Consider the following 42,977-nt stretch of genomic DNA (forward strand, 5'->3'; position numbering starts at 1 on the left):
CCTTCACCGACCAGGCCCGTTTCGACTGGGAGGAATACAAGGAAGTCGTGCGCGTGTTCACCCGCATGCTGGACAACGTGGTGGAAGTGAACGGCCTGCCGCTGCCGCAGCAGCAGGCGGAGATCCTGCGCAAGCGCCGCCACGGCATGGGCTTCCTGGGCCTGGGCAGCACCCTGACCATGCTCAAGCACAAGTACGGCAGCGCCGAGTCCTGCGAGTTCACCGAAGCCATCGCCCGCGAGATGGCCGTGGCCGGCTGGGAAATGGGCCTGGCCCTGGCGAAGGAGAAGGGTCCGGCGCCGATCATGGACGAGCTGTTCACCGTCACCGCCGCCATGCTGCGCCAGCGCCCGGAAATGGCGAAGGACGGCTACAAGATCGGCGACACCATCCGCGGCAGCGTGCTGCACGCCAAGTACAGCCGCTACATGCAGCGCATCGCCACCGTCGCGCCGAACCTGGTCGAGCAACTCGCCGAGACCGGCGCGCGCTTCACCCACCACAGCTCGATCGCGCCGACCGGCACGATCAGCCTGTCGCTCGCCAACAACGCGAGCAACGGCATCGAGCCCTCGTTCGCCCACCACTACAGCCGCAACGTGATCCGCGAAGGCAAGAAGTCCAAGGAAAAGGTCGACGTCTACTCCTACGAGCTGCTGGCCTACCGCGAACTGGTCAACCCCAAGGCCATGCCGTTCAGCGACGACGCCGACGCCAGGCTGCCGGAATACTTCATCGCCGCCGACGACATCTCGCCCAAGGAACACGTGGACGTGCAGGCCGCCGCGCAGAAGTGGGTCGACAGCTCCATCTCCAAGACCGCCAATGTTCCCACGGACTACCCGTACGAAGAGTTCAAGGACATCTACCGCTACGCCCACCAGCAGGGCCTGAAGGGGTGCACCACGTTCCGCTTCAACCCGGCCGCCTTCCAGGGCGTGCTGGTCAAGGAAGCGGACCTGGAAAACACCACCTACCGCTTCGAGCTGGACGACGGCAGCGTGGTCGAGGTCAAGGGCAACGAGCAGATCGAATACGACGGCGAGATGCACACCGCCGCCAACCTGTTCGACGCGCTCAAGGAAGGCTACTACGGCAAGTTCTGACGGCCGACGGCGTGCGCTGCCCCGCAGCCGTGCCGAGCCCGCAAGAAGAACTCCGACCAGATAAACCCAACTGAAAGTCTCCTCTCCCGCCCGCGGGAGAGGATGCCCGAAGGGCAGGTGAGGGGGGCGAGCGCAGCGAGCTGCTCCTGCTCCTGAACCACCCGCCCCGAAAGGCAAAAAACCATAACCCCCAGCCCCCGCTGCAAAACCGCGAAGCTGGGTATAGCATCGGCGACGTAATCCGACAGAACGCCCACAGGAGGGCACATGAGCAACGGTAATGGTGTCACGGCGACGCTTTCCGACGCCGCCGAGACTGTGAAGGAAAAGGCGATGGAATTCGGCGGCGCGGTCGCCTCTTCCGCCAGCGCCACCGTCGCCAAGGCGAAGAAGGCCGCCAAGAAGGCGGAAAAGACCGTCAAGGCCGATATCGCGAAAGCCAGGAAGGCCGTCGCCAAGCGCACCAGCAAGGCCAGCAAGGCGGTGAAGAAGACCGTCGCCAAGGCCAAGAAGAAACTGGCCGCCGCCAGCGCCAACGCCAAGAAGGAAGCCGCGGCGCTCAAGCGCAAGGCCACCGGCGCCGCGAAGAAGGCGACCAAGAAGACCCCCGCCCGCAAGGCGGCAAAGAAAGCCGTGAAGAAAACCACGGCCCGGAAGGCGGCGCCGAAGAAGGCCGCCGTCCGCAAGGCGGCACCGAAGAAAGCCGTAGCGAAGAAAGCAGTACCCAAGAAGGCGGCCAAGAAAGCCGTCCGCAAAGCAGCCCCGAGAAAGACCGTGAAGAAAGCCGCCAAAAAGGCGGCCAGGAAGTAACCCGCAGCACCGCCTTCCCCTCTCCCTTCAACGGGAGAGGGGACAGGCCTCAGGGCACCACCGCCCGGAAGGCGGTTCCCTCACCAACTAGCACAACGACACACAACAGGATTTCCCGCCATGGCCGTCAAGATCGACAAGAAAATCAAGGGTTACAGCGTCCTCACCCCGGAAGACAAGGCGCGCGAAGCGGCGCCCCCGGTGCAGGCCGAGTCGATCACCCGCGCCAAGGCCGAGGCCGAACTGCCCAAGGCCGACATCATCCACATGCACGAGCGCATCGAGCGCCCGGAAGTGCTGGTCGGCAGCACCTACAAGATCAAGTCGCCGCTGGTGGAACACGCCATGTACGTGACCATCAACGACATCGTGCTCAACGCCGGCACCGAGCACGAACTGCGCCGCCCCTTTGAGATCTTCATCAACAGCAAGTCGATGGAGCATTTCCAGTGGATCGTCGCGCTCACCCGCATCATGTCCGCCGTGTTCCGCAAGGGCGGCGACGTCACCTTCCTGGTCGATGAAATGAAGGCCGTGTTCGATCCGCGCGGCGGCTACTTCAAGGCCGGCGGCGTCTACATGCCGTCCCTGGTCGCCGAACTGGGCGCCATCGTCGAAGAGCACATGAAGTCGATCGGCCTCATCCACGACCCGGAAATGAGCGACCACCAGCGCGCCATCCTGGCCGAAAAGCGCAAGCAGTACGAAGATCGCGCAAAAAAAAACTCTGAAGTAACCCCCCCGCCCATCCCTTCCCCCGCCGCAGCGGGGGAAGATGCCCGCAGGGCAGAAGGGGGCGCTCCCGGCACCGCCCCTTCCATCACCAACACCCCCGGCGCTTCCGAAGACATCGCCGTCACCGGCGACGGCGCCAGCTTCCCGCCCTCCGCCACCCTCTGCCACAAATGCAGCACCAAGGCGCTCGTCATCATGGACGGCTGCGCGACGTGCTTGAACTGTGGGTATTCGAAGTGCGGGTGATATTTAGCCGTACTTGACCGTAGTAAAGAAAAAGGGCCTGCGAGGCTCTTTTTCTTTTTTTATGACCATGTAGGCGAAACAGCGTCTCTGAGCCTGCAGTGAAATTGGCAGGAAGAGGGTTTAATTCAAGCGGAACGCAGATCGGCCGAGATGGGTCGAACCATTCCGAAGCCGAGCCTCAATCCACCTACTTCTCCAACCGCATCCTGAACTGAAAACACTCAATCCCGAACCCTTCGCGGAAATAGAAGCGATGGGCCTGTTCGCGGATGGTGCGGGAGATCAGTTGAATCTCCGAGCATTCCAGAGCTTCCGCCTCGGCGCGTAATCTGGCGATGAGCTGGGAACCATAGCCTTTGGAGCGGACGCGCTCGTCCGTCACCAGGTCGTCGACATAGAGCAGGCGACCGCAATAGATCATGTTCATGACGCGGTAACTGGCCACCGCCCGCACCACGTTGTCGTCGGTGAGCGCCAGCAGTTTGAGGTTGTCGCTGGCCATCAGGTCCCGGATGAGGGATACGTAGCTGGCTTTTTCGATGTTGGGGCGCAGTTGGCGCATGACGTCGAACGTCGCGGCGATCTGTTCGTCCGAAACGGCATGCTCGATAAGAATGGTCATCGACGGTCGCTTGCGGCAAGCGCATGGGTGGGGTGAGGCGATTCTGGGCAGGCCCCGGCCGCGCCGTCAATCAGGGGCGACGGTGATTCAGGGCGTTTCGGAGAGCAGCGGCTGGAGCGCGCCGCTGCGGTTCATCGCCATCATGTCGTCGAAACCGCCGATGGGCACGTCGTTGATCACGATCTGCGGCACGGAGGTGCGATGGGTGGCGGCGACCATCGCTTCGCGTGCCTGCGGATCGGTGTCCACCCGCAGCTCCCTCCACGAGAGGTTCCTGGCCTTGAGGAAGTTCTTGGTCGCCATGCAGAAGGCGCAGGTGGCGATGGTGTAGAGGACGATGCGCGGCATGATGTGGTGCTCCTCAGTAGGCGGGGGAAGGAAGGGGGAAGGGATGAACATCCGTGTCCTGCGCGGTGGATGCGGTCGTGACGTCGGGCGGGCCTTCGGTGACCACCAGCAGCACGATGCTTCCGGCGTCCAGGCCACAACGTTCCCGCTGCTCCGGTTGGCGGGACGCCGCCAGCAGTCCGGCCAGGCCCGCGGCGCCCGAGGGCGTTGATGCCGGGCCTCCGGCGGCCAGCAGCTGCGCCGGTCCGGCTTCCAGTTCGGATTCGCTCACTCCCATCGCGTGGGCGCGGTGACGCAGCAGAATTTCTAGCGCCGGCGCCGAGGCCAGGCCGCAGGAGAGCATTTCGGCCGCGGTCCGCAGTTGTCCTTCGATGCGAACGGGCCGTCCCTCGCGCAGGGCGCGGGCCACGCACGCCGCGCTGTGGGGTTCGACCACCACGATGCGGCCGGCGGCGTACATGTGGGCATGCAGACCCTCCGCGATGGCTGCCGCGAGCCCGCCCACGCCCGCCTGGATGAAGGCATGGGTCGGCTGGACGTTGCCGGCGGCGGCGAGCTGGCAGATGAGTTCATCCGTCAACACGCCATAACCGGCCATGACGTCCTTCACCACCGGGTGGTCGGCCTCGGGCGTGGTGTCCGGAACCAGCAGGCAGTCTTCCGCGAGTGCCGCCGCCTGCGCGCACTGCACGGCATCGTCGTAGGTGCCGTTCACGAGCACGATGTCCGCGCCCGTCGCCCTGATCCGATCGACCCGCACGGGACTCACGTCATGGGGCAGGTAAACGGTGGCGCGCACACCGGCGCGTTGGGCGGCGGAGGCCACCGCCAGGCCATGATTACCGTCGCTCGCGCAGACCAGGCGAAGGCGCCGATGGGCGGTGCCATCCGCGTTCGGCGAATTCATGGCGTGGCGCCTGATCGCGCGCAGTGCCGCGGCCATTCCGCCCAATACCTTGAAATTGCCCAGCGGACGCTCGGCCTCGTTCTTGACCAAGACCCGGGCGACCCCGGCGGCCCTGGCCAGTCCGGGCATCTCCAGGAGCGAGGTGGCCTGGTAGCCTTCCCATATGTCGCCGGGATTCCAGTCGCGCGAAAGGTTCGAAGAAGATTTCATGCCGGCAGTATGCGCAGGCCTGCGCGCCGTCTGGCCGCAAAACGGGCCGTTGCCGTGCGGATTATCCGCAATCGCGCAGGCGGAACCGCAAGAAAACAAGCACCGCGTTCCGCCGCTACACCGGCTTAAGCGTCGGCTTCCCCGGGAAAGGGAATGGTCAGGCCGCGCTTGACCACGCCCAGCGCGACGTTGGTGGTGAACCGCTTTACGTTCGCGTTCTCGCCGACCATGCGCGCCATCAGCGCGTCGTAGGTCTCGGTGTCCGGCGCGGTGATGACCAGGATGAAGTCGGCTTCCCCTGTCACATAGAACGCCTGCTGGATATGGATCTGGGAGGCCAGCCATTTCCGGAACTGCGCGAGCAGTTCGGGACGCTCCCGCTCCACCTGGACGGCGACGATGAAGAAGGTCGGCTTGCCCGCGTGCCGGGGATCCACGACGGAGATGTCGCGCAGGATCGCACCGGACTCGCGCAGGCGACGCACCCTGCGCTGGACGGCGGACGCGGACAGGGCCACCTGCTCGGCCAGGCGATCGGCGGTCTGGCCCGCATCCTCCTGCAGCAGATTGAGAAGCTGTCGGTCGAAGCGGTCGAGGTGCATGGCGTCATCCTAACCCCGCCCATGTGCAGAAAAAAGGCGCAAACCCCGCGTGAATCGCGGCGTACCCACCCGGACGCGCCCGTAGCATCTCACCTCCCATCTGGAGGTGTCATGGATTTTTCGCAGCTGCAGGATTTCATCGAAGAAGCCTGGTCGTCGGAGGTCATGCCGGCCCTGCTGGCCTACATGAGGATCCCGTGCGAGTCGCCCGCGTTCGATCCTCGGTGGCGGGACAACGGGCACATCGACCGGGCGGCCGAGCTCATGCAGGAGTGGTCGGCCAGGCAACTGGCGGGCGTGCCCGGCGCCTCGGTCGAGATGCTCAGGCTGGGGACGCGCACCCCGGTTCTTGTGGTCGACATACCCGGCGACGCGGGGACGCCTTGCCTGATCTACGGGCACCTGGACAAGCAGCCGCCCATGGACGGCTGGACGAACGGTCGCTCGGCCTGGACCCCTTCCCGGGAAGGCGACCGGTTGTACGGGCGCGGGAGCGCCGACGACGGATATGCGCTCTTCAGCGCCATCACGGCGATACGCGCGTTGCACGATCAGGGCGCATCGCTGCCACGTTGCCTGATCCTGATCGAGGCCTGCGAAGAATCCGGCAGCGGCGATCTGCCCGCCTACATCGATCATCTCGCGGATCGCATCGGGGTTCCGGCGGTCGTGTTCGCGCTCGACGCCGGCTGCGGAAATTACGATCAGCTGTGGTTGACGACATCCCTGCGGGGACAGGTGGCCGGCACCTTGACGGTGCGCGTGCTGGAGCAGGGCATCCATTCCGGCGATGGCTCCGGCGTGGTTCCGTCAAGCTACCGCATCGCTCGCCAGCTGTTGTCGCGTCTTGAGTCGGAAGACAGCGGCGAAGTGATGGAAGCCTTCCACGTCCCCATTCCCGACGCCAGCCGCGCGCAGGCGGATGTCGCCGCCGAAGCCCTGGGCGCCGACTTCCACGCGCAGTTGCCGCTGGCCAGCGGCGTCCGTCCCGTGGCCGACAAGGTCAGCGAGTTGATTCTCAACCGGACCTGGCGACCCCAGCTGGCCGTGCTCGGCATCGACGGGCTGCCCTCGGTCGCGAACGCCGCCGCCGTGACGCAGCCGAGCACGACGCTGAAGCTGGGCCTGCGGTTGCCGCCGACCCTGGATCCGGTGCGGTCGGCGGCCACGCTCAAGCGCCTGTTCGAGTCCGACCCGCCGTACGGCGCGCAGGTGGAGTTCACCCCCCAGCTGCAATCAGGCGGCTGGTTGGCGCCGAGCATGCCAGCCTGGCTGGAACACATCGTCGAAGAGGCGTCGATCGCCGCTTTCGGCGCACGCCCGGCATCGATCGGCGGCGGGGGCGGCATCCCGTTCCTGTCCATGCTCGGGGAGCGGTACCCGCGGGCGCAGTTCATCGTCACCGGCGTGCTCGGGCCGCAATCGAACGCCCATGGACCCGACGAGTTCCTGGATGTCCCTACCGCCATCCGCATCACCATCGCGCTGGCGCACATCCTGCGGGATGTCCAGTTGCAGGCAGGCTCCCACGACAGCCATGCCTTTGCTTCCACCGTGCCCGCGCAGGACACGACCCATGACGGAACGACCCCATGAAACTGCTCTATCAGACCCATTCGCCCTACGCCCGCAAGGCGCTCGTGTTTGCCCACGAGGTCGGCATCGCGCCGCGGCTTGAAGTCATCCATCAGGAAACCAGTCCCACCGCGAAGAACCCCGAGGTGTTCGCGCAGAATCCGCTGGGCAAGGTGCCGGTGCTGCTGCGCGAAGGGGCGAGCCCCCTCTTCGACTCGGACGTGATCTGCGCCTATTTCGATTCCCTGCACGATGGGCCGCGCCTGATTCCCGCGAGTGGCGAAGCACGCTGGAACGCGCTCCGCCTGCAGGCGGCCGCGCAGGGAATCGCCGACGCGGGCATCGCCTTGCGCTGGGAAACGGTGCGACGCCCGGTGGAACTGCGTTACGCGCCATTGAGGGATGGCTACATCGAAAAACTGCTGACGACCTACGACTGGCTCGAAAACGAAATCGCGCCGGACGAACCTCTGCATGTCGGCCATATCGCGATGGCCACTGCCCTGAGCTGGATCGCCTTCCGCGAATTGCCGGATTTCCGGACCGGGCATCCCCGCCTGACGGAGTGGTTCGACGCCTTCGAGCAGCGGGCGTCGATGCGGGCCACGCCGCTGCACGGGGAAACCCATGACTGAGCGGGGGAAGCGCCCGCCTGGGCCATTGACATGCAGGTAATCGCCTGCATAATGGGGCGCACTCAACCGATGCACCGGGATGGACGACGACAAGGTTTTCAAGGCGCTAGCCGACCCGACGCGAAGAAGGCTGCTCGACCTGTTGTGCGAGCGGAATGGACAGACCCTGGGCTCGCTCTGCGAGCAGATCGACATGGCGCGGCAATCGACGGCGCAGCACATCGGAATTCTGGAAGCCGCGCAGCTGGTCAGCACCGTCTGGCGTGGCCGCGAAAAGCTGCACTTCATCAATCCGGTCCCGCTGCATGAAGTCTACGAGCGCTGGGTGCGCAAGTTCGAACGTCAGCGACTCACCCTCCTGCACGACCTCAAGAACGAACTGGAAAAGGAATGATCATGGGCAACGACAAAATCGGCTTTGTGTATGTCACCTATATCCGTTCAACGCCGGAGAAAGTGTTCGAGGCCATCACCCGGCCGGAAGTGGCGCGACAGTATTGGGGGCACGAGAACGTTTCGGACTGGGCGCCGGGATCCGACTGGAAGCATGTGCGCGCCGATGACGGCCGAGCGGTGCGACTGGTGGGAAAGGTGGTTGCCATCGACCCGCCGACGCGCCTGGTCATCACCTGGGCGGATCCCTCGCAGGCCGGCAATCCCGATGCCCACAGCCGGGTGAGTTTCGATATCGCGCCCTATGAGGGCATGGTGCGGCTGACGGTGACCCACGAGGAACTCCAGGCCGACGGCGAGATGGCCCGCAACATCCAGCGGGGCTGGCCGATTGTCCTGTCCAGCCTGAAGTCGTTGCTGGAAACGGGGCAGGGCATGGATGTCTTCGCAAAACCGATCGCGTCCTGACGACCTGGAGTCACCGATGACCGAGCCATTCACCGGCGGCTGCGCATGCGGCGCCATCCGCTACTCGACTCCGCACGCGCCGATTTTCCAGAATCACTGCCAATGCCGCGATTGCCAGCGCCGAAGCGGCACCGGGCACGGATCCTGGCTGACCTTTCCCGCCCGAGCCGACATGACCCTGACCGGTCAGGCCACCGAATGGGAGGTCGCCAGCGACAGCGGCAACCGGAAGATCCACGCGTTCTGCCCGATCTGCGGCACGCCCACCCATCTGCGCTTTTCCGAATCGCCGGATCTGATTGCCGTCGCGGCGGCCAGCCTGGATGACCCCAGGCGCTTCACCCCCCAGGTGCTGACTTACCGCGTACGTGCCCTGGACTGGGACGACATGTCGCCCTCTTTGCCTGCCTTCCAGACGATGCCGCAGGCATGAAGACCCGGGGATCCCACGGAGCGGATCCCGCACGGCCAAGCTGATCGTCCGGAACCTCCCCCTCCCGGGCGGAACGGCACCCCAACGTCTGACCTATTCAGCCCCGCGACGCGCGGTAATACCATCGACCGACGAAATTTCTCCTCTGCCGGCTCGCCATATCAGCATCCGTCCCATCGTTTCTGGCCGGGTTGGTGGAGGATCTGATGGAGGAGGCGCGAACGCGCAGGCGAGCCGGGGATGGGTAGGTTTTCCCGGACATTCCCAGCGAAGCCGGGCTTGCGCGCCGGAAGCGTCCAGTGGGTGAAGGCGGACGCCACCGAGCCGATGCAACAACTTCCGATGCGAAGTCCCTTCCGGAGAAGCGCAATGAGGTCCCTCCACAATCGTCGTGCCGCTGCAACGTCCGTGGCCGGATGGCGACGCACCCTCACGGCGCTGGCGCTGGCCGTCATCGCACCGATCGCCGCGGCCCAATCCGCGCTGTTTGATTCCCACGTCCATCTGTGGGACGGCGAGAAGTCGCTTGCGGCGTATGAAGCGCAATTGAAGGAAAGCAAACTGGGACCGGCCCGATTCGCGGCGATGTGGTTCGGCGGTCCCAATCAGGCGCTGGCCGGGGACATGGCGAAAATCCGCGCCGGCAACGATGGCATTCTTGCCCTGGCGGCCCGCCATCCCCGGATGACGCCGGTGGTGACGGTCCATCCCTACGACGGAGAGGCGGCGCTGATGGAACTGGAGCGCGTCGCCAAACAGGGTGCCAAGGTCCTCAAAATCCACCCGCATACCCAGCAGTTCGAGGCCGATGACCCGCGCGTGCTGGCGCTCGTCACCCGTGCCGGCGAGCTGGGGGTGATCGTGCTGATCGACAACGCCAACATCCTGCCGGGCGACAGCGAGAAGATGTTCAATCTGGCGCTGCGCGCGCCGGGAACCAAGATCATCTTCGCGCACATGGGCGGGATGAACTTCCGCTTCTGGAACACGCTCAAGGCGGCGCGCACCGCCGAGGGCCTGCTGGGCGACAACATCTATTTCGACGTATCGGCCATCGTGGCGCTGGTGGCGGATTCGCCGGTGGAGCAGGAGTTCGTCTGGACCATGCGCAACGTCGGCATCGACCACATCCTGCTCGGTTCCGACTATCCGCAGTTCACGCTCACACAGAATGTCGACGCCTTGAACCGCCTCGGTCTGGACGAGAAGGAAGTGGCCAAGGTGCGCTACCGGAATGCGCACGTTCTGTTGAATCAGGGCGATTGAGCCGGATGCAGATGGAAGGCGTCGCTACCAGTGAAGGCGCTCCCACGGCAGCGGTCGCTGCTGGCTGACGAAGAGCGCGGGCATCGGGACCCGTTCACCCGTGCGGGAGCGGGCGCGAGGAGGTCATGCCGTCTCTCCATCGCGGGCAACGCCCGCCCGGAATTGAGCCCGGTGACCAGCTGGACTAGACACCCTGCCGGGCGGCGGCGTAGTGGCGCAGCCTGTCGGCGACGTCCCCGGCGTGCAGCTCGAACAGATGATTATCGAAGTCGTAGAAGTAGACGGATGCGCTCTCCGCGCCAATCCGGGGGCGTGACGGCACCACCTCCGCGCCTGCCTCGATCAGGCGGCGCGTGACCTCAGGAACAGCTTCCAGATCGATACTGAGGGCGATGTGATCGTAGGAGCGGGCGCGCTGGATATGCGCGTCTTCCATGACGACCAGCCACAGATCGCCGATCCTGAGAAATGTCTCCGGATACTTCGAGTACTCGCGTTCAGGGCTCCGGTATTCCTCACGGGCGCCCAGGGCCTGGACAAACAGTCGGACGGTCCGATCCATGTCGCGCACGATGATGGTCACGTGGTTGATAGCGTGGATGGGCATGGGCGCGGCTCCGGGTCCAGGCGAAAGCCGGACGTCCGACGGATGATAGATCGCCCGTCGGTACATGCGCTGGTTGATGTGTCTCTGTGGCGCGAGGGGCACCGGGAACGCGGGCGCTGGCTGCCCGTGTTCGCGCTGCGCATGGCTGGCGGCTTCCGCCGTTTCTTCCCCGGACTCACCGTCCTGGTAACGCAGTGCTTCCAGCGCGTCGCTGACGTCCTGGGCGAGGCAGGCGAAGCAATCGATCAGGGGCAGCAGGGGAATCGGCGCGCAGTGGTGACCGTCCTTGCGGAAGCGTAGGGCAGGCCAGTTGGGACAGCAGGTCGAGGTGACCACGCAACTGGATCATGCTAAGCCGCTCATTTCCTTCACCAGAAAGATCATGCGCGGTTGGCTCATGGGGTCTCGTTTCCTTGTCGGGAAACCGGGCATGAAGAATTGAGGCCGGCGGTGTTGACTAACTTTGAGCGTTCCATAGCCAAATCTCGCGTTGTCAATTCGTCGTCCGAATGTCCTCTATCCCGGGGCTTGCATACACCCCATCCTGCCTGCTGTCTGATTGATTCCTGAGTCCATCCTGGCACAGGGTTGCCGGGTTGGAACGAGCGAAGAGCCGTTCTCGCAGTTGAATTCTTCACTATTGGGAGAGCGGCAATGGCGGATTCCGGCAATGGCGGCGTGATGAGGAAAAGCATGGACAGGCTGTTCAACAACCTGCTATTCCGGGTGGATATGGCATTGTGCTGCTGGAATGGATGTACTCCACGCGAGCCGATAGGGTTCAAGGGTTTGTGGCTGGAGCGAGGAGCGCCAACGGATTGTGAGAATAATGACCTGCGATAATTTGAGCGCCGCCGGTCGTGGAGCGAGCAATGCGCATCTGGGAAATGCCGTGCAGCGCTCACCACCGAGGGGACGGATTGGCCGAAGAAAATGTCGCAGTCCGGGGAACGCAACTGAGGACGCGGCAGGATGACCACGCGATGACGACATGGTCTCAACGGACCGAATTCTGGGTGGTGGTGACCGTGGCTTTCGGCTACTTCATCGCCAGCGGGGTGTGGACGCTGATGGGCGCGCTGCCCACGGACAAGGTGGCCATCAACGATGCCGGCATGATCGGGCTGATTCTGATGGAGCTGGTCCTGTTCGCCCTGCTGGCGCCCCTGTTGTGGGCGCGTGGTTGGCGACCCGCGATGCTGGGCCTGGAGTTCAGCTGGCAGGATCTGCGCATGGGCTTCATGTTGTTCCAGCTCTGCTTCATTGGCTCGGCATTGCTGGTGTCCGGCGCGGCCTTGCTGGCCGAAGGCACGGGGCCATGGTGGGAAAGGATGGAAGGCGCGCAGCTGTCGGTGCTGGCGATCCTGGCGGTGTCCATCGTCAATCCGATCTTCGAGGAGGTCTTTGTCTGCGGCTACGTGATACGCGCGCTGGAACGCACCCGGGGTACCTCGTTCGCGGTGAACGCCAGCGTCGCGCTGCGCGCGTCCTACCACCTCTACCAGGGAGCGCTCGGCGTGCTGGGCATCATCGTGATCGGCTTGATCCTGGGTTGGTGGTTTGCCCGCAAGGGGCGGCTCTGGCCGGTCATCCTGGCGCACGGACTGCTGGATCTGGTGGCGCTGCTGGTCCTCGGGATGTCGTGATCGTCGCGTTGCTATAACGGCACCGCAAACCCTTTTTGATGGAACTCCATGAAACACTTCTGCATCGCTTTCTTGCTCCTCCTGCTGGCCGCCTGTTCATCGGGTACGCCGGTCCAGGTGACCAACCAGTCGGCAACCCCGTTGCAGGAGGTCAGGATCGCCGGCACCGGATTTTCCGTACCGGTCGCCGAAGTCCTGGCGCCCGGCCAGAGCCGCACGGTCCGGGTGGAACCGCGCGGCGAGTCCGGAATCGCCGTATCCTTCAGGACAGGGGAGCGCGCCGTCGCCTGGCCGGAGCAGGGGTACTTCGAAGGGGGCGGGAATTACGCCGTCAAGGTGGTGGTCCAGCCGGACCATTCGGTGTCGGTGCGCGCGCGAATAGGGTTCTGAGCCAACGGGGAATCTTTCAGCCGGGGAAATCGATCCGCAAGGATTGGCTGGCCTGCATGCTGCGCAAGTTGCCGGAAGGCGGCGTGCTTCCCTGCTGGTTCAGAACGGACGACGCTGGATGAGCTTGAAAAGGAGATCACATGCGGTACCACCTGTTTTTCATCCTGTTGGCGCTGGGCAACCTGGCGGCGTCCGCCGCCGAACCCGCTCCCAGGCCCCTGACATCGGAAGAACAGACCACCGCGTTGGAGGCCGCCGCCAGTACCGGCGCGGCCCTCTATCGCCATGACCGGGCCGCGTGGTTGGCGACCGACGCGCTGATGGCACTCTGGGGGAGTGATCACGACGCCCGCGTTGCCGGTTGGATCACGCAGGAGACGGAACGCGGCATCACCGTCACCTTCGTGGACCGGACGCCCGAGGCGCTGTATCGGATCACGGTGTCCGACGCGGGTGTCGCCGGTCCGGTTGACGCACTGGCAACGCCGGAGCGGTTGAGCGCCTATGAGGCCGGAGCCGCGGCCGCCCGCACCGTGGCGGAAGGCGCTGGCTTCGAGCATTGCCCCGCGCGCTACAACACGGTGACGCTGCCGGCGGCGGGCGATGACGGCGCCTGGGCGGTCTATCTGATACCCGGCACGACCCGCTACGAGGAACTGCCGGTGGGCGGCGCCCATCGCATGATCGTGAAGGATGGCAGGCTGGTTTCGCAGCGCGCATACAGCCGCAGCTGCATCGTCCTGCAGAACGACGCCAAGGCCGTGGGATTGATGATCACCCATCTGCTGGATCCCACGCCCACCGAGATCCATGTGTTCTGGAGCCTCTGGGCGAAAAAGCCCCTCTACGTGATGACGCCACCCGGCGACATGATGTGGAACGTGGACGGCGGGACCATCCGCGTGGCGAAAAAGGATTGACGGTCGCTTGCGGGTGGGAAGAAGCCTTCACTCCAACGGCGTGGACTCAGGGAAAGGCAATGACGCGAGGTCCAGCGTGAAGCGGACGGACGCTCATGGGAAGTCAAACGCTGGTACAGGGGGCGTATGGCAAAGCCAAGCCAGCAGCAGTCACTGCACGATGTGCACGTGTCAGCAAGGACAGGTCGAAGCCAAAGTCCGGATCCGATATCAACCTTGACGGCCGGAGTGCTGCCTTCATGACTACGCCTGAGATTTTCGTAAGCGATATTCTTGCTGCCTATGATTTCTACTGCGAAAAACTTCCTTTTCGCTGCCGTTCTTCGGAAGGTTTGGTAGCGGAAGATCGAGAGTTCCTGATAGAAGGCGGTGATGTCCTCAACAACAACAGGATGAGGATTAAATTGGGCCGTGACGTAAACCTGCTTCAAGGCTCAGGTCGAGATGCAGGTTTCAAGATCCTTGAAAAAATAGATGTTGATTCGCTCATTGGACACATGAGGCGAAATCTTCCGGAGTTCAATATGACCGGGGATTGGAGTGAAATTCCAAGCGGTTGCTTTGATGGTCCTCATGAGCTCCCGGGAGGGCGGGTGATTTACATGCGCGATCCCTTTGGAAACCTGATCTGGTTCGCCGAGTGGTGATTTCGTATCAATATGGCGCAAGATTCGCTTGAAAAAGATTGGACTCCCGTGGAGTGAGCATCAAGCGTTCTCTTGCAGCGGCGATGGTGGTCGCGACCATGGGGCCGCGCTCGCCTCGCATCACGGCGAGTGTGGAGCGCATGCTGGCCCGTCTGTCGGTGCCGGTCTTGATCGAGCCGGTACACGAGGAAATCACCCGTCGCATCTACGGCTGAAACGGCGACATCCCTGATGGAAGCGTGGCGACGCCAACGATCGGCGCACGGTCTACTTCATTCTTCCCAAGCCGCTTCGAGTTCTCGCCAGAAACATCACGCGCGTAGCGATTGAATGCAGCAGATCAGCTCGTTCGTCAAAAAAAGTAAGGGCGCCGATGGCGGGAAATCCTGATGATCGGAGACAATCCGTTGGATCCCCAGCACGGCCTCGTGCCCTGCATGGATACATCGCATGCTTCCGACACAAGGACCGATTCATGAAACACCGCATCCCCCTCGCCACTCTCGCGACCTCCCTGCTGCTGGCCGTGGGCGCCGCTTCCGCGCAGGATGCGGCCCGGACGCCGGAAGCCGCCGCGCAGCCGGATCAGGAGATGAGCGTGAAGATGGCCTACGAGATGAGCCGCAATACGCGTGGGACGGTGGAGTACTGCATCGGCAAGGGTTATCTGACTGCGGAGAGCCGGCAGTACGCGGAGCTGCTGGTGAACCTGATGCAGGCCATGGCGCCTGAAAGCCACGATGGCGATGCCGTGGAGCAGATGGGCAGGGAGGGTAAAGTGATGGTGGGGGGTGTGGTCCAGCCCTTGTCGTCGGCGCCGATGGGCGAGGCCCAATGGTGCAAGGACATGGGCGAAGGCATGAAGGCCGGCGCGGCGCAGTTCGGCGGCTGATGCCGCCGGCCCGGCTCCGGCTTGCAGCGTCAGGCGTCGGCAACCATCAGGACGCGGGCACATCCAGGATGCGCCCCCGCGCATCCACGATGAAGCGCGCGCGGCGGTCATCGTGATAGAAGCTGACCCGCCAGGTGCCTTCATCCTCGCCGGTGCCGCGTTCGCACAGCACGGTGATCTTTTCCGCGTCCATCAATTGGCGGAAGACCGCCACGTCCAGATCCAGTTCGCGCGCGACCGCGCCGCCGTCCACCGCGATGGGCGTGTTGTTGCGGGCGGGACGGACGGACAGGGGCGGGATGGTCATCGTGGGGCTCCGGATGGGCACGCATTGTTGGCCGGAAGCGGGCCTTTCGGTCTTGACCCGCGTCCAGCGCAGAGGTGTCCCGCCCTGGATGACGCATACTGGTGAACGCCAGATTTGGTCCTCTGATGGGAGTCCCCGTGAACGCAGTCCGCCGTTTCGCGTCAGTCCTGCTCATGTTTCCGTTGGCGCTGATGGCCGCCGAATCCCCGGGGGCGCCGGAGCTGCGCCTGTGGCGCCTGGATTGCGGGCAGCTGTGGACCTACAACCTGGACGAAATGTCCGACACACGTGCCTACGTGGGGCAGAGCAAGCTGTTTGTCGGCAGCTGCTATCTGATCCGGCATGGCGGCGAGTACCTGCTGTGGGATACCGGCCTGTCGCGCGAGTATCTGGGCAAGCCGTTGATGCAGGGCAAGGAGGATTCGACCGCGTTGGCGAAGACGGTGGTGGAGCAGCTGGCGCAGATCGGGGTGAAACCGGCGCAGATCGCGAAGATCGGCATCAGCCATTACCACTTCGACCACATCGGCCAGGCGGCGGAGTTCCCGCAGGCGACCCTGCTGATCGGCGCGGGCGACTACGCGGTGCTGGGCACGCCGGGCCACGAAGAACGCACGAAGCGCTTCGCGCCGTGGCTGGGCAAGGATGCAAAGGTGGAGAAGGTGCGCGGCGACCTCGACGTGTTCGGCGATGGCAGCGTGGTGATGCTGGATCTGCCCGGCCACACGCCCGGCCACCACGGCCTGCTGGTGAACCTGCCCAAGCGCGGTCCGGTACTGCTGTCCGGCGATGTGGTGCACCTGCACGAGAACCTGGACATGCGGGGCGTGCCCTCCTTCAACACCGACCGCGCGCAATCGCTGGCCTCGATGGATCGCTTCGCCAAACTGGCGCAGAACCTCAAGGCGACGTTGATCATCCAGCATGAGGAAGCGGATGTCGCCAAGTTGCCGGTGTTTCCGGAGGCGGCGGAGTAGGAGAGTGTCGCTCCGTTGATTGTAGGGAGGGGAGCTGCATAATCGTGCCAGGGAATCAGGGAGAGGCAGGATGTCCGAATCGTCAGAGACGTTTTCGCTGGCCGCGCTGGAGCGGCGTCTGGCGGCGATGCCCGATGGGCCCGCGGCGGTTCTCAACACTCCTCGATGGATGTGGTGGCTCAGTGTGCTGGGCGGTGCCGGTGTCATTGTCGGACTCACTCCTGCGGTGCTGATCCAGTTCATGCGCCCGCAGATGTGGATGGTGCATGTGGCACAGGTCGGGCTCTGCACGGCGATTGCCGGCGGCGCCCCCTTCGTCCTTCGCTCGTTGTGGGTCATCCTTCGCGGCGTCAGGAACTGGAAGAGCGAGCAGGCAGCGCAGCTGGACCACGATGTCGAACACTTCCGCGAGTTGACGAACTGGCTGGTTACCTTTCCAGAGAGCCAGTTGGTGGAGTATCGACGCATGACATCGATGTGGCGGCAACAACTGGACATACGATTGGGACTGCTGTCGGGAGGATTCTCCCGATTGGGTTTTCTGCCGGTGGCGGGAGGCTTGTTCCTGTTGTTGATGAACCGGGACAGTCTTCTTGCCATTCCCGGATGGCTGGCCATGCTGGGGGCTTTTGTCGTGCTGCTGTATCTGATTTCCGCTTCCGGCGCGCTGATGAAGATTCGAGTGGATCTCTACGATGTGTTGCTGGCCAATGCGATCGAGCGGAAAGGGGGAGCCGTGCGCGTGCCGTAGCGGCGATGGCGCGGAAAGCAATCTGGGTCCCGGCGTTCGCTGGGACGACGGAGAGGGAGGCGGCGTGCCGGAGGGATATCGCCTGCCGGTGACGCGTCGGTCGTCATCCCGGCGGAAGCCGGGATCCATTTGGCGCTTGCCTTGTATTGGCTGCGTGAGCGCCGGATGACGGTGGGTGGATTGTTCGGCTTTTCGCCAACGGGAGGAAGGAATGTCGGTAATGCTATGGAAGAAAAGAACTTGGCTGGTACTGGCAATTCTCTGCGTCTGCATTGCAGTCATCAGCTATCTCGCCGATGTCGATGGCATCGTCGGCCTGAACCTGGGACTGGGAGTCGTGTTCTTTTCATCCTGGCTCCGGAAACGGAAGAAACGCGGCTTCGCGGGAGAGAGCTGGAAGTGGCGCGCCATGGAAACGGACAATGGGACAAGTAATGAACAAACGCCTCTGGAGGGCACCCATGCATGAGAGATGGGGCTTTGCCCTATGTGCGTTGCTGGTTCTCGGCCCCGCACTTGCTACCGACAAAGCCCTCGAAGGCGCCTGGGAGCTCCAGGGCGGCGAGTACGTCGCCGAGGACGGGCAGACGAAGACGTATGCGGAGATGCGGTTCAATGGCCAGAAGGTGCTGGCCGATGGCCGGTTCTCCTTCACCATGCAGTCCGGCGACAAGTTCTGGGCGGGCGGTGCGGGACGGTACGAAGCCGAGGGCGGCCGGTACACCGAGACGCTGGCGCAACGCTCCTTCGCAGTCGAGGACGGCGGCACCTATTCGTTCCGTTATCGCGTGGAAGGCGATGTCTGGCGATTGGAGCGGTGGAAGGACGGCAAGCGGGTCGAGTTCGAGGAGTGGAAGAAAGTCCGGCCCTGAGGGAAGCGGCCAGGCGCCGCCTCCCTGTGTGCGGGTCAGGGATTGTCGTCCGGTTCGAGCGGCGCCTGCTCGCGTGCTTCCGCCTTCCGCGTGCCGGCCATCAATGGCGCGACCTGCGCCTGGCGAGCGAGCAGTTGCCGATGGCCGACGCGGTGGCCGCATATCGCCTGTTCACCAGCGACGCCGATGCCGCCGGTAGCGACATCGCGCCGGAGGCATTGCGCGCCTGGCTGCGCACGCATTTCGGCGCGGCCGGCGAAGTGCCGGATCTGAGCGCGCAGGGGTTCCGCCTGCACGCGGGACGCCTGCTGTCCACGCCGGAAGGCGCGGCGGCGATGCTGGTCTACGAGGACGCGGCAGGTTAGCGCGTCGGGCTGTACCTGCGGCCACGCACGCCACGCAACACCACCGGCGAACGCCGCGATGGCCGCCTGCTGGCGCAGTACCGGGCCGAAGGCGATACCGCGTTCGCCCTCGTCGGCCCCGCCACCCAGGCGCGGATGCGCGAGATCGCGCCGTTGCTGCGGGGCGGTTGAGCCACGGGGCCGCGCGCCCGGTTACCTGGAAGTGCGTACTTGTGCGGTGGTGGCGGCGTTCCCAAGAATGCCGCTCCCCATACGGCGTGCGGCGTAACCGCAGCAAGGACATTCCATGACCCACGTGCTCCATGTCAGCGCTTCGCCCGGCGGCGAGGGCTCCCGCTCGCTGGCCCTGGCCGGCGCGTTCCTCGATGCCTGGCGGCAGGCGCATCCCGCGCACACGCACGAAGCGGTGGACGTGTGGAATCTCGATCTGCCCGAGTTCGACGCGTCGATGATCGCGGCCAAGTTCGCGGTGCTGCGCGCGCAGAACGCGACCGCCGCACAGCAGGCGCAATGGGATCGCGCCGTGCGGGTCTCGCAGCAGTTCAACCGCGCCGACGTCTACGTGTTCAGCGTACCGATGTGGAATTACGGGCTGCCGTACCGGCTCAAGCACTACATCGACATCGTGACCCTGCCCGGACAGAACTGGCGCTGGTCGCGCGCGGAGGGCTACCAGCCGCTGCTGTCCGGCAAGCGCGCCTTCCTGATGGTTTCCAGCGCCGGCGATTTTTCCGACGGCGCGATCACCCAGTACAAGGATTTCCAGAGGCCCTACCTGCGCCAGTGGCTGCGTTTCCTCGGCGTCGAGGCGGCCGGTGAAGTCGCGCTGGCGCCCACGCTGACCGATCCGGAGCGCCTGGCGCGGGTCAGGGAAGACGCCATCGCCCAGGCGAAGGCGCTCGCGATGCGGTCGTGAACGCTTCGGCATCGTCTCGCTGGCCAGCATGATGCATTCCAGGCGCCGCGGCGCAGACGATGGGACGCGGGGTGGCCACGCCGCATTGAGTCGACGGAGATCGCGGGCGGACGGGAGGAATGCCGCCGCCTTCCACGGAGAGGTGGGCTATAGTCTCCGCCGTCTTTTCGCGAGGGTAGGCGGGCAATGAAACCGGTTCTGTGCGCGATCACGCTCCTGATGGTGTCCCTGGGCATGGCGGCGTGCGCGCATGCTCCGGCGGGCGCCGACCCGGGCAAGGCGGAAACGTCCGATACCCCCGACTGGCTGCGCGCCAGGATCGCCGGATACGAGCGCCAGCCGGCGCGGCTGGCGCCCAGCACGATCTGGCGGATCACCCATCAGGGCAAGCCCGCCTTCTACCTGGTCTCGCCCTGTTGCGATCAGTTCAATCCGCTGCTGGATGCCGGCGGCAAGGAAATCTGCAGTCCCTCCGGCGGCTTCACCGGCGCGGGCGACGGCAAATGCCCGCGCCCGATGGATGCCGGTACCCGGGCCACGCGGATATGGGCGCATCCGGACCAGCAGGATCCGCCGACCGTTCCGCCCGGACTGGGCGCTCCGTGAACCGGCCCCGGCCATCGGCAGGCACGCCGCGATGGCCGGGACTAAGATAGTCCGCAGCCAGTTTCTTCCCGGGCTCCGTCATGGTCTATGCGTTCCTGGTTTCCGTCCTGATCTTCGCCGCCGTGGTGATGCTGCATGTCCAGCACAGCCGGGTCGGCGAGCGCTTGCTGCAGCAATCCTTCGACGGCCTGACTTTTCCGGGCGAGGCGGGCGTGCTGCGGGTGGCCGACATCACCGTGGTCAAGCGGGTCACCCACGAGGTCTCGCGCTACAGCGATCACGCGCCGCTGGCGGCGTTCTGGTACTGCGTCGGTCCGGGGCCGGTTTACTACGTCGCGGTCGCCCAGTACGTGCGCAACGGCTGGCGCAGCGGACGCTACGACTGGGTCGTGCGCCCGCTGGACGCGGAGCGGATGCGCGGCGAGCTGAGCAGCGATCAGGACGCCCTGCACGCGGCGTTCGGCGACCACGTGGAAGGCGTGCTGCGCGCCTGAGCGCGGCTGTGCCCCGCCTCAGGCCGCCTGCGCCTCGCGGTGCTTGAGCACGCGATCGATCAATCCCCAGTCCCGCGCTTCCTCGGCGCTCATGTAGTGATCGCGATCGAGCGTGCGCTCCACTTCCGCGTAGGTTCGCCCGCAGTGTTCGGCATACAGGCGGATCACGCGCTCCTTGGTTTTCCGCATTTCCTCGGCGTGGATGAAGATGTCCGAGGCCTGGCCCTGGAACCCGCCCAGCGGCTGGTGGACGTGCAGGCTGGCGTTGGCCAGCGCCTTGCGCTCGCCCGGTTCGCCGGCCATCAGCAGGAAGGACCCCATCGAGCGGGCGGTGCCCATGCACAGCGTGTGCACCGGCGCCTTGATGTATTGCATGGTGTCGTACATCGCCAGGCCGGCGGTGATCAGGCCGCCCGGTGAATTGATGTAGAGATGGATGGGCTGATCCGGATTCTCCGCCTCCAGGAACAGCAGCTGCGCGCAGACCAGCGCGGAGACGCTGTCGTTGACTTCGCCGTTGAGGAAGATGATCCGCTCGCGCAGCAGGCGCGAGTAGATGTCGAAGGATCGTTCGCCCCGGCTCGACTGTTCGATGACCATGGGGACGAGCTGCATCGTTTCGCGCATGCGCGAACTCCTGGTTTGCAGACGGTGGCGGGGAACGCGCGGCGTCAGGCCGCGCGCATGAGGACGGGGGCGTCGTCGTTGGCGGCCGGCGCGAGGCGGGCCAGGCGCGCATCCGGCGGCGCGTGGATGATCCGCAGCGTGCTGCCGCCGCTTTCATTGGGACGAATCCGGAACGTCACGACGCTTTCGAGAAACGGCGGCCGGTCGTCGCGCACCCGGTAGCGGATTTCCCCGTCGCCGGAAGTGGATACCGGGACGGCGTCGGCCAGGGCGCCATCCGGCAACCATCGCTCGCGGAATTCCGGAATGCTGATGGCGCGCCAGACCTTGTCCGGCGGCGCATCCAGTTCGTATTCGAGCACCAGATCGTCGGTTCCGGTTTCTTCGGCCGTTTCGTTCATTGGTCCATGTCCTTCAGCAGTGCCTTCAGGGCATCGATCCGGGCCGGCCAATAGGCGCGGTACCGCGCCAGCCAGCGCGCGATGAGCGCGAGGCCGTCCGGGTCGACTTCGTAGTTCATGAACCGGCCTTCGCGCTCCTCGCGCACCAGCCCGGCATTGCGCAGCACGGCCAGATGCTGGGACATCGCCGGTTGGCTGATGTCCAGGCCATCGCGCAGGGCGCTGGCGTTCATCCGTCCCGCCGCCAGCTTCTCGAAGATCGCGCGGCGGGTCGGGTCGGCCAGGGCCTTGAAGATGTCGTTCTCGACCATGCGCAACACATTAGCGATTGCTTATGTGTTGCGCAAGTGCCTGGAAGGGCGAAACGCCGCTAGAAAGTGACCTTCACCGACGGCGCGCTGCGCTTGGCTTCACCGTGGTAGACGGCCTCGATGTTGTTGCCGTCCGGATCCAGCGCGAACGCACCGTAGTAACCCGGATGGTAGGCGCGTTCGCCGGGCGCGCCGTTGTCGCGGCCGCCGTGCGCGAGCGCGGCGCGATGGAAGGCATCGACCATCGCGCGGTCGCGGGCCTGGAACGCCAGATGATGGCGGCCGGTGAGCTCGCCCTGCGCGGCGGCGCTGCTGACGGTGGAGACGAACAGCTCGTCGGCCCAGAAGTAATCCTCGCCGCTGCCGCTCATCGGAATCTCCAGCACATCGAAGACGGCCTGGTAGAAACGGCGGCTGGCATCCAGATCGCGCACCACCAGTTGCAGGTGATCGATCAGGCGGCCGCGGTGGAGTTCGTTGGTTTCCATGGACGGGGTCCGGGGTTGGAGGGGATCCGTCTTATAGCATCGGCCGCCGCGCGTCGCTTCACGATTTCTTCAAGCCGTTGCCGCTTTTTTTTGAACGCCGGGAGAGGGCGATGGGCCGTGGACAGATACCGGAAAGACGGACTCGCGCGCCTGCGCATGTTGTGCCTGGAACCGCCGGCCACCTGCGAGGAAACCGCCTGGGCGGGCACGCGCTGGATGATCGGCAGGCGCGACTTCACCCACGCGCTGATGATCGAGAACGGCTGGCCGCCCGCCTACGCGCGCGCTGCCGGTTTGCCGGGGCCACTGGCCGTGCTGACGTTCCGGACGTCGTTGTCGGAGGGCGATTCGATGCGCTTCCGCCAGCGTCCGTACTTCAAGCCGCTGTGGTGGCCCGACATCGCCGGCGTCGGCCTGGATGCCGATACCGATTGGGATGCGATGTCGGCGCACCTGCTCGAAAGCCATCGCCTGCTGGCGCCCAGGTGCCTGCTGCGCTGAGCGCGCGTCGGCGATGAGCGTATGTCAGGGGGCGCGCAACAGCGTCTCGATGCGGGCGCGCAGATCCGCCTGCATGTCGGCGCTGAAGTCGTGGGCGACGCCGGGATAGGAGGTGAGCCCGGCGTCGAACCCGCGCGCGCGCAGGGTGTCCACCGCCGCGCGGGTCGGGCCGATCGGGACGGTCGTGTCATCGCGGCCATGCAGCGCATGCAGCATCGGGCAGGCCGTCGCGCAGGCGGGTCGCGCGGGCAGCCAGTCCGGCAGCAGGCGCGCCGCCACCGGAAACGCGGCGCGGACATGGTCGGGATGATCCAGCGCCAGCAGGAAGGCCAGATCGCCGCCGTAGGACACGCCGGTGACGATGGCCTTGCCGCGCCCCGGATAGCGGGATTCCACGGCCTGGAGGAAATCGAACAGGCGCTGTTCGCTCTCGCGGGTGAGCGGGGCCTGTTCGGTGGCGGAGCGCTGGCCATACCCCTGCGGAAACCAGGAATGTCCCTGCGGACGCGGATGCGGCCCCTCCGGCAGCATCACCCGCGCCGGCACCCGCAGGCCGGTGAAGGCATCGGCCAGCGCTTTCGGCGTGCCCCCCGAATAATGCAGGGCGAGGATCAACGGCAACGGCTGATCCGGCCTGCCGCCGCCGGTCTCGAACACCCATAGGCGCAGGCCGCCGGCATGTTCCTCGCGGGGCGGCGAGGTCTGCGCGGCCACCGGCGGCGCGAACGCCAGCCACAGCGAAAGCAGCAGGCAGATGAACAGGCGCATTGGCGGGCACTCGCGGAAACCGGGACCGCCACGCTAGCGTCCGCGCGCGTCGCCCGCAACGCGGCGGGCTCACGGATTTGACCTGTTCGTCACTCCGCCAGGCGCAGGGTGTATGCCCTGCCGACCCCGGCGCGCCGGTTCGGAGAAGCACGATGAAGAGCGCCACCCGTCACATGCTGCTGCTGGCCGGCATGTTGTGCCTGTGGGCCAGCGCGTATTCGCTGGGGCGGAACAATGCGCACGAGCGCGCCGCGCCGCATGAGCGGAACCCGGTTGCGGCCGACGCCACGGTCCATCTGACGCCGCGCGGCAGCGGGCCGGACGCGTCGCCTTCCGGCATCGCCGTCAGCGGCGTCGGAATGGCGTACGGCGCGCGGACCGAGGCGCCGGCGCAGACGTCCGCTCCGGGCAACCGCGCGCGTGCCCATGGCGTGCAGGCGCCCGCGCGGTCACGCGCGGGTTCCGGATAAGGGGACGCCGCCCGAAGGCGGGACGCCGATACCGGCGCCGATGAGCCGCGACTACCCGGGGTTTCCAGCGGCCATCGCGCCCAACCGGTAGCCCAACGCGTAAGCTGCTTCCGGATCGCGATGACGCACGCTGCCTGCCTGGCTGTCCGGCAGCGCGTCCAGATTCAAACGAAACCGGGTATCGCCGCGCTTGCCGGCTTCATAACCCAGTTCGTAGGCGCATCCCGCGCAGCGGTGGCGGCCCGGACCGCCCTGGTCATGCGGGAGCGATTCAAAGCGCTCGTCGTAGCGGTGATCCTGCTTGCAGAGTGTCATGGAAGCTTCCTTGTCCGTGGTACGGCCATTGCATCGGTTCGCGCGTTCCCGCGCAAGTGGCGCCGATGCGGAGCGGCGATGCGTTCGCGCTCACTGCCAGGCGGAAATCCGCAGCCGCACCTTGCCGCGGATGCCCGGCACGCTGGGCTGCCGGCTGCCGTCCGCGGCGACGGTGTGGCTGTCGAAGGGAATGGCGATCTCCACTTCCTCGCCGCTTATCTTCCTTGCGTCGATCTCGGTGTGCGCGGCCGCCACGCCGGCGTCCTGCCAGGCATAGCTGATTTTCCATTTGCCGCCGGCCTGCGTCGGCGGGGTCAGGTCGAGGATCAGCGAATTGCGGAACAGGTATCCGCCCTCGTAGTGCTCGTTGATCCACAGCTTGCGTTCGATCTCGTAGTCCGGCACGCGCACGCCCAGGGTCATGCCGTAGGACAGCGAACGGCGGTCCGGATTGACCCGCGCGCGGTTGGCGAGGAACACGCTGGAGAGGTAGTGCGACTTCTGCTGCTTCCACTCGGCCTGCGAGAAGCACGACACCGAATCCTCCTCGGACACGCGCCGGGTCAGGTACCACAGCTTGCCGCGCGGCGAGGCCAGCGCCTCGACCTGGTACAGCGCGTCCACCTGGCGGCCCTGGTCGACCGCCTTCTGCACCGGTTCGGGCAGGCGGATGTCGTCCACGTCCAGCCACACGTCCACGCGCACGTCGCCGAACAGGAAGCGGGCCAGGTTCTGGAACGCCTCCTCGCTGTTGACGATGCCGAAGAAGCCCGAGTGCGCGCGATAGGCGAAGGCCTTGGCGCAGTACGCGCCGATGGAGCCGTCCGCGTTCAACCCGCGCAGGGTCGCGTTCTTGATCAGCACCAGGCCGTCGCTGCCATGGCCGACGAAGGTGCGCGAGAGCCCGGCGGCGGTGGTGTAGTCCATGCGGTTGGTGCCGACCATGCAGAACACACGCCGCGACGGGAACCGATCCTCGGGAATCAGATCCACGCGCTTGTGCTGCTTGGCCGCCGCCTTGAGATCCAGGTACTCCGGCATCCGCTTGTCGCGGTCGAAATTGTTCATGTCGAACGCGGACAGCCACTGCGGCACGTTGACCCCCGCCACGTCGATGCCGTTGTGCGGGGTGGCGTAGGTGAACAGTTTGTCCACGTACTTGCGCGCCTGCTTCGGATCCAGCGCCGGGTTCTGCAGGAACGCGCGGCAGACCAGCCCGCCCATCGAATGGGCGACCAGGTAGCAGCGGAAATCCGCCGGCTTCACCCCGTTGTCGGGATTGCTGCAGATGAGATCGCGGGTCTTGACGATCAGATCGCCCAGTTCGCGGGCGAAGGTCTCGATCTTCGGCGTGGTGCCGGTGCCGAACAGGCCGGAGGCGTTGTCGTAGTAGCGATGGATGATGATGGAGCGGCTGCCCAGGCGGTTGCGGGTCGGCTGGCCTTCGGCGTCGGTCTCCCACTCCGGATCCAGGATGTCGCGGCCGTCCTCGTAGACATCCGAATAGCCGAACTCGGACATCAGCCGCACGATCGGCGATTCGAACACGTACTTGCGCGGCTTGCGGGAGGGATCGGACACCGCGCGGTATACGGTCGATCCCAGGTTGAACCCGCAGAACGGATCCGCGGTGGTCTCGTCGATTTCGCCGCGGGTCATCGCGTAACCGCGGACATAGATGATCGGGTAGTAGGGCGCTTCCATCTTGGCCATCGTGAACTCCTGTCGGCGGGAACCGTCGCGCGGGACAGCTTAGTCCCAGAGATGGCTACGGATTTGGACGCCGGTCACGGCCACGCCGGATTCACGCGCGTGGATTTTCTTCGGCCAGGCGGCGGCAGAACGCGGCGGTGGCGTCGTCCATCGGAAAGCAGCATTCGATGCGCAACTCGTCCAGGGTGACGTCGCGCGGCGCCGCGAACACGGTGATGCTGGAGAAGAACCGCAGGCGCTGGCCGTCGCGTTCGAAGATCGTGGTCAGCAGCGGGGAAGGCCGCTGGCCGGGATCGCGCTGGCGCCAACCCTGCGGCACGCCGGGATGGGCCAGGATTTCCGCCAGCAGCTGTCGCGGCACCGGATCCGAGGGATGCGCGGCCATCTCGTTGTGCAGATGGTGGATGAGGTCGCCGGCCACGTCCTCCCAGTTGACCAGCGCCGCGCGCAGATCGGCCGGATCGAACACGTGCCGCAGCATGTTGGCGTGCGGGCTGGCGCGCCCGCCGAGCAGGAAGCCATTGACCCGCGCTGCGGCGGCGTTGGCCTGCACGATGTCCCAGTGCCGGTTGATGACGAACGCCGGATACGGTTCCTGCTGGGCGATGATGAAATCGATGGCGCGCTGGATGCGCGCCAGTTCGGGCGCCGACAGCGGCGTCTCCGGATACTGCGCCGCATAGCCGGCGGCCCGCAGCAGATCGTTGCGTTCGCGCAGCGGCAGGGCCAGCGCGTCGGCCAGCCGCGCCACCATCTCCCGGCTGGGCCGGGACTTGCCGGTTTCCACATAACTCAGGTGGCGCGCGGATATGTCCGCCGCCAGGGCCAGGTCCAGCTGGCTGAAGCGGCGCGCGGCGCGCCACTCGCGCAGCAGCGCGCCCAGGCCATGGGCGGTGGTGTCGGGAGCGGTGTTCATGGCGGCGAGCATAGCGGCGCGGCGGTCATCGTCGCCATGACCTCCCAGGTCATTGAGTGCGGACCCGGGCACGCCCATCCTGCCGCCACCCTCACGAGGAACGGAGCAGGACGATGCAACGCAGAGACGTATTGAAGCTGGGACTGGGCACGGTGGCGGCCATGGCCGCCGGCTGGAGCGGACGTGGCTGGAGCGAGGGATTGGCGGCGACAGGCGGCGCGCCGGTGACCGGCGGCACGCTCGATGCGGCCGCATGGACGGCCGCGCGCCGCTGGACGCCGACGACGTTCGGGCGCATCGCCCACGTGGAGCGAGGCAGTGGCCCGGCGGCGCTGTTCCTGCATGGTTTCCCGCTCAACGGCTTCCAGTGGCGGGGTGCGCTGGAGCGGCTGTCCGCGCATCGCCGCTGCATCGCGCCGGACATGCTGGGCCTGGGCTTCACCGAAGTGGCCGAGGGTCAGGGCGTGACCCCGGCCGATCAGGTGCGGATGCTGGCGGAACTGCTGGATCGGCTGGACGTGGACAGCGTGGATCTGGTCGCCAACGACAGTGGCGGCGCGGTGGCGCAGCTGTTCGCGGTGGCGCATCCGCGGCGCGTGCGCAGCCTGCTGCTGACCAACTGCGACGCCGAGACCGATTGCCCGCCACCGGCGCTGAAGCCGGTCATCGATCTGGCGCGCGCGGACCGCTTCGTCGCCGAATGGCTGGCCCCCTGGCTGGCGGATCACGCGCTGGCGCGCTCGCCGCAGGGACTGGGCGGCATGACCTTCACCCATCCGCACAACCCGACCGACGAGGCGATCGAGATGTACCTGCGTCCGCTGGTCGAGCACCCGCGGCGCACCCACGCCTACGCGATTGGGCTGGACAGCAACGTGCTGGCCGGCGTGGAGGCCGCCCTGAAGCGCAGCGGTTTTCCCACCCGCATCCTGTGGGGCACCGGCGACGACATTTTTTCCAGGGACAGTCCGGATTACCTCGCCGGCGTGTTCGGCGACTCGCGCGGCGTGCGTCGCGTGGACGGCGCCAGATTGTTCTGGCCGGAAGAGTTCCCGGATCTGGTGGCGGAGGAAGCGCGCACGCTGTGGGAGGTGTGAGGAAGGCATGCACGGACCATGGTTTGCCTGTCAGTCCCTGCAGGAGCGACGTCAGTCGCGATCGGGAACCCAGGCCGCCCGTCGCGGCTCACGCCGCTCCTACTGCCACCCATCCCTGCGATGTAGGATCCCCGGTATCACGGCAGGGTCATGACGCATGTACGGCAAGGTATTGGTGACGGGCAGTTCCGGGCATCTGGGCGAAGCGCTGGTGTCCACCCTGCAGGCGCAGGGACATGACGTGGTGGGCGTGGATCGGCTGCCCGGTCCGCACACGCACCGGGTGGGCACGATCGCCGATCGCGCGTTCGTGCGCGAAGCGATGGCCGGCGTGGACGTGGTGCTGCACCCGGCCACGCTGCACAAGCCGCACGTGGCGACCCATTCGCGGCAGGAATTCATCGACACCAACCTGACCGGCACGCTCAACCTGCTGGAGGAGGCGGTGGCCGGCGGCGTGCGCGCGTTCGTCTACACCAGCACCACCAGCGTGTTCGGCGATGCGCTGGTGCCGCCGCCGGGCGAGCCGGCGGCCTGGATCACCGAGGACGTGCGGCCGGAACCGAAGAACATCTACGGCGTCACCAAGGCGGCGGCGGAGGATTTGTGCCAGCTGTTCCAGCGCAACCAGAAGCTGCCCTGCATCGTCCTGCGCACGTCGCGCTTCTTCGCCGAAGAGGACGACGATCGGCAGGCGCGGGCGCGCTTCGACGACGCCAACCTGAAAGCCAACGAATTCCTGTACCGGCGGGTGGACATCGAGGACGTGGTGGACGCGCACCTGCGCGCCATCGAACGCGCGCCCGCGCTGGGCTTCGGCCGTTACATCATCAGCGCGACCACGCCGTTCGGGCGGGAAGACATGCCGCGCCTGCGCGGCGACATGGGAAGCGTGCTGCGTGAGCGTGTGCCGGCGTTCGAGGCCGAGTACGCGCGACGCGGCTGGCAACTGCCGGCCGGCATCGACCGCGTCTATGTCAACGCGCGTGCGCGCGAGGACCTGGGATGGCGGCCGCGCCACGATTTCGCGGCGCTGCTGCGACGGCTGGGCGAGGGAGGCGGCGTGCTCAGCGCGCTGGCGCAGCGCATCGGCGCCAAGGGCTATCACGCCGAAACCTTCGAGGACGGACCGTATCCGGTCGAAAGCCACTGAGCGACGGCATGGCCGCCGTGGTCGCCTGGGCGAACAGGCGAGGGCGATGACGCCCGCGGGCGGACGTCATCACCGCATCCTTCTCCCGTGCGGGAGAAGGCAGGAAGCAGCGATCAGCGATCAGCCGAACAGCTTGTTGGCGACTTCGGCGATGTGGCGACCCTGGTAGCGCGCGCCTTCCAGTTCGTTGTCGCTGGGCTGGCGCGAACCGTCGCCGCCGGTGATGGTGCTGGCGCCGTACGGGCTGCCGCCGGTCACTTCGTCCAGGCGCATCTGGCCTTGGAAGCTGTAAGGCAGGCCGACGGTGACCAGGCCAAAGTGCAGCAGGTTGGTCAGGATCGAGAACAGGGTCATTTCCTGGCCGCCGTGCTGGGTGGCGGTGGAGGTGAACGCGCCGCCGACCTTGCCGTTGAGCGCGCCCTTGGCCCACAGGCCGCCGGCCTGATCCAGGAAGTTGGCCATCTGCGAGGCCATGCGGCCGAAACGGGTGCCGGTGCCGACGATGATCGCGTCGTAATTGGCGAGGTCGTCGATCTTCGCGATCGGCGCGGCCTGGTCGAGCTTGTAGTACGAAGCCTTGGCGACGTCTTCGGGCACCAGCTCGGGCACCCGCTTGATGTCGACGGTGGCGCCGGTGGAACGCGCGCCTTCGGCGACGGCTTCGGCCATCTTTTCGATGTGGCCGTAGGAGGAGTAGTAGAGGACGAGGACTTTGGACATGGAAATCTCCACGGGTGGCAGGAGGGGGAGCCGGTCGCGAAGCGGCAAGCGCGGTGACTATAGGTCAGCTTCCGGGGCGGGATTGAGGCCCGTGGGGGAATTGGATTGTTCCATCGGTGTAGCTGACGGGCGATGGCGGGCCCGCTTGTGGGCATGACGGCAACAGAATCCCGGCGGACAGCACGGGCCACGCACGGGTGTCCGGTGTTACATTCCGGCGACCCGGTGGAGGGGCGGCGGATGCGCGGTGGAGTTGGCGCGACCGCGATGGCGACTCCAGCGCGGCATCCCGTCCATGGAAGAACGATGCCTATGCCAGCAGCCGATGTACCGGTCAGTCCCGAAGAACGTCACCACCTCATCGACGCGTTGCGCGGATTCGCACTGGCCTGCGTGCTGCTCGCCAACCTGGGCTATCTCAGCCTGTATACCCTGACGACCGAATCGGCGCGCGCCGCGATGCCGACCGCCGGATTCGACGCGGTGGTGTTCACCCTGATGGAGTGGCTGGTCAACGCCAAGGCCATCACCCTGTTCTCGCTGCTGTTCGGACTGGGGTTCGCGATGCAGCTGGAACGCGCGCAGGCGCGCGGCGCGGACCTGGGCCGGTTCGTCCATCGCCTGTTCTGGTTGATGGTGATGGGGGTGCTGCACAGCTACTTTCTCTGGTGGGGCGACATCCTGATGGTGTACGCCCTGGTCGGACTGGCGCTGGTGCTGTTCCGGCGCGCACCGGACGGCGTGCTGCTGTGGGGAGGCCTGTTCATCGCGCTGATCCTGCCGACGCTGCTGGCGCCGTGGCTGGGAGGCGCGTTACCCGGCTTGCCGTCGCGGGACGAGATCAACGCAGAGGCCTTGCAGGCTTTCCGTGGCGGAGACTGGGGCCGCGTGTTCACCATGAATGTGGAGATGGTGAACTGGACGCGCCTGTCCGGCGGCATCCTGATCTGCTTCGTGCTGGGGCGTTTCCTGCTGGGCTACTGGGCCGGTCGCCGCCGACTGTTCCAGCAACCGCAAGCGCACGTGGCGCTGTTCAAGAAGCTGTTCTGGGGCGGCCTGCTGATCGCCGCCGTGGGCACGGCCTTCCAGGCGGCGAAGACGCATCTGGGCTGGGGGGCGGAGATCACTCCGCGCTGGGTCAACGGGTTCCTGTTCCGGCTGGATTCGCTGGCGCTGGGCGTGGCCTACGCGGCCGGATTCACTCTGCTGTTCCTGCGTCCGGTAGGCGCGCGCATGCTGCGCGTGCTGGCGCCGGTCGGACGGATGGCGTTGACCCACTATCTCTGCCAGAGCGTGCTGGGCATCGCGCTGTTCTACGGCATCGGCCTGGGCCTGGGGCCGTGGACCGGCACGATCGGCTGGCTGCTCGCATGGGCGGGCATCTTCGGTGCGCAGGTGCTGTTCAGCCACTGGTGGCTGGCGCGGTTCCGTTACGGTCCGTTCGAGTGGGTGTGGCGCAGCCTGACCTATGGGGCGATGCAGCCGATGCGGTTGCCACGCGCCGCCGCCGTCGCTTCGTGATCACCGCCACGGAACGCCACGCCGCGCTTACGAATCGCTACGGTCTTCTTAACGCCACGCGGACTACGCTCGCTTGCCGTCGTCGAGAGGAGGCAAGCATGAATACCGATTACTTCTTCGCCCAGGACGACGCGGGCAATCGCTGCCGCGTCGACGTGCTGCGCGCCTGCGATGTCCGCGATCGCGACGCCACGCTGCACGACAACGCTCCCATCTACCTGCTGGAAGACGGATCGCGCCTGCATCGGCTCGATCGCGATACCTTCCGCGTGATGGGGACCGGCGCCTACGTCACGGTGCTGCGCGATTGAACGCGCGTACGCGGGAAGCGGACCGATAGACCATCGCCGCATGCGGCCGATCCGGCAGCGCCGGACCGGCCACGGCGGCGTCAGGATTGCAGGAACGCCAGCAGATCCGCGTTGACCCGATCCTTGTGGGTGTCGGTGAGGCCGTGCGGCGCGCCCGGGTATTCGATCAGGCGCGCCTGCGGGATCAACTTGGCCGAGGCGCGTCCGGCGGCGTCGATGGGCACCACCTGATCGTCGTCGCCGTGGATGATCAGGGTCGGGATGTCGAACTTCTTCAGATCCTCGGTGAAGTCGGTTTCCGAGAACGCCTTGATCGAATCGTAGGTGTTCTTGTGCCCGCCCATCATGCCCTGCATCCACCAGGCATCGATCAGGCCCTGCGAGGGTTCCGCGCCGGGGCGGTTGAAGCCGTAGAACGGCCCGCTCGGCACATCCCGGTAGAACTGCGAGCGGTTGGCGCGCTGCGCTGCGCGCAGGCCGTCGAAAACGTCCCGCGGCAGTCCCCCCGGATTGCGTTCGGTCTTCAGCATCAGCGGCGGCACCGCCGAAATCAGGCCGGCTTTCTTCACCCGGCCGGTACCGTGGCGTCCGATGTAGCGCGCCACCTCGCCACCGCCGGTGGAGAAACCGAACAGGGTCGCGTCGCGCACGTCGAGGTGCTCCAGCAACTCGGCCAGATCGTCGGCGTAGTGATCCATGTCGTTGCCGTCCCAGGGCTGGCTGGAACGGCCGTGCCCGCGGCGGTCATGGGCGATGCAGCGGTAGCCGTGTTCGGCCAGGAACAGCATCTGCGATTCCCAGCTGTCCGAGTTGAGCGGCCAGCCGTGGCAGAAAACGACGACGGGGCCGCTGCCCCAATCCTTGTAGTAGAGCTCCACGCCGGCTCGGGTGGTGAACAGACTCATCGAGGTACTCCGTTGGGGGAAAGGAAACGGCGGCATGGCCGCCAGCGCGGCCGATGTCCTGCGAGGGAGCTTCATTGTGTGATCGGCGGATGTCGCCGTGATGTCATGCCGTCGCGGGCAAGGCACGGCGGCGGGCGCGCAGGCGCAACGCCTGGTAGGTCGCGCCGATCACGAACAGCCCGAACACCACCGATACCAGCCCCAGTACCAGCGGCGATTGCGGTCCGTCGGCCAACGGCCGCGACGGCGGCACCCGCCGCAGCGTTTCGTTGATGGCCGGAATGAACAACAGCATGTAGCTGAAGGACAGGCTCAGGTTCTGCAGGTACTCGGCGCCGCCGCCGAGCCAGCCGTAGCGGCGCGCGGTGAAGCCCACCGCCAGCGCCAGCAGCGCGACGATGCCGAGCGCGTGCGCTTCGTTGAAGCCGCCGGTGCTGGAAAGACCGAAGGACGTGAAGATCGAAACCAGCATGCCGGCCAGATAGGCCTTGCCGATGCGCGATGCGGGTTCGATGCGGCCGTCGCGGATCAGCGCGATCGCGCCGAACACGACGGGCAACAGGCTGAGGACGGTGTGGACGATGCCGAGCGGCGAGAACGAGGGCGTCATGGCGCGTGTCCTTCCGGAGATGGAGAAAGGAAATCGACCTGCGCGTGGGAATGTCCCCGTCGTCGTGCCTTCCCCCCGGACGGTCACCGCGCGTCCGCGCAGCCTATGCCGGACGCGACCGTGCCGCCAGTACCGCCGGGCGGATGCGCCGGGCGCGTCGCCGCGCCCGGCTGCCGGCCGGTTCAGGGCTTCGCCGGCCAGCGCAGTTCGGCGACCACCGGAAAATGGTCGGAGGGATAACGGCCGTTCTGCTGGTCGGTCACGGTGGCGACCGGCCCGACGTCGAAGCCGCGGACCAGGATCCAGTCGATCCGCCGATCCGCCTTGCCGCTGAAAGCGTGGAAAGTGGCTTCCTGGCCGCTGCGCTGGCGGCTGCGTTCCCAGGCATCGATCAGATCGCCGGTGAGGCGCGCATGCACGCCGCTGTCCGGACCGGTGTTGAAATCGCCGGTGACCACCACCGGCACATTGGCCGGCAGCGCGGACAGCCGCTGCAGCAGCAGCGCTGCGCCGCGTTCGCGGATCGGTTCGTCCTGATCGCGGTAGGGCAGGTGGGTGTTGAAGAAGTAGAAGCGGCGGCCGTCGGCGATGCGTTCGAACAATGCCCAGGTGACCATGCGCGGATACAGGTTGCCCCAGGTGATGCTGCCGGCCACGTCCGGGGTGTCGGACAGCCAGAAGTCGCCGGATTCGATCACCTTCAATTCGTCGCGCAGGTAGAACACGCCCATGTGTTCATCGCCGGCGCCTTCGGCGTCGCCGCGGCGGCCCACACCGAACCAGGCGTACTGGGGCAGGTGCCGGACGATGTAGTCGCCCTGTTCGGCGAACAGTTCCTGGGTGCCGAACACCGCCGGCTGCTGGGCGCGGATGGTGTCGACCAGGATGTCTTTGCGCGCCTGCCAGCGGTTGTCGCCATCGGCGTCGGTGGGCAGCCGGACGTTGAAGGTCATGACCTTGAGCGGCGCGGCGGCGTTGTCGGCGGCGGTGGCGGTGACGCCGGCCAGGCCAGCGAAAAGGAGGAGCAACAGGACGGCGAGACGGCGCATGGTTTTCCGGTGCGTGCGGGGGAGCGCCGGAGTGTAACCGCCGCCGTTTCGCGCCCCATGACATGGCGCAGCATCCCGGCGCGGTCGATGGCCTGGCTGCTACTGCCTGTTGTTGCACGATTGTGCATGTTCATGCACAATCGCGGCGAATCCGCACAGGTCATTCCCCCATGCACCGCCCGGACACCGCGCCCGCGCCGTCACCGGCCGCCCCCATCGACGCCGTGGTCTTCGACCTGGGCGGCGTGCTGATCGACTGGAATCCGCGCTACCTCTACCGGCAACTGTTCGGCGACGACGAGGCCGGGATGGAGTGGTTCCTCGCCGAGGTGTGCAGTCCCGCCTGGAACGCCGCGCAGGACGCGGGCCGCGGCTGGGACGAGGCGGTGGATGAGGCCATCGCGCGCCACCCCGCCCACGCCGACCACATCCGCGCCTATCGCGACCGCTGGATTGAAACGCTCGGCGAGCCGCTGGCGCCGACCGTGCGCCTGCTGGACGAACTGCGCGGCGGCGGCTGCCGGCTGTATGCGCTGACCAACTGGTCGCGCGAGACCTTCCCGCACGCGCTGGAGCGCTTCGACTTCCTGGGCTGGTTCGACGGCATCGTGGTGTCGGGGGAGGAGCGCCTGGCCAAGCCGGACCCGGCGATTTTCCATCGGCTGATGGAGCGCCATGACCTGCAACCCGCGCGCACCGTGTTCATCGACGACACGGCGCACAACGTGGAAGCCGCGGCGCGATTGGGCATGCAGGCGATCCATTTCCGCGACGCCGGGCAGTTGCGCCGCGAGCTGGCCGGGCGGGGCGTGGCAATCGCGGCGGCGGAGGCCGCGCGATGAGCGCGCACGTCGCGCCCCTCGATCTGCTGCCGGAGGAGCGCCAGCAACGCATTCTCCAGCGCCTGCACGCCCAGGGCCGCGTGCTGGCGGTGGAACTGGCGCAGGAATTCGCGGTGTCGGAGGACTCCATCCGCCGCGATCTGCGCGAACTGGCCGCGCGCGGACTGTGCCGGCGCATCTACGGCGGAGCGCTGCTGCACGCGCCGGAAGTGAAGCCGCTGGTCCAGCGCCAGGGCCAGGATTCCGAGCGCAAGCAATGCCTTGCCCGCAAGGCGCTGACCCTGCTGCGCAAGGGCCAGACGATCATCCTGGACGCGGGCTCCACCAACAGCGCCATCGCCGATGCCCTGCCGGTCGGATTCGAGCTGACCGTGGTCACCAACGCGCCGGACATCGCGTTCCGGCTGATGGAGCGCACGGACGTGGAAGTGCTGACCATCGGCGGCCGCATCGAACACCGGATCGGCGCCGCCATCGGCGCGCAGGCGGTGCAGGAACTGCGGCGCGTGCGCGCCGATCTGTGTTTCCCCGGCACCTGCGCGGTCGACATCGACAGCGGCCTCTGGGGCAACGACGCCGAGGAATCGCTGTTCAAGCGCGCGATGATCGAATCCAGCGGCGAAACCGCGGTGGTGGTGATGAACGAGAAGTTCGGCGCCGACGCGCGCTTCCAGTTCGCCTCGCTGCACCAGATCGACCATCTGATCGTCGAGCACGACGCGCTGGAAACCCTGCGCCGGGCCTTCGAGCAGCAGGAAATCGCGGTCCATCGCGCCGACCGGCGCTGATTCCCCGCTTCATCCCCTTTCTCCCCCGCCTCGCCGATGTCCACCCTCGCTTCCGACTACCGCATTTCCCACGCCGAGTTCCGCGCCACCCGCCTGCTGTTCTTCGCCGCCGGCTGCGCGGTGGCGGTGTGGGCGGCGCTGGTGCCCTTCGCCAAGGCGCGCGCCGGGCTGGACGAGGCTTCGCTGGGCGCGCTGCTGCTGTGCCTGGGCCTGGGCTCGCTGATCGCGATGCCGCTGGCCGGCGCCTGGACCACGCGGCAGGGCTGCCGGGTCGTGCTGGTGGCCTGCACGATCGTGTCCAGCCTGATGCTGCCGCTGCTGGCGTGGGTGCCGTCGGTGTACCTGCTGGGCGCGGTGCTGTTCGTGTTCGGCGCGGCCATCGGCGCCGCGGACTGCGCGTTCAACGTGCAGGCGGTGATCGTCGAGGAGGCGGCGGGGCGGCCGATGATGTCCGGTTTCCACGGTTTCTTCAGCCTGGGCGGCATCGTCGGCGCGGCCGGCGCGGCCGGCATGATGTCGCTGGGCATGGCGCCGCTGGCGATGACGCTGATCTGGTCGGCTTTCATCCTGCTGCTGCTGGCGTTCAACTGGCGCGGCCTGCTGCCCTACGGCAGCCCGCACGAGGGGCCGCTGTTCGCGGTGCCGCATGGCTTCGTGCTGCTGCTGGGCGTGCTCGGCTTCGTGGTGTTCCTCACCGAGGGCGCGATGCTGGACTGGAGCGCGGTGTTCCTGACCGAACAGCGCGGCATGGCGTCTGCGCAGGCCGGGTTCGGCTATGCCTGTTTCGCGCTGGCGATGACCGTCGGGCGTTTCGCCGGCGACGCCATCGTCGCGCGGCTGGGACCGACGCGGATCGTCTGGCAGGGCGGCCTGCTCGCCGCCGCCGGCATCACCCTGTCGGCTTGGCTGCCGCAGTGGCAGTGGTCGCTGGCGGGCTACACACTGGTCGGCCTGGGCTGCTCCAACATCGTGCCGGTGCTGTTCACCGCCGCCGGCCGCCAGAAGGTGATGCCGCAGGCGATCGCGGTGCCGGCGATGACCACGATTGCCTACGCCGGCGTGCTGACCGGGCCGGCCGGCATCGGTTTCGTCGCCCACCACAGCAGCCTGCCCACCGCGTTCCTGCTGCTGGCGGCGATGATGGTGGGCGTGGCGATGTGCGGGCGCGCGCTGCGGACCTGACGTTGCGCGCGGGATCCGCGCAGCCGGATCTAGGACAGCGCCCGCTCCCACAGCAAAGGGGCGATCAGCAGCAAGGAAACGATCGTCACGCCGATGGCGCCCGCCCATGCCAGCGAAAGGCGCTGGTGTCGGTACACCGAAGCGGCGGCCAGCAGGCTTCCCCAGCCGACCGCGCCCCAGAAGGGGGAACCCATGGAGTCGATGGGCCCGAATCCGATGCCCAGGCGGTTCAGCAGATAGGCCAGCAGCGGAACGATCAGCAGACCGGCGGCAAGCGCGGTCACGACGTGCATGAACCGGCGTCTGCGACGCGGTGACGTGATGGAAGATCGTGGCGGTTGGTAAGGCGAGTTCACGGTGGGGATCCCGGGTGGCTGGCACGCCCACGCGCGCAGCGCGGCGACCGTCATTGATGCATGGCAAGTCGGCTCAACGCAGCAGCGGCACGTCGATATGGCTGCTGCCCGCCCAGCGGATCTCCAGCGGCTTGCCGGCGTCGGCCACGGTCTCGTCACCGACGTCCTTGCCGCTGCCGAGGTTGATCTGCATGTCGCGCTGCTTGTTGACGCCCAGCACCACGACCAACCGGCTGCCGGGCTGCAACTGGCGGCTGGTCAGGCGTTCGCTGCGGAACGCGATGGATTGCGGCTTGCCGGGCGCCAGCAGTTCGCGTCGGCCGCGGTCACGCGCATGGCTGGCGCGGCCCAGGTGCCAGGACAACAGCAAATAGCGGCCATCCGGCAATTGCTCGTACAGCGCCAGGCTGAGATCGAAGTCGCGCTTGTTGGTGATGAAATCCAATTGGCCGGAGAACAGACCGGATAACTCCGCGGGCGCAGTCAGCGGCGCGCCGCGGAACACCAGGGCGGCGTGCGGATCCAGCGTGTCCAGCATCGACTGCGTGGGCGGATTCCAGTCGGCGTCGCGGCGGTCGGCCAGGTCGACGGTCAGCATGGTGTGCTCCCCGCGCGTGCTCGCGGGTTGTTCCGAGAGCAGGCCCTCGGCGCCCGTCGTGGCCGGCCGCAGGTACAGGCGCTGGCGCTGATTGGCCATGGCGTCGAGCGAGGCGGCGTGCTTCCAGGTGTTGGCGCCCATCACCTGGTAGTTGATCCGATCCTTCAGGACGTCCGGGCGCGGCGCGCCGCGAAGGACGTGGTCGAACCATTGGAAGCGCAGCGCGGGCAGATCGATCAGCGCGACCGGATCCACTTCATAGCCTTCCTGCACGCGGGCAGCGCCGGCCTGCATCGAGAAGTGGTTGTACGGACCGATCAGCAGGGTGTGATCCGCCTGGGGGTTGTAGCGCGTGTGTTCGTCGAAGTAGTGCTGGACGCCCACGCGCGCGCCGTCGAAATAGCCGGTGACGGCCAGCACCGGGATGTCGATGCCGGCGAACTCGCCGCCCTGCGGGGTCATCGCCTGCCAGTAGGCGTCGTAGGTCGGATGCTCCAGCCAGCGCGAGAACACCGGATTGGGATGGCCGTCGATGGCCGGCAGATCGCGGTAGGCGCGCCCGCTGCGGTACCAGGCGGTGTCCAGGCGCCGCCAGCGCGACTCGTCGCCGTAACTCTCGCCGTCCAGCGTCGCGTTGCTGGCGGTCCACAACGGCCACGGGTACAGGAAATTGAGGAATACGTTGCCCTGCATCGGAATATCGATGCCCGGCGCGGTCGAGGCCGAGGTCATCATCGCCTTCAGCGCGGGCGGACGATGCTTGGCGGCGGCCCACTGGGTGAAGCTGTTGTAGCTGTTGCCATACATGCCCACGCGACCGTCGCACCACGGTTGTCGGCTGATCCAGTCGATCGCGGCGGCGGCGTCCTCGCCGTCGTGCTCGTAGGGCACGGGCGTGCCCGGCGCGCCGGCCTTGCCACGGCTGTAGGCGACCACGCCGACATAGCCGTGCGCGGCGGCGGCCTTGGCGTCGGACAGGCTCCAGTTGTCGTTGACGTAGATGGTGAAACCGAGCAGGACCGGTTGTGGCGCGGTCGCTCCGCGCGGACGTACCACCAGGCCGCGCAGGCTAGTACCGTCCGCGCCGGGGATGACCACGTCGCGTTCGATGAGATAGCGCCGGGCTTCGTCCTCGGCCAGCAGATCCGGTAGGACCGGCAGCAGCGCCGCATAGACGGTGTGGAACTGGTACAGGCGGATCAGTTCGAGCGCGTCGGCCCGTTCGATGGCGACCTTGCCGTGCTGTCTGTCCAGCGCGGCATCCAGATCGCGACGCGCGCGCGGCAGATCCGCGCCCATCACCGGCAGCGTGCGCGCGGCCTGGCGATCGTCCAGCCGCGCGAACACGCGGCGGAACGCGGCCGCGGGGCTGGCTTCGCCGCGCAGGCGCGCATCGGCGTCGATTTCATACTGGACGAACAGCACGTCGGCCTGTTCCGGCGCGGTCGCGCGGCGCACGTCACGCAGCGCGGCGATGCTGGCCAGTGCCGCCTTCGGTTGCCCGGCCACCATCTGCAGGCGAACCCGGTTGATCAGCTCGCGCTCGCGATCGGGATCCTGGTAACCGGCCAGCAGTTTGCGGGCAAGCGCCGGTACCTGCCGCTCCAGCGCGGCGTTGGAATCCAGGGGCTTGTCCGGCCATGCCAGGGTCTGTGCGTGGACAGCGAGGGGAATCAGCAACCATGCGACGACCAGCCATCCCGCCGTCCCCGGCCGCCATGTCCAGTTCCGTTTCCATCCCTGCCGGTTACGCGTCCGCATGCGCCATTCCCGTGGTCTCCGGCCGGCGGCCGGAAGGTCGACGGATGATGCCGGAAGCCATGGTGGCCCGCATCTGCCGCGGGCGGGCAACGCCGCTTATCGAGGCCCGGGTACGCGCACGCCCAGCACCAGCAGCCACAGGCAGGTGCCGATTTCGCCCAGCGTCGCCGGCAGGGTGATGTAGCCCGCCGCGGTGGTTTCCGCGAAGCCGGGCATCAGCAGGCGGGCGAACACGTCGATCACATAGCCCAGGCAGCCCAGCATCAGCAGGATGCCCAGCACCCGCGGCAGCAGGCGCGAAGTGAACACCAGCCAGCCGAACGGCAGCAGCCACAATCCCCAGAACAGCTTGGACACTAGGATGCCGTTGGCGTAACCCTTGAGCGCCAGCATCACCTGCGCGTTCAGCGCCTCGGGCGTCAATGCGCGCAGGTAGTCGGCGCCATCCAGCAGGCTCAGCACGTCGAGCTTGTGCAGCAGGTTGAAGAACGACAGCGGCACGCTGGCCAGGGCCAGCGCCACCATCAGCGTGGCCGCGGTCCTGCCATGTGGCGCGAGCAGCCGGTACAGCGCCAGCGGCAGCAGCAGGAAGGCGAGGTAGCAGACCAGACCGGCGGCGATGCCGAGCCGGAACAGTCCCTCGTTCGCGGTGATCCTGGCCACGGTCGCCGCGGCGTCGCCGGCGACCTGGGTCTGCGAAGGAACGTAGGCGATGCTGAAGATGCCGGCCAGTACGACGACCAGATACAACAGTCCGGCGATGCGCGCGGTGGTGCGCGGATGCGGCAGGGCGAGGGTGGATTCCATGTTCACGGTGGTTTCCCGATGGGCGTCAGGGCGCGCGGCGCGGCCATCTCAGGGCCAGCGCGACGATGGTCAGCGAAAGCAGGATCTCGATGACGCCGAGCAACTGGTAGAAGCGCCAGGCGCCGGGCATGGTCAGCACCATGATCGCGGCGTAGGCCAGCCCCAGCAGCGCGTTCACCCAGCGCGCGAGGGCGGGCTTCATCACCAGCGACAGGAACACCATCAGCGCCGGTATCGCCATCATGATCGAGGTGCCGACCAGCACGTCCTGGGTCACCGCGCCGAGCGGCCCCATCCTGCCGTTGATCATGTTCTCCAGCTTGCCGGGCCGGTACAGGCCGAAGTAGTCGCCGTAGACGTAACACAGCATCAGGCTGGTCCACAGCGCGGACAGCTTGATCTTCACCGGGATCTTCGCGTCCTCCAGCGGAGGCGCGATCTGCTTCGACGATGCCATGGATTCCCCTTGCCGGAAGGTGCCGCGTGACGAACAGGAGCCGCGTGAAACGGAAGCGTCATGACCGGCCCCGCCATCGGCGGACGCTGCGGTGGAAGAGCCGACAACGGGCAGGCCAGGCGTCTCTCCTCGCACGTCCACGCCCGTTGTGGCCGGGGCGACGTTAGCACGCGCCCAGGCCCGGTCCATATGCCGGAAGGGACAGCGACCTTCGTCGGGACGCCGGGCGTCAGCGCCCGTAGGTGCGCCAATGCAGGACGTGGCGGCCGTCGCGGCGCATTCCGACGAACTCGAAGCCGGTGTGGGGCGCCGGACAGGTGAAGAAGGTGTACCGCGAGGCCAGTACCTCGGGGCGTGGCCACCAGGCACGATCGAACGGAACCGGCAGCGTCTGCGCGTAGGTCGCGGGGCGGCAGCCGTCGGGCACCGGCACGCGCGCATCGGCGGGCAGGTCGAACGCCAATGCGCTGACGTTGGTGTCGAGGTTGTGCACTTCGCGCAGGGCGGTCGCGCGCTCCGGTACCCACCCGGGAATCCAGCCCCTCTCGATGGCCTGGGCGGCGCGCGCTTCAGCCAGGTCGTCATAGGCCGCATCAAGCGTGTCGGACGACAGACATCCCGACAGCAGGAACGCCAAGGCCATGGAGCCGAACCATCGGGGGAAACCGGAACTCGTGATCATGCGGAGGGATGTCGGCTGAGGGGCGGGGCGGGTTCTACGGAGGACGCCAGGCGTTGCCTCGCAGCCCGGATGGACGTGCGTCCGTTCGTTCGCCGAGACTGCGGCTTCGGCCCTCGGGCATACATCGGAATCCTCCCAAAGTCGGGGCGAGTCGGCGTCCGCGCGGGAATGCGCGACATGGATTCCCGCGCTGGAATGACGGCAATCGGCTATCCGGCGACCAAGAACGGCCGGCATGTCGGGTGACTGGAAAAAGGCGGTGGAATCAGAACGCCAGCGTCGCCACCAGCGGCACCGGATCGTCCCAGCGTTCGCGCGCGCCCAGGAACGCCAGTTCCACCAGCACCGCCGCACCGATCACCTGCGCGCCCTGCCGGCGCGCCAGCGCCACCGCCGCGCGCAGGGTGCCGCCGGTGGCGAGGACGTCGTCGACGATCACCACCCGCTGCCCGGGCAGCACGGCGTCCTCGTGCATCTCGAGCGTGTCAGTGCCGTATTCCAGCTCGTACGTTCGCGCGACCGTCTTCCACGGCAGCTTCTTCGGCTTCCGCACGACCTGAAACCCGGCACTGATCGCACACGCGACGGCCGTACCGAAGATGAAGCCGCGGCTCTCGGCGCCGACGACGATGTCGACGCCCTTGCCGCGGAACGGGTTCGACAGCAGCTCGATCGACATCGCCAGCCCGCGCGGGTCGGCGAGTACCGGGGTCAGGTCCTTGAAACCGACCCCGGGGATCGGGAAGTCGTCCACATGCCGGGTCAGTGCGTTGATCAGCCCGGCGGCCTCGTCCTTGGCGCTCACGCGAACGTCCAACGATCCATGTTCCATCCTGCTCCCCATCGGGTCGGGTTACTGCTCACCGCGGTCACCCGCTTGGA

54 protein-coding genes and 2 pseudogenes are annotated in these 42,977 nt (G+C 66.7%); 32 read left to right on the forward strand and 24 right to left on the reverse strand.

All coding sequences use genetic code 11. The features are described from left to right. From ACTHN1_RS00900 to ACTHN1_RS00910, 3 genes and pseudogenes are all read left to right on the forward strand, one after another. Nucleotides 1-1,106 (forward strand): annotated as a pseudogene (locus ACTHN1_RS00900) (ribonucleoside-diphosphate reductase); the annotation flags it as partial. A gap of 267 nt (nucleotides 1,107-1,373) precedes the next feature. Further along, nucleotides 1,374-1,916, forward strand: a complete 543-nt coding sequence (locus ACTHN1_RS00905; RefSeq protein WP_440469092.1) for a hypothetical protein — start codon at nucleotides 1,374-1,376, stop codon at nucleotides 1,914-1,916. Nucleotides 1,917-2,036: 120 nt separating this feature from the next. Beyond that, the gene (locus ACTHN1_RS00910; RefSeq protein ID WP_440469093.1) at nucleotides 2,037-2,897 is read left to right on the forward strand and encodes a TSCPD domain-containing protein; all 861 of its coding nucleotides are present in this window, start codon (nucleotides 2,037-2,039) and stop codon (nucleotides 2,895-2,897) included. 187 nt (nucleotides 2,898-3,084) lie between these two features. On the opposite strand, the gene ACTHN1_RS00915 is transcribed toward ACTHN1_RS00910, so the two are convergent. From ACTHN1_RS00915 to ACTHN1_RS00930, 4 genes are all read right to left on the reverse strand, one after another. Continuing rightward, on the reverse strand, nucleotides 3,085-3,519 hold the full coding sequence (locus ACTHN1_RS00915; protein ID WP_440469094.1) for a GNAT family N-acetyltransferase: 435 nt from the start codon (nucleotides 3,517-3,519) through the stop codon (nucleotides 3,085-3,087). 87 nt (nucleotides 3,520-3,606) lie between these two features. Then, on the reverse strand, nucleotides 3,607-3,867 hold the full coding sequence (gene grxC, locus ACTHN1_RS00920) for a glutaredoxin 3 (RefSeq protein ID WP_440469095.1): 261 nt from the start codon (nucleotides 3,865-3,867) through the stop codon (nucleotides 3,607-3,609). A 13-nt stretch (nucleotides 3,868-3,880) separates the two neighbouring features. Continuing rightward, on the reverse strand, nucleotides 3,881-5,083 hold the full coding sequence (locus ACTHN1_RS00925) for a pyridoxal-phosphate dependent enzyme (RefSeq protein ID WP_440469096.1): 1,203 nt from the start codon (nucleotides 5,081-5,083) through the stop codon (nucleotides 3,881-3,883). A 26-nt stretch (nucleotides 5,084-5,109) separates the two neighbouring features. Further along, entirely contained in the window at nucleotides 5,110-5,586 is a 477-nt protein-coding gene (locus ACTHN1_RS00930; protein ID WP_440469097.1) for an Lrp/AsnC family transcriptional regulator, read from the reverse strand. A gap of 165 nt (nucleotides 5,587-5,751) precedes the next feature. Here ACTHN1_RS00930 and ACTHN1_RS00935 point away from each other — a divergent pair, with 165 nt between their 5' ends. The 6 genes from ACTHN1_RS00935 to ACTHN1_RS00960 all read left to right on the forward strand — a co-directional run bounded on the left by ACTHN1_RS00935 (nucleotide 5,752) and on the right by ACTHN1_RS00960 (nucleotide 10,356). Further along, entirely contained in the window at nucleotides 5,752-7,182 is a 1,431-nt protein-coding gene (locus ACTHN1_RS00935) for a M20/M25/M40 family metallo-hydrolase (protein WP_440469098.1), read from the forward strand. Continuing rightward, complete coding sequence (locus ACTHN1_RS00940; RefSeq protein ID WP_440469099.1) at nucleotides 7,179-7,796, forward strand: glutathione S-transferase family protein; 618 nt, start codon at nucleotides 7,179-7,181, stop codon at nucleotides 7,794-7,796. Before ACTHN1_RS00935 ends, ACTHN1_RS00940 begins: the two co-directional genes overlap by 4 nt. 79 nt (nucleotides 7,797-7,875) lie before the next feature. Beyond that, nucleotides 7,876-8,190: an ArsR/SmtB family transcription factor gene (locus ACTHN1_RS00945; RefSeq protein ID WP_295375652.1), complete on the forward strand. Its 315-nt coding sequence runs from the start codon at nucleotides 7,876-7,878 to the stop codon at nucleotides 8,188-8,190. Nucleotides 8,191-8,192: 2 nt separating this feature from the next. Continuing rightward, complete coding sequence (locus tag ACTHN1_RS00950) at nucleotides 8,193-8,657, forward strand: SRPBCC family protein (RefSeq protein ID WP_440469100.1); 465 nt, start codon at nucleotides 8,193-8,195, stop codon at nucleotides 8,655-8,657. A gap of 16 nt (nucleotides 8,658-8,673) precedes the next feature. Further along, nucleotides 8,674-9,090 carry a GFA family protein gene (locus ACTHN1_RS00955; RefSeq protein WP_440469101.1) on the forward strand — a complete coding sequence of 139 codons (417 nt, stop codon included), beginning with the start codon at nucleotides 8,674-8,676 and terminating at the stop codon, nucleotides 9,088-9,090. Nucleotides 9,091-9,369: 279 nt separating this feature from the next. Then, nucleotides 9,370-10,356 carry an amidohydrolase family protein gene (locus tag ACTHN1_RS00960; protein ID WP_440469102.1) on the forward strand — a complete coding sequence of 329 codons (987 nt, stop codon included), beginning with the start codon at nucleotides 9,370-9,372 and terminating at the stop codon, nucleotides 10,354-10,356. A gap of 184 nt (nucleotides 10,357-10,540) precedes the next feature. On the opposite strand, the gene ACTHN1_RS00965 is transcribed toward ACTHN1_RS00960, so the two are convergent. Continuing rightward, complete coding sequence (locus ACTHN1_RS00965) at nucleotides 10,541-11,299, reverse strand: VOC family protein (protein ID WP_440469103.1); 759 nt, start codon at nucleotides 11,297-11,299, stop codon at nucleotides 10,541-10,543. A gap of 647 nt (nucleotides 11,300-11,946) precedes the next feature. Here ACTHN1_RS00965 and ACTHN1_RS00970 point away from each other — a divergent pair. The 6 genes from ACTHN1_RS00970 to ACTHN1_RS00995 all read left to right on the forward strand — a co-directional run bounded on the left by ACTHN1_RS00970 (nucleotide 11,947) and on the right by ACTHN1_RS00995 (nucleotide 15,458). Further along, nucleotides 11,947-12,609, forward strand: coding sequence for a CPBP family intramembrane glutamic endopeptidase (locus tag ACTHN1_RS00970; protein WP_440469104.1), 663 nt, complete (start codon nucleotides 11,947-11,949; stop codon nucleotides 12,607-12,609). A 48-nt stretch (nucleotides 12,610-12,657) separates the two neighbouring features. Then, nucleotides 12,658-12,999 carry a hypothetical protein gene (locus ACTHN1_RS00975; protein ID WP_440469105.1) on the forward strand — a complete coding sequence of 114 codons (342 nt, stop codon included), beginning with the start codon at nucleotides 12,658-12,660 and terminating at the stop codon, nucleotides 12,997-12,999. Between the two features lie 140 nt (nucleotides 13,000-13,139). Next, nucleotides 13,140-13,919, forward strand: coding sequence for a hypothetical protein (locus ACTHN1_RS00980; RefSeq protein ID WP_440469106.1), 780 nt, complete (start codon nucleotides 13,140-13,142; stop codon nucleotides 13,917-13,919). A gap of 239 nt (nucleotides 13,920-14,158) precedes the next feature. Next, nucleotides 14,159-14,566, forward strand: coding sequence for a hypothetical protein (locus tag ACTHN1_RS00985; protein WP_440469107.1), 408 nt, complete (start codon nucleotides 14,159-14,161; stop codon nucleotides 14,564-14,566). A 53-nt stretch (nucleotides 14,567-14,619) separates the two neighbouring features. After that, a complete protein-coding gene (locus tag ACTHN1_RS00990) occupies nucleotides 14,620-14,781 on the forward strand; it encodes a hypothetical protein (protein WP_440469108.1) in 162 nt (53 codons plus the stop codon). A gap of 260 nt (nucleotides 14,782-15,041) precedes the next feature. Next, nucleotides 15,042-15,458: a hypothetical protein gene (locus ACTHN1_RS00995; RefSeq protein ID WP_440469109.1), complete on the forward strand. Its 417-nt coding sequence runs from the start codon at nucleotides 15,042-15,044 to the stop codon at nucleotides 15,456-15,458. Nucleotides 15,459-15,504: 46 nt separating this feature from the next. Here the strand turns inward: ACTHN1_RS00995 and ACTHN1_RS01000 are convergent, their stop codons facing one another. Further along, a complete protein-coding gene (locus ACTHN1_RS01000; protein WP_440469110.1) occupies nucleotides 15,505-15,765 on the reverse strand; it encodes a DUF6522 family protein in 261 nt (86 codons plus the stop codon). Nucleotides 15,766-15,902: 137 nt separating this feature from the next. Between ACTHN1_RS01000 and ACTHN1_RS01005 the strand changes: the two genes are divergently transcribed. The 8 genes and pseudogenes from ACTHN1_RS01005 (at nucleotide 15,903) to ACTHN1_RS01040 (ending at nucleotide 20,746) form a co-directional block, all read left to right on the forward strand. Beyond that, entirely contained in the window at nucleotides 15,903-16,742 is an 840-nt protein-coding gene (locus tag ACTHN1_RS01005) for an N-acyl homoserine lactonase family protein (protein ID WP_440469111.1), read from the forward strand. A 70-nt stretch (nucleotides 16,743-16,812) separates the two neighbouring features. Beyond that, nucleotides 16,813-17,493, forward strand: coding sequence for a hypothetical protein (locus ACTHN1_RS01010; protein ID WP_440469112.1), 681 nt, complete (start codon nucleotides 16,813-16,815; stop codon nucleotides 17,491-17,493). Between the two features lie 220 nt (nucleotides 17,494-17,713). Continuing rightward, complete coding sequence (locus ACTHN1_RS01015) at nucleotides 17,714-17,962, forward strand: hypothetical protein (protein WP_440469113.1); 249 nt, start codon at nucleotides 17,714-17,716, stop codon at nucleotides 17,960-17,962. After that, nucleotides 17,955-18,365, forward strand: a complete 411-nt coding sequence (locus ACTHN1_RS01020) for a hypothetical protein (RefSeq protein ID WP_440469114.1) — start codon at nucleotides 17,955-17,957, stop codon at nucleotides 18,363-18,365. Before ACTHN1_RS01015 ends, ACTHN1_RS01020 begins: the two co-directional genes overlap by 8 nt. A gap of 95 nt (nucleotides 18,366-18,460) precedes the next feature. Next, nucleotides 18,461-18,901, forward strand: a pseudogene (locus tag ACTHN1_RS01025) (anti-sigma factor); the annotation flags it as partial. Between the two features lie 115 nt (nucleotides 18,902-19,016). Next, nucleotides 19,017-19,646: an FMN-dependent NADH-azoreductase gene (locus tag ACTHN1_RS01030; RefSeq protein WP_440469115.1), complete on the forward strand. Its 630-nt coding sequence runs from the start codon at nucleotides 19,017-19,019 to the stop codon at nucleotides 19,644-19,646. 186 nt (nucleotides 19,647-19,832) lie between these two features. After that, nucleotides 19,833-20,252, forward strand: coding sequence for a DUF6970 domain-containing protein (locus ACTHN1_RS01035; RefSeq protein WP_440469116.1), 420 nt, complete (start codon nucleotides 19,833-19,835; stop codon nucleotides 20,250-20,252). Nucleotides 20,253-20,332: 80 nt separating this feature from the next. Next, nucleotides 20,333-20,746 carry a hypothetical protein gene (locus ACTHN1_RS01040; protein ID WP_440469117.1) on the forward strand — a complete coding sequence of 138 codons (414 nt, stop codon included), beginning with the start codon at nucleotides 20,333-20,335 and terminating at the stop codon, nucleotides 20,744-20,746. Between the two features lie 18 nt (nucleotides 20,747-20,764). Here ACTHN1_RS01040 and ACTHN1_RS01045 read toward each other — a convergent pair whose 3' ends face one another. The 4 genes from ACTHN1_RS01045 to ACTHN1_RS01060 are packed head-to-tail and all read right to left on the reverse strand — an operon-like array spanning nucleotide 20,765 to nucleotide 22,573. Further along, the gene (locus tag ACTHN1_RS01045) at nucleotides 20,765-21,373 is read right to left on the reverse strand and encodes an ATP-dependent Clp protease proteolytic subunit (RefSeq protein ID WP_440469118.1); all 609 of its coding nucleotides are present in this window, start codon (nucleotides 21,371-21,373) and stop codon (nucleotides 20,765-20,767) included. 44 nt (nucleotides 21,374-21,417) lie between these two features. Continuing rightward, nucleotides 21,418-21,774 (reverse strand): SRPBCC family protein, encoded by a 357-nt coding sequence (locus ACTHN1_RS01050; RefSeq protein ID WP_440469119.1) that lies wholly within the window; start codon nucleotides 21,772-21,774, stop codon nucleotides 21,418-21,420. After that, a complete protein-coding gene (locus tag ACTHN1_RS01055; protein ID WP_440469120.1) occupies nucleotides 21,771-22,085 on the reverse strand; it encodes an ArsR/SmtB family transcription factor in 315 nt (104 codons plus the stop codon). Before ACTHN1_RS01055 ends, ACTHN1_RS01050 begins: the two co-directional genes overlap by 4 nt. Nucleotides 22,086-22,144: 59 nt before the next feature. Beyond that, the gene (locus tag ACTHN1_RS01060; protein ID WP_440469121.1) at nucleotides 22,145-22,573 is read right to left on the reverse strand and encodes a VOC family protein; all 429 of its coding nucleotides are present in this window, start codon (nucleotides 22,571-22,573) and stop codon (nucleotides 22,145-22,147) included. A gap of 117 nt (nucleotides 22,574-22,690) precedes the next feature. On the opposite strand from ACTHN1_RS01060, the gene ACTHN1_RS01065 reads away from it, so the two are divergent. Continuing rightward, nucleotides 22,691-23,074, forward strand: coding sequence for a hypothetical protein (locus ACTHN1_RS01065; RefSeq protein WP_440469122.1), 384 nt, complete (start codon nucleotides 22,691-22,693; stop codon nucleotides 23,072-23,074). A 24-nt stretch (nucleotides 23,075-23,098) separates the two neighbouring features. Here ACTHN1_RS01065 and ACTHN1_RS01070 read toward each other — a convergent pair whose 3' ends face one another. Further along, complete coding sequence (locus ACTHN1_RS01070) at nucleotides 23,099-23,842, reverse strand: dienelactone hydrolase family protein (RefSeq protein WP_440469123.1); 744 nt, start codon at nucleotides 23,840-23,842, stop codon at nucleotides 23,099-23,101. Nucleotides 23,843-23,994: 152 nt separating this feature from the next. On the opposite strand from ACTHN1_RS01070, the gene ACTHN1_RS01075 reads away from it, so the two are divergent. Next, entirely contained in the window at nucleotides 23,995-24,312 is a 318-nt protein-coding gene (locus tag ACTHN1_RS01075; RefSeq protein WP_440469124.1) for a hypothetical protein, read from the forward strand. 51 nt (nucleotides 24,313-24,363) lie between these two features. Here the strand turns inward: ACTHN1_RS01075 and ACTHN1_RS01080 are convergent, their stop codons facing one another. The 3 genes from ACTHN1_RS01080 to ACTHN1_RS01090 all read right to left on the reverse strand — a co-directional run bounded on the left by ACTHN1_RS01080 (nucleotide 24,364) and on the right by ACTHN1_RS01090 (nucleotide 27,256). Beyond that, on the reverse strand, nucleotides 24,364-24,627 hold the full coding sequence (locus tag ACTHN1_RS01080; protein ID WP_440469125.1) for a hypothetical protein: 264 nt from the start codon (nucleotides 24,625-24,627) through the stop codon (nucleotides 24,364-24,366). A gap of 90 nt (nucleotides 24,628-24,717) precedes the next feature. Further along, nucleotides 24,718-26,340 carry an esterase/lipase family protein gene (locus ACTHN1_RS01085; RefSeq protein WP_440469126.1) on the reverse strand — a complete coding sequence of 541 codons (1,623 nt, stop codon included), beginning with the start codon at nucleotides 26,338-26,340 and terminating at the stop codon, nucleotides 24,718-24,720. Nucleotides 26,341-26,431: 91 nt separating this feature from the next. After that, on the reverse strand, nucleotides 26,432-27,256 hold the full coding sequence (locus ACTHN1_RS01090) for a helix-turn-helix domain-containing protein (protein WP_440469127.1): 825 nt from the start codon (nucleotides 27,254-27,256) through the stop codon (nucleotides 26,432-26,434). Nucleotides 27,257-27,369: 113 nt separating this feature from the next. On the opposite strand from ACTHN1_RS01090, the gene ACTHN1_RS01095 reads away from it, so the two are divergent. Both ACTHN1_RS01095 and ACTHN1_RS01100 read left to right on the forward strand, forming a co-directional pair. After that, complete coding sequence (locus ACTHN1_RS01095) at nucleotides 27,370-28,353, forward strand: alpha/beta fold hydrolase (RefSeq protein WP_440469128.1); 984 nt, start codon at nucleotides 27,370-27,372, stop codon at nucleotides 28,351-28,353. Nucleotides 28,354-28,528: 175 nt separating this feature from the next. Continuing rightward, on the forward strand, nucleotides 28,529-29,506 hold the full coding sequence (locus ACTHN1_RS01100; RefSeq protein ID WP_440469129.1) for an NAD-dependent epimerase/dehydratase family protein: 978 nt from the start codon (nucleotides 28,529-28,531) through the stop codon (nucleotides 29,504-29,506). Nucleotides 29,507-29,626: 120 nt separating this feature from the next. Here the strand turns inward: ACTHN1_RS01100 and wrbA are convergent, their stop codons facing one another. Then, nucleotides 29,627-30,226 (reverse strand): NAD(P)H:quinone oxidoreductase, encoded by a 600-nt coding sequence (gene wrbA / locus ACTHN1_RS01105; protein WP_440469130.1) that lies wholly within the window; start codon nucleotides 30,224-30,226, stop codon nucleotides 29,627-29,629. A gap of 312 nt (nucleotides 30,227-30,538) precedes the next feature. Between wrbA and ACTHN1_RS01110 the strand changes: the two genes are divergently transcribed. Both ACTHN1_RS01110 and ACTHN1_RS01115 read left to right on the forward strand, forming a co-directional pair. After that, the gene (locus tag ACTHN1_RS01110; RefSeq protein WP_440469131.1) at nucleotides 30,539-31,747 is read left to right on the forward strand and encodes a DUF418 domain-containing protein; all 1,209 of its coding nucleotides are present in this window, start codon (nucleotides 30,539-30,541) and stop codon (nucleotides 31,745-31,747) included. Between the two features lie 98 nt (nucleotides 31,748-31,845). Next, nucleotides 31,846-32,058 (forward strand): hypothetical protein, encoded by a 213-nt coding sequence (locus ACTHN1_RS01115; protein WP_440469132.1) that lies wholly within the window; start codon nucleotides 31,846-31,848, stop codon nucleotides 32,056-32,058. A gap of 80 nt (nucleotides 32,059-32,138) precedes the next feature. On the opposite strand, the gene ACTHN1_RS01120 is transcribed toward ACTHN1_RS01115, so the two are convergent. The 3 genes from ACTHN1_RS01120 to ACTHN1_RS01130 form a co-directional block, all read right to left on the reverse strand. Next, on the reverse strand, nucleotides 32,139-33,038 hold the full coding sequence (locus ACTHN1_RS01120) for an alpha/beta fold hydrolase (protein WP_440469133.1): 900 nt from the start codon (nucleotides 33,036-33,038) through the stop codon (nucleotides 32,139-32,141). Nucleotides 33,039-33,066: 28 nt separating this feature from the next. Continuing rightward, a complete protein-coding gene (locus ACTHN1_RS01125) occupies nucleotides 33,067-33,573 on the reverse strand; it encodes a hypothetical protein (protein ID WP_440469134.1) in 507 nt (168 codons plus the stop codon). A gap of 182 nt (nucleotides 33,574-33,755) precedes the next feature. Continuing rightward, entirely contained in the window at nucleotides 33,756-34,622 is an 867-nt protein-coding gene (locus tag ACTHN1_RS01130) for an endonuclease/exonuclease/phosphatase family protein (protein WP_440469135.1), read from the reverse strand. A 170-nt stretch (nucleotides 34,623-34,792) separates the two neighbouring features. Between ACTHN1_RS01130 and ACTHN1_RS01135 the strand changes: the two genes are divergently transcribed. The 3 genes from ACTHN1_RS01135 to ACTHN1_RS01145 are packed head-to-tail and all read left to right on the forward strand — an operon-like array spanning nucleotide 34,793 to nucleotide 37,434. Next, a complete protein-coding gene (locus ACTHN1_RS01135) occupies nucleotides 34,793-35,464 on the forward strand; it encodes an HAD family hydrolase (protein WP_440469136.1) in 672 nt (223 codons plus the stop codon). Next, entirely contained in the window at nucleotides 35,461-36,252 is a 792-nt protein-coding gene (locus tag ACTHN1_RS01140) for a DeoR/GlpR family DNA-binding transcription regulator (protein ID WP_440469137.1), read from the forward strand. Before ACTHN1_RS01135 ends, ACTHN1_RS01140 begins: the two co-directional genes overlap by 4 nt. A 36-nt stretch (nucleotides 36,253-36,288) precedes the next feature. Next, nucleotides 36,289-37,434: an MFS transporter gene (locus ACTHN1_RS01145; protein WP_440469138.1), complete on the forward strand. Its 1,146-nt coding sequence runs from the start codon at nucleotides 36,289-36,291 to the stop codon at nucleotides 37,432-37,434. A gap of 29 nt (nucleotides 37,435-37,463) precedes the next feature. Here the strand turns inward: ACTHN1_RS01145 and ACTHN1_RS01150 are convergent, their stop codons facing one another. From ACTHN1_RS01150 to ACTHN1_RS01175, 6 genes are all read right to left on the reverse strand, one after another. After that, nucleotides 37,464-37,727, reverse strand: a complete 264-nt coding sequence (locus ACTHN1_RS01150; protein WP_440469139.1) for a hypothetical protein — start codon at nucleotides 37,725-37,727, stop codon at nucleotides 37,464-37,466. A gap of 136 nt (nucleotides 37,728-37,863) precedes the next feature. Continuing rightward, complete coding sequence (locus tag ACTHN1_RS01155; protein WP_440469140.1) at nucleotides 37,864-40,149, reverse strand: CocE/NonD family hydrolase; 2,286 nt, start codon at nucleotides 40,147-40,149, stop codon at nucleotides 37,864-37,866. 96 nt (nucleotides 40,150-40,245) lie between these two features. Further along, entirely contained in the window at nucleotides 40,246-40,956 is a 711-nt protein-coding gene (locus ACTHN1_RS01160; RefSeq protein ID WP_440469144.1) for a DUF4386 domain-containing protein, read from the reverse strand. A gap of 25 nt (nucleotides 40,957-40,981) precedes the next feature. Further along, nucleotides 40,982-41,413 (reverse strand): DUF6326 family protein, encoded by a 432-nt coding sequence (locus ACTHN1_RS01165; protein ID WP_440469141.1) that lies wholly within the window; start codon nucleotides 41,411-41,413, stop codon nucleotides 40,982-40,984. Between the two features lie 229 nt (nucleotides 41,414-41,642). Beyond that, the gene (locus tag ACTHN1_RS01170) at nucleotides 41,643-42,056 is read right to left on the reverse strand and encodes a hypothetical protein (protein WP_440469142.1); all 414 of its coding nucleotides are present in this window, start codon (nucleotides 42,054-42,056) and stop codon (nucleotides 41,643-41,645) included. A gap of 304 nt (nucleotides 42,057-42,360) precedes the next feature. Beyond that, on the reverse strand, nucleotides 42,361-42,900 hold the full coding sequence (locus ACTHN1_RS01175) for an adenine phosphoribosyltransferase (protein WP_440469143.1): 540 nt from the start codon (nucleotides 42,898-42,900) through the stop codon (nucleotides 42,361-42,363). Nucleotides 42,901-42,977 lie beyond the last annotated feature (77 nt).

Source organism: Pseudoxanthomonas sp., assembly GCF_051953815.1.
In the GTDB taxonomy this organism is placed as follows: Bacteria; Pseudomonadota; Gammaproteobacteria; order Xanthomonadales; family Xanthomonadaceae; genus Pseudoxanthomonas_A.

Excerpts from the sequence above, each read along its gene's own strand:
- ACTHN1_RS00905 (WP_440469092.1), top strand. The coding sequence starts at position 1,374 with ATGAGCAACGGTAATGGTGTCACGGCGACGCTTTCCGACGCCGCCGAG.
- ACTHN1_RS00910 (WP_440469093.1), top strand. The coding sequence starts at position 2,037 with ATGGCCGTCAAGATCGACAAGAAAATCAAGGGTTACAGCGTCCTCACC.
- ACTHN1_RS00915 (WP_440469094.1), bottom strand. The coding sequence starts at position 3,519 with ATGACCATTCTTATCGAGCATGCCGTTTCGGACGAACAGATCGCCGCG.
- grxC (WP_440469095.1), bottom strand. The coding sequence starts at position 3,867 with ATGCCGCGCATCGTCCTCTACACCATCGCCACCTGCGCCTTCTGCATG.
- ACTHN1_RS00930 (WP_440469097.1), bottom strand. The coding sequence starts at position 5,586 with ATGCACCTCGACCGCTTCGACCGACAGCTTCTCAATCTGCTGCAGGAG.
- ACTHN1_RS00935 (WP_440469098.1), top strand. The coding sequence starts at position 5,752 with ATGCCGGCCCTGCTGGCCTACATGAGGATCCCGTGCGAGTCGCCCGCG.
- ACTHN1_RS00940 (WP_440469099.1), top strand. The coding sequence starts at position 7,179 with ATGAAACTGCTCTATCAGACCCATTCGCCCTACGCCCGCAAGGCGCTC.
- ACTHN1_RS00945 (WP_295375652.1), top strand. The coding sequence starts at position 7,876 with ATGGACGACGACAAGGTTTTCAAGGCGCTAGCCGACCCGACGCGAAGA.
- ACTHN1_RS00950 (WP_440469100.1), top strand. The coding sequence starts at position 8,193 with ATGGGCAACGACAAAATCGGCTTTGTGTATGTCACCTATATCCGTTCA.
- ACTHN1_RS00955 (WP_440469101.1), top strand. The coding sequence starts at position 8,674 with ATGACCGAGCCATTCACCGGCGGCTGCGCATGCGGCGCCATCCGCTAC.
- ACTHN1_RS00970 (WP_440469104.1), top strand. The coding sequence starts at position 11,947 with ATGACGACATGGTCTCAACGGACCGAATTCTGGGTGGTGGTGACCGTG.
- ACTHN1_RS00975 (WP_440469105.1), top strand. The coding sequence starts at position 12,658 with ATGAAACACTTCTGCATCGCTTTCTTGCTCCTCCTGCTGGCCGCCTGT.
- ACTHN1_RS00980 (WP_440469106.1), top strand. The coding sequence starts at position 13,140 with ATGCGGTACCACCTGTTTTTCATCCTGTTGGCGCTGGGCAACCTGGCG.
- ACTHN1_RS00985 (WP_440469107.1), top strand. The coding sequence starts at position 14,159 with ATGACTACGCCTGAGATTTTCGTAAGCGATATTCTTGCTGCCTATGAT.
- ACTHN1_RS00995 (WP_440469109.1), top strand. The coding sequence starts at position 15,042 with ATGAAACACCGCATCCCCCTCGCCACTCTCGCGACCTCCCTGCTGCTG.
- ACTHN1_RS01000 (WP_440469110.1), bottom strand. The coding sequence starts at position 15,765 with ATGACCATCCCGCCCCTGTCCGTCCGTCCCGCCCGCAACAACACGCCC.
- ACTHN1_RS01010 (WP_440469112.1), top strand. The coding sequence starts at position 16,813 with ATGTCCGAATCGTCAGAGACGTTTTCGCTGGCCGCGCTGGAGCGGCGT.
- ACTHN1_RS01015 (WP_440469113.1), top strand. The coding sequence starts at position 17,714 with ATGCTATGGAAGAAAAGAACTTGGCTGGTACTGGCAATTCTCTGCGTC.
- ACTHN1_RS01020 (WP_440469114.1), top strand. The coding sequence starts at position 17,955 with ATGCATGAGAGATGGGGCTTTGCCCTATGTGCGTTGCTGGTTCTCGGC.
- ACTHN1_RS01030 (WP_440469115.1), top strand. The coding sequence starts at position 19,017 with ATGACCCACGTGCTCCATGTCAGCGCTTCGCCCGGCGGCGAGGGCTCC.
- ACTHN1_RS01035 (WP_440469116.1), top strand. The coding sequence starts at position 19,833 with ATGAAACCGGTTCTGTGCGCGATCACGCTCCTGATGGTGTCCCTGGGC.
- ACTHN1_RS01040 (WP_440469117.1), top strand. The coding sequence starts at position 20,333 with ATGGTCTATGCGTTCCTGGTTTCCGTCCTGATCTTCGCCGCCGTGGTG.
- ACTHN1_RS01045 (WP_440469118.1), bottom strand. The coding sequence starts at position 21,373 with ATGCGCGAAACGATGCAGCTCGTCCCCATGGTCATCGAACAGTCGAGC.
- ACTHN1_RS01050 (WP_440469119.1), bottom strand. The coding sequence starts at position 21,774 with ATGAACGAAACGGCCGAAGAAACCGGAACCGACGATCTGGTGCTCGAA.
- ACTHN1_RS01055 (WP_440469120.1), bottom strand. The coding sequence starts at position 22,085 with ATGGTCGAGAACGACATCTTCAAGGCCCTGGCCGACCCGACCCGCCGC.
- ACTHN1_RS01060 (WP_440469121.1), bottom strand. The coding sequence starts at position 22,573 with ATGGAAACCAACGAACTCCACCGCGGCCGCCTGATCGATCACCTGCAA.
- ACTHN1_RS01070 (WP_440469123.1), bottom strand. The coding sequence starts at position 23,842 with ATGCGCCTGTTCATCTGCCTGCTGCTTTCGCTGTGGCTGGCGTTCGCG.
- ACTHN1_RS01075 (WP_440469124.1), top strand. The coding sequence starts at position 23,995 with ATGAAGAGCGCCACCCGTCACATGCTGCTGCTGGCCGGCATGTTGTGC.
- ACTHN1_RS01080 (WP_440469125.1), bottom strand. The coding sequence starts at position 24,627 with ATGACACTCTGCAAGCAGGATCACCGCTACGACGAGCGCTTTGAATCG.
- ACTHN1_RS01085 (WP_440469126.1), bottom strand. The coding sequence starts at position 26,340 with ATGGCCAAGATGGAAGCGCCCTACTACCCGATCATCTATGTCCGCGGT.
- ACTHN1_RS01090 (WP_440469127.1), bottom strand. The coding sequence starts at position 27,256 with ATGAACACCGCTCCCGACACCACCGCCCATGGCCTGGGCGCGCTGCTG.
- ACTHN1_RS01095 (WP_440469128.1), top strand. The coding sequence starts at position 27,370 with ATGCAACGCAGAGACGTATTGAAGCTGGGACTGGGCACGGTGGCGGCC.
- wrbA (WP_440469130.1), bottom strand. The coding sequence starts at position 30,226 with ATGTCCAAAGTCCTCGTCCTCTACTACTCCTCCTACGGCCACATCGAA.
- ACTHN1_RS01110 (WP_440469131.1), top strand. The coding sequence starts at position 30,539 with ATGCCAGCAGCCGATGTACCGGTCAGTCCCGAAGAACGTCACCACCTC.
- ACTHN1_RS01115 (WP_440469132.1), top strand. The coding sequence starts at position 31,846 with ATGAATACCGATTACTTCTTCGCCCAGGACGACGCGGGCAATCGCTGC.
- ACTHN1_RS01120 (WP_440469133.1), bottom strand. The coding sequence starts at position 33,038 with ATGAAGCTCCCTCGCAGGACATCGGCCGCGCTGGCGGCCATGCCGCCG.
- ACTHN1_RS01125 (WP_440469134.1), bottom strand. The coding sequence starts at position 33,573 with ATGACGCCCTCGTTCTCGCCGCTCGGCATCGTCCACACCGTCCTCAGC.
- ACTHN1_RS01130 (WP_440469135.1), bottom strand. The coding sequence starts at position 34,622 with ATGCGCCGTCTCGCCGTCCTGTTGCTCCTCCTTTTCGCTGGCCTGGCC.
- ACTHN1_RS01135 (WP_440469136.1), top strand. The coding sequence starts at position 34,793 with ATGCACCGCCCGGACACCGCGCCCGCGCCGTCACCGGCCGCCCCCATC.
- ACTHN1_RS01140 (WP_440469137.1), top strand. The coding sequence starts at position 35,461 with ATGAGCGCGCACGTCGCGCCCCTCGATCTGCTGCCGGAGGAGCGCCAG.
- ACTHN1_RS01145 (WP_440469138.1), top strand. The coding sequence starts at position 36,289 with ATGTCCACCCTCGCTTCCGACTACCGCATTTCCCACGCCGAGTTCCGC.
- ACTHN1_RS01150 (WP_440469139.1), bottom strand. The coding sequence starts at position 37,727 with ATGCACGTCGTGACCGCGCTTGCCGCCGGTCTGCTGATCGTTCCGCTG.
- ACTHN1_RS01155 (WP_440469140.1), bottom strand. The coding sequence starts at position 40,149 with ATGCGGACGCGTAACCGGCAGGGATGGAAACGGAACTGGACATGGCGG.
- ACTHN1_RS01160 (WP_440469144.1), bottom strand. The coding sequence starts at position 40,956 with ATGGAATCCACCCTCGCCCTGCCGCATCCGCGCACCACCGCGCGCATC.
- ACTHN1_RS01165 (WP_440469141.1), bottom strand. The coding sequence starts at position 41,413 with ATGGCATCGTCGAAGCAGATCGCGCCTCCGCTGGAGGACGCGAAGATC.
- ACTHN1_RS01170 (WP_440469142.1), bottom strand. The coding sequence starts at position 42,056 with ATGGCCTTGGCGTTCCTGCTGTCGGGATGTCTGTCGTCCGACACGCTT.